This window comes from Streptomyces sp. NBC_00096, assembly GCF_045041305.1.
Lineage (GTDB): Bacteria > Actinomycetota > Actinomycetes > Streptomycetales > Streptomycetaceae > Streptomyces.
The window spans coordinates 3,543,828-3,600,243 of the sequence record NZ_CP108221.1 but is presented as its reverse complement, the minus strand read 5'-3'; the positions used below and the strand labels follow the sequence as shown (position 1 = coordinate 3,600,243).

Sequence of the window (56,416 nt, the reverse complement as noted above, 5' to 3'; positions counted from 1 at the left end):
GGCTCCGCGCAGGCCCGCCAACCGGCACCCTCCTCGTAGGACCAGGCGGGCACGAACTCCGGCCCGGGGTGCGGGGGGAGGCACAGGCTCAGGTGCCGTTGGAGGTGGGAGGCCGCCGCTGCGGCGCCCCGGGGTCCGGCGGTGGCGAGCAGGGGGACCGTGCCGGGCACTCCGTCCACCCGGGCCAGCAGGCGGGGACCGCCGAACGCCGATCCCCAGGGCAGCAGCCCCAGTTCCGCGTCCATCGCCGCCAGGCAGGCACCGGCCGACCGCGTACGTACGTCCCTTGCCCCCGTGTCACCCACGGCCAGAGCGGTCCCGTACCAGAGGATCAGCCCGCGCGTGGAGGTGTCGGCGTCCGCCCAGTCGGTCAGCCGGCCGGTACACGCGGAGGCCAGGGCCCGGTCAGCTTCGGCGCCCGTGTACCGGGCCCGCAACCAGAGCAGCCCAGCCCAGAACCCACCGGCCCACGAACCCCGCCCGGTGGTCGTCCAACGCCCCGTCTCCGCCTCGGCGTACAGCGGGAACCGCTCCCCAACCTCCCCGCCAGCCTCCCCAACCCCATCGAGAACCTCGGCAAGCGCCCGCCCCGCCCATTCCACCCCCCGGGTCCTAGACCCCGTGCCCGTGCCCGTGCTCGTGCTCGTGCTCGTGCTCGTACGCATGCGCATCCTCTCTTCGTCTTCGTCTTCGTCTTCGTCCCAAGACCACCGGCTCTCACGTGCGTGCCACCCGTGCCACCCGTGGCACCCACATCACCCACGGACGGTCGGTAGTCGCTTGGCCGAGTGGGAGTGTGTAGCGATCTGACGCGCCCACCGACCCGGATGGGGCCGATGGTCATCCCCTGGTGTGGGCTGGCTGTCCGAAGTCTCGGGAAGGGTGTCCGACCGCCCGGTCCTGGATGCTCTGACCGTCCCGGGCCTCCATACCGTCCGGCTGGGCGGTGCTGATAGGTGACCGGTCCGGATCGCACCGGCCGGAGGGGGCACGGGCATCCCTGATCCGGCCGCTCCTCCACACTCTTCCCCCCGGCGCCCCTCAACGCCCCCGCCCAACCCGCAGCCCAGGCCCCCGTACCTCCGCCGGCCCAGCCCTCCGCTCCCGCACCGCCCAGGTCGTCGCGACGGCGCAGGCCGCCGCGAACTCGGCCGCCACCAGCAGCCAGCCCGGGCCGTACCGGCCGGTTTCCGCGAGGGGGCCGAAGAGGGACGGGCCGACGGCGAAGCCGGCGAAGAAGCCGGCCGCCACGAGGGCGGAGTCCTGGCCGGCCCGGCCGGGGGCGGAGCGCTGCATCACCAGGACCATCGAGACGGCGTTGGCCGACACCGCGAACACCCCGACGGCCACCACCCCCGCCCAGACCAGCGCGGGCACCGCGAGCGCCGCCGCCAGGAGGGCCGCCGCCCCCACCGCACCGGCCGCCAGCCCTCCCGGCAGCCACTCGGCGCGCCCCGGCCGGGCCGCCTTCGCCCAGCCCACGCGTCCGCCGATGCCCGCGACGCCGAGCACCGCGACCAGCGCACCGGCCGCGGTGGGGCCCATGCCGAGCCGCTGCGCGCCGAAGAGGGCCACGTACGTGTTGACGGAGGCGATGCCGCAGCCCAGGAACAGGGAGAACACCGCCAGCCAGGCGATGGACCCGCGGGGAACCAGCGAACCCCGGGGCGCGGCCGCCTTCGAGGCGAGCTCCGCAGCGTCCGCAGGGTCCGCGGGCAGGGCGCGCAGCGCCCACAGCGCGGCCAGCGCGGCCGTGGCCGCGGCCGTCCACACCGCCCCGCGCCAGCCGATCCCCCCGGCCAGTGCCGTGAGCGGCAGACCGGCCGCGAAGGCCCCGACCTGGACGCCCGACTGCTTCATGCCGGTCACCGGCCCCCGCCTGGCGGGGGCCACGGCGGCGAGGATCGCCTTGTTGGTCGCCGGATTGGCCAGGGCCTGCGGTACCCCGCCCAGCGCGACGGCGGCGAGCAGGAACCCGGGACCGGGCGCGGCGCCGATCAGCGCGAGGGTCACGGCGGACACCGAGAGCAGGAGTACGAGGGAGCGGCGCGGCCCCATCCGGTCCACCACGCGGCCGCCGACCGGCGACAGTACGGCCGCCGTCCCGAATCCGACCGTGGTGGTCCAGCCGAGCGCGGCCGGCGAGACCCCCAACTCCCTCACCAGACGGGGGCCGAGGGCACCGAAGAGGAAGAGCTGGAGCATCGAGAAGGCCATGGCACTGGTGAGCAGCGCCGTCAGCCTGCGATCGGCTCCCGGGCCGCCGTCCCGCGCCGGAGCGCTCCGTTCCGCCACCGTTCGTCCACTCCGATCCGCTGCTGCCCGGCACTTCGGTCCGGGACAGGAGTCGGGCGGACGAACACCCGGGTTCCCGGGCTCCGTTGTGGCGTGGGACACACGGCGGCGCAGCCGCTCCGGGGCCCGATGAGAAATCCTGATGCCCTCTGTCGCCGCCGCCGGGCCGGTGCAACGATGACCGGGCCATGACTACGGGTCGATGTTGCCGCGGGGTACGGGCTGCGATGTTCGCGGCCACCTGTGTGCTGCTCTCGTCCCTCGGGCACGTCCTCATGTCGGGAACCTCCGTCCCCTGGTGGACGATGGCGGCGGCGTTCGCCGTCACCTCCGCGACCGGATGGGTCCTCGCCGGACGGGAACGCGGCCTGCTGGCCATCACCTCCGCGACCGTGGCCGCGCAGATCGCCCTGCACAGCGGTTTCTCGCTGGCCCAGGCCGCGGCGGCACGCCCCTCGGCACCCGGCACTTCTTCGTTAGCCTCCCTGACCTCCCTGACCTCCCCCGGCGCGCTGACCTCCCTGGGCCGCCGCTGGGCCCAGTACCTGCTCTGCGCCCCACCCGCGCTCCTCCCGCAGTCTTCGTCGCCCCCGGACACGGGCGGCCACACCCAGCACGTCATGCACGCCGCGCACTCGGTCGCCGACGGCACGGCGCCCTTGCACTCCACCGGCCCGACGGGCCCCATGGGGTCCATGGCCTCGATGGGGTCCATGTCCCCCCTGGGCATGCTCGCCGGTCACCTCCTCGCCGCCCTGGTCTGCGGCCTCTGGCTCGCGTACGGCGAACGCGGCGCCTTCCGCGTCCTGCGCGCCGTGGCCGCGCTGCTCCTCGTACCGCTGCGGCTGCTCTTCCGGCTCCCCGCGCCCGCGTACCGGCCCCGCATCCGCTTCCCCCGGGAGCACCGGGTCCGGACACCGCGCAGGCTGCTGCTCGCCGACGCCCTCACCTCACGGGGTCCGCCCCACGGGACCGCTGTCATCTGACAGCCGGCTTCCCGACGCGCGACGGGCCCACCGCCCCGCACCGCGCCTCGGGCATCGGTCATGCCGTCCGGCAGGCCGTAACCCGTTCACCGGCCCAGCCGTGCCCACAGCGCCCCGCACCCCGCGTCCGCGCCCGCCCGGTCCCGGCTGCCCTGGCACTCAGCAGGCGCAGCGTCCCCGGGGCCCTCGGGCGTCCCGGGACCCTCAGGCCTCCCACGAGACCCGGGGTTCCCGGGACTCCCGGCAGACGCGGGGTCCCCGCCGTGCGGCACCGGCCCCCGGATTCCCCGAAGGACCTCAGGCGATGACCCCTGCCCTGCTCACCCGCGCGACCGCCAGCACGCCCGCCGCCCGGCCCGCCGCCGCTTCCGCCCCTGCCCCCGCCCCCGCCCGCCACTGCGCCGGCCCCGACGAGGCCGTCACCCTCCTCGCGCTGGCCGCCCGGGACGGCGACCCCGACGCGGTGGACCAGTTCGTACGCGCCCTGCACCGTGACGTCCGCCGCTACGTCGCCTACCTCAGCGCCGATCCGCAGTCCGCCGATGACCTCACCCAGGAGACGTTCCTGCGCGCCCTCGGCAGCCTCCACCGCTTCGAGGGCCGCTCCTCCGCCCGCACCTGGCTGCTCTCCATCGCCCGGCGAACCGTGGTGGACAGCCTGCGCCACAAAGCGGCCCGCCCACGGATCGCGGACAGAGACGACTGGCAGAGCGCCGCCGAGCAGAACCAGCCGCGCGACGTGCCCGGATTCGAGGACGGCGTCGCGCTCGCGGAGCTCCTGGCGGCCATCCCCGCCGAGCGCCGCGAGGTCTTCGTCCTCACCCAGCTCATGGGCCTGCCGTACGCGGAGGCGGCGCTCATGCTCGGCTGCCCGATAGGCACCGTCCGCTCCCGCGTGGCCCGGGCCCGTTCCTCCCTGATCGACCTGCTCACGGACGCCGACGCGGGTGCCGGCCCGATCACCGGGCTCCGGACCCCGGCCGCCGGCCCGCCGTCGCCGCTCATGGCCGCGGTCGCGGCCTGACGCACCACACCCACGCCCCCACCGCATCCGCACCCGCAGCCCCACCCGCAGCCACTCCGCCCCCCACCGCACGCGCGGTGGGGGGCGGAGCAGGCCCAGGGCAAGGGCCAGGCCCAGGGCAAGGACAGGGGGCGGGGAGTGAATGCGGCCCCTCAGGTCAGGAGCTTCTCCTTGGCCTTGTCGAACTCCTCCTGGGTCAGGTCGCCCTTCTCCTTGAGGGAGGACAGCTTCGCGAGTTCCTCCGCCGGGCTGTGGCGCGGGCCTGCGCCCGCCGCCTTCTGGACGTAGTCCTGGAAGGCCTTCTCGTTGTCCTGCGCCTGCTTCACGTCCCGCTTGCTCATACCGCGGCCGCGGACGATCAGGTAGACGAGTACGCCGATGTACGGCAGCAGGAGGACCAGGATCAGCCATCCCGCCTTGCCCCAGCCGTGCAGTTCGTGGTCCCGGAAGATGTCCGTGATCACTTTGAACAGCAGGAAGAACCACATGACCCACAGGAAGAGCCAGAGCATCGTCCAGAACAGATTGAGGAGCGGATAGTCGTCCACGCGTCACTCCGATCACATAAGGGACATATTCATTCATAGCCCTGGATCGGGTGATCCGCATTCGGAGTGGCCGACCCCTTGCCACCCCGGCTCCCTTCCCTCGAAACTGACACATCGTCAGATCAATGCGAGGGAAGGAACCGAGGATGCAGACCATCTGGCTCGGCGGGCCCGAATGGGTCGCCGTTCTGCGGATCGGGCTCGGGCTGTGGTGGCTGGAGAGCTGGCGGCACAAGGACAAGAAGGACTGGTTCGGCGGAGGCGGCATCCGCTGGGCCGCGGGCGTTGCCGAGAAGCACCGCTGGGGGTTCGTCACGCGCGGCTTCGACGTCGTCGTGAAGCCCCGTCCCCGCTTCATGGCCTACCTCGTCGCCTACGCCGAACTGGCCCTGGGCCTCGGCCTCATCGCCGGATTCCTGACCCCCATAGCCCTGATCGCCGGGCTGGTGCTCAACCTGGTCTACCTGGTGCTGATGATCCACGACTGGGGCGAACAGGGGCAGAACCTGATGATGGCCCTGATCTCCGGGGTCGCCTTCTTCACCATGGCCTGGCAGGCCTGGTCCCTGGACAACGCGCTGGGCCTCTTCTGATCCCGCTCCCGCAGACCTACCGGTGATCCCGCTCCCTCAGACCTGCCGGTCGAGCGGATTGGCCGCGATGCGGTCCTTCGCACCGCTCGCCACATAGGCCGCCGCCGCACACTGCGGCTTGCGCTCGGCCTGCTCCGAGACCAGCGCGAAGAAGGCGTCGCCGAAGCCGAGGCGCGGGTACTCCGCGAGCAGCGCGGCCGTGAACACGGGGTCGGCGTCACCGACGCCGACCCCGGAGACGTCCGCGGTCGTGCCGATCTGGAGCAGGTGGCTCTCCACGTCCTCGGCCGCCGTGACGTCCTCGCGCATGTGCTGCACGATGATCTTCTCGGCGCGCGCCCGCCGCTGCGCCGGCCAGCCCAGGCCCGCCGTCAGCACGCGCGCCACGTGGCCGCCCGCCTCCTCGAAGGGAAGGGTGTGGCTGTCGAAGGGTGCGGTCAGGCCGAGATCGTGCACCAGCGCGCTGACGTAGAAGAGCTCGCGGTCGTACGAGAGCCCGTGCCGGTCCGCGTACTCGGCCCCGAAGGCGTACGAGCGGACGGAGTGGTTCAGCAGCGCCGCGTCCGCGTACTCGGAGGCGATCTCCAGCGCGGCCCGGCCGGACGGAGTGTCAAGAGTCCATGTCACAAGGGTCATGGCAGGTCAGCGTAGGCGCAGCCGGAAGTCCACCTCCGAGGGCCCCTCCTCTCCCGGCCAAGCCAGCAACCGGGCCGGAGCGGCCGGGGTTTCGGCGAGAACGGTCCCGTGCGAGACCACGTAGCGCGGGCGGACCTGGCGGCGGATCGCCTCGGTCGGCGATTCGGCCGGCAGCAGCACGAAGGAGGCCGGGGCGCCCTGCCGGACGCCGTACTCCGAGGGCGAGAGGCCGAGGACGCGGGCCGCGCGCTCCGTCACCATCTCGAAGGCCACCGGGATCTCGTCCGCGCCCGTGAGCTGGGCGGCGTAGATCCCGACGAGGGCGGTCTGCAGCGGATTGCCGGTGCCGAGCGCGTTCCAGGGGTCCATGACGTCGTCGTGGCCGAAGGCCACGTTCACCCCCGCCGCCAGCATCTCCTTGACCTGGGTGAGGCCGCGGCGCTTGGGATAGGCGTCGAAACGGCCCTGGAGGTTGAGGTTGGCGAAGGGGTTCGAGACGAGGTTGATCCCGGAACGCGACAGCAGCCGCTGGAGTTTGAAGCTGTACGCGCCGCCGTAGGAACCCATCGCCGTCGTGTGCGAGGCCGTCACGTGCCCGCGCAGCCCCGAGCGCAGGGCCCGGGTGGCCAGCACCTCCACGAACCGGGACTGCTCGTCGTCGATCTCGTCGCAGTGCGCGTCCACGCGCAGTCCCTGCTCCTCGGCCAGCGCGAAGGCGACGGCCAGCGAGGCCACCCCGTCCTCGCGGGTGTCCTCGAAGTGCGGGATCGCGCCGACGACGTCGGCCCCGCGCCGGACGGCCTCGCGCAGCAGCTTCTCACCGCCGGGGAAGGAGACGATGCCCTCCTGCGGGAAGGCCACGATCTGCAGGGTCATCACGTCCCGGACCCGGTCGCGCACCTCCAGCAGCGCGTCGAGCGCGGTCAGCGCCGGATCGGTCACGTCGCAGTGCGTGCGCACGTGCAGGACGCCCTGGGCCGCCTGCCAGCGCAGCACCTCGGTGGCCCGCGCGATCACGTCCTCGCGGGTCAGGGTCTTCTTGCGCTCGCTCCAGCAGGCGATGCCCTCCCAGAGGGTCCCGGAGGCGTTCGGGCGCGGATCGCCGGCCGTCAGGGCGGTGTCGAGGTGGATGTGGGGCTCGACGAAGGGGGCGCTGAGCAGACCCCCGCGGGCCTCGATCAGCATCCCCGTCGCCGGCGGTTCCTTCTGGTCGTCGTACGGGAGCACGCGCGCGATCCGCCCGTCCTCCGCGACCTCGACGTCGTGCAGGCCTTCGCTGTGCAGCAGCCGGGCACCCCGGACGATCATCCGCATGGCGCCAGCCTACGCACGCCGTCCCGGATCGGCCCGGGCCCGCGCCCGGGACCTGCCCGGGCCCCGGCTCCGGCCCCTGCCCGGGTCAGCCCCGCTTGGCCTGGGCCTTCTGCTGCATGCCCCGCGTCTTCGCGGCAGAACTTCGTACGCAGACCGCCTTGCCCCCGTCCGGCCCCGTCGGCATCCCGGACCCCGGGTGGTGCGATCGGGTTACATGGGGGCATGACTGACGCCACCGCTGACACCGACGCCGCCGTACCCGACTGGGAGAAGCGCTTCCGGGCGCCGCGCGTGGGACTGCCCGAATGGGCCGAGGACGCGCCCGACCGCTCGCTCTTCGTCTCCAACGCGACCGGGACCTACGAGCTCTACGCCTGGGACCGCGCCACCGGCACGCAGCGGCAGGCCACCGACCGCCCCAACGGCACCACCGACGGCACCCTCTCCCCCGACGGCGAGTGGATCTGGTGGTTCTCCGACACCGACGGCGACGAGTTCGGCACCTGGGTGCGCCAGCCCTTCGCCGGCGGCCCCGACGAGCCGGCCACGCCCGGGCTGGAGGCCTCGTACCCCGCCGGACTGGCCATCGGCCGCGACGGGACGACCGTCGTGGGGCGCTCCACCGACGAGGACGGGACCACCATCCACGTCGTACGGCCCGACGGGACGGCGCCCGCCGTCGTCTACCGGCACCGCGAGTCGGCCGGCGTCGGCGACCTGTCCCGCGACGGGACCCTGCTCGCCGTCGAGCACACCGAGCACGGCGACGCCATGCATTCGGCGCTGCGCGTCATCACGCTGGACGGTACGGCCGTCGCCGAACTGGACGACTCCAAGGGCGGCACCGAGGACCTGGGCCTCATGGTGCTCGGCTTCGCGCCCGTCCCGGGAGACACCCGGCTGCTGGTCGGCCACCAGCGGCGCGGCCGGTGGGAGCCGATGGTCTGGGACGTGGCCGCGGGCACCGAGGAGGAGCTGGCCGTCGACCTGCCGGGCGACGTCGGCGCCGAGTGGTACCCCGACGGCTCCGCGCTGCTGATCGAGCACAGCTTCGAGGCGCGCAGCGAGCTGCTGCGCTACGACCTGGCCGCGCGGACCCTCGTACGGCTGGACACGCCGCCGGGGACGGTGTCGGGCGCGACGGCCCGGCCCGACGGGTCGGTGGAGTACCAGTGGTCCTCCGCGGCCGAGCCCTCGGTGGTGCGCTCGACCGCGGGCGGGGTCGTGCTCGACCCTCCCGGCTTCCGGCCGCCCGGCTCCGTACCGGTCGAGGACGTGTGGGTGGAGGGTCCCGGCGGGCGGATCCACGCCCTCGCGCAGCGGCCCGCGGGCCACGGAGACGGCCCCTTCCCGACCGTCTTCGAGATCCACGGCGGGCCCACCTGGCACGACAGCGACGCCTTCGCCGCGACCCCGGCGGCCTGGCTCGACCACGGCTTCGCCGTCGTGCGGGTCAACTACCGCGGCTCCACCGGCTACGGCCGCGAGTGGACCGACGCCCTCAAGCACCGGGTCGGCCTGATCGAGCTGGAGGACATCGACGCCGTACGCCACTGGGCGGTGGACTCCGGCCTCGCCGACCCGGCGCGCCTCGTGCTGTCCGGCGGATCCTGGGGCGGCTACCTGACCCTGCTCGGCCTCGGCACGCAGCCGGACGCCTGGGCGGTGGGGCTGGCGGCCGTACCGGTCGCCGACTACGTGACGGCGTACCACGACGAGATGGAGGCGCTGAAGTCCCTGGACCGCACCCTCTTCGGCGGCACCCCGGAGGAGGTCCCGGAGCGCTTCGAGGTCTCCTCGCCGCTGACCTACGTGGACGCGGTGAAGGCGCCCGTCCACATCGCGGCGGGCCTCAACGACCCGCGCTGCCCGATCCGGCAGATCGAGAACTACGTGGACCGGCTGTCGGCGCGCGGCGCGGAGCACGAGGTGTACCGGTACGACGCCGGGCACGGCTCGCTCGTCGTGGAGGAGCGGATCAAGCAGGTCCGGATGGAACTCGACTTCGCGCTGAAGCACCTGCCGCGATAGCCCGGTAGCCCGGGGCTCGCGCCGAAGCACCAGCCGCGGTGGCCCCGGCACCGGCGGACCGGTGCGCCCCCCGTACGGTGGTGGGGTGCACCGGTTTCTCCTGACCCCGCGCTGGTGGGGGATCAACGTCTTCGTCGCGCTCGGCGTTCCCTTCTGCCTGTTCATGGGGACCTGGCAGCTCGGCCGGTTCGAGGACCGCGTCGACAGCCACAAGGAGGCCACCAGCGCACGCCCCGCCGAACAGGCGGCCGCGCCGCTGGACTCGCTGCTCCCGGTGGACAAGAACACCTCCGGACGGCTCGCCTCCGTCTCCGGGGAGTACGCCGACCAGCTGCTCGTCCCCGAGCGGCGGCTCGACGGGAAGGACGGGTTCTACGTCCTGACCCTGCTGCGCACCGACACCGGCAAGGCCGTCCCGGTGGTCCGGGGCTGGCTGCCGGGCACCGCCGACGCGGGCCGGGCTCCGGCCGCCCCGGCCGGACGGGTCGAGGTCACGGGTGCGCTGCAGGCCTCGGAGAACTCCAGCAGCAAGGGCGTGTACTCCTCGGGCGGACTCCCGGCCGGGCAGCTCGGCGTCATCGGGGCCGCCTCGCTCGTCAACATCGTGCCGTACGGCCTGTACGACGCCTGGCTGACCGTGCAGACCCCCGCCGACGGGCTGACGCCGGTCCCGGCACAGGCTCCGGTCAACACCGGGCTCGACCTCAAGGCCTTCCAGAACCTCGGCTACACCGGCGAGTGGTTCGTCTTCGCCGCGTTCGTGCTCTTCATGTGGTTCCGGCTCTACCGGCGCGAGGTGGAGACCCTGCGCGACGCGGAGGCGGGCCTGCTCACCGGAGACCCCGGGGCGGGACCGGCCGCGCCAGTCGCGCCAGTCGCGCCAGTCGCGCCCGAGGGTCCTGCGACGGCCGATACGGCCGAGACTCCCGACAGCGCGGCCGCCGCGCCGGCCGGAGCCGGTCCGGCCTAGGCAGGACCGGGCCTCCCCCGGGTCCTACGGCCGACCGGGGTCCGACACCGGGATGACCCCGGTCCGGTACACCGTTCCGCCGCACGCGTCGGGGATCGTCGTCTGCGTCGTCGGGCCGCCCGGCAGCGTCGTATCGGCCGTGTGGGACACCGACACGCCCTCCGGTACCGGCGCCGGGGGGTTCGTCTCGGACTCCGGGCCCTTCGCCGCACCGTCCGCGCCCGTCCCGGTGCCCGGATCGGTGTTCGGCGCGCCGGCGACGCCGCCGTCCGGCGGGTTCACCGCGCCGGACCCGCCCGCGCCCGGACAGCCCTCCGCCGGCGGCACCCACGCGAAGCGGACCTCGTACGCCGCGCTCGGCGCGAGCACCATCAGCGGGGCCTCCATCGACGGATCGGGCAGCAGCCCGGTCGCCGGATCCCCCGTGGTGTGGCCTACGACGGGCACCGCCACGCCGCCCTTGCCTGGCTCGGGACCCGCCGCCGGGGCCGCGGTCACGGTGTCCGGACCGAGGACGGTGCAGCCCCGCACCGAAACGTTGGTGACCCTGAAACTGCCGTAGACCTTGCCGTCGGCCGCCGGGGGCTGCGCACTGCCCGACACCCCGAGCTGGGTGGCACTGCAGGCGGGCACGCCCGGAGCCGCCGGCGGGGGCAGCAGACCGCCGCCGGGGAGCCTGGTGACGCCGGGCCGGGGGGAGACGGCCGCCCCGGGCGGAACGACGTCGGGCCCGGTGATGCCGGGAAAACCGGTGCCGGGCGCAGTCGGCGCGGCGCCGGTGGCGCCGGGCGTGCTCTGGCCCTTGCCCGGGGACTTGCTGGGCTTCGGCTTGGTGGAGCCGTTCTGGTGCGGGTTGGAGAGCCCGCCCTTGCGGTCCGCGCCCTGCTGGCCGTGGCCCGCCATGGTGGAGCGGTCCTTGGAATCGCCCTCGGCCGCAGTCAAGTACACGGCCGCCGGGACGGAGGTGCCCACCACCAGCGCCGCCGCCACCGCGGCGAGGACGATCCGCTGCTTGCGGACCCGGCGTGCGGGGACCGCGTACCGCAGTCGCTCGAGCGCGTCGCCGGAGGGTTCGAGGCCCCCGACCACGCCGTGCAGCAGGTCGCGGAGCACTTGCTCCTCCCCGGCCGGTCCCTTGGTGCCCGCGGCGGGGCCGGCGGCGGGGCCGGTGCCTGCGGCTGCGCCGTTCGTGCTGTTCGTGCTGTCAGTGCTGTCGGCCGATCCGTCCGCCGTACTGCCGGCCGCGCTGCCGGCCGCCGCGTCGCCCGTACCGCCGTCCGCGGTGCCGGGTGTGGCACCGGGTGCGGTGCGCAGGAGCTGGCGCAGGGCCTCCTGGCCCTCGCCGGCGGATGCGCGCGTCAGGCCGTGCAGTCCCCGGTCCGCTCCCGGGGCTCCGCCCCTCAGGCTCCGGAGCACCTGCTCCTCGTCCTGTCTCTTCTTGCGGTCCTCGTTCATGACTGCGCAGCCTCCATCGCCACACGCAGCGCAGCTATGCCCCGCGATCCGTACGCCTTGACCGAACCGAGCGATATGCCGAGCGTCTCGGCGACCTGGACTTCCGTCATGTCCGCGAAGTAGCGCAGCACCAGGACCTCGCGCTGGCGACGCTGGAGTCCGCGCATCGACTTGATGAGATCGTCCCGCTCCAGCAGGTCGTACGCGCCTTCCTCGGCGCTCGCCATGTCCGGCATCGGCTTCGACAGGAGCTTCAGGCCGAGGATGCGGCGGCGCAGGGCGGAGCGCGAGAGGTTGACGACGGTCTGGCGCAGGTAGGCCAGGGTCTTGTCCCGGTCGCGGACCCGGTTGCGGGCCGAGTGGACGCGGATGAAGGCCTCCTGGACCACGTCCTCGCAGGAGGCGGTGTCGTCGAGGAGGAGCGCGGCGAGCCCGAGGAGCGAGCGGTAGTGCGCCTGGTAGGTCTCGGTGAGGTGGTCGACGGTGGTCCCCGCGACCACCTCGGCCACCAAGGCCGTCTCAGCCACCACGGCCGTCTCGGTTCCGCCGGTGGCCTCCGCGCTGTCGCGCGGCCCCGGCACGCGGCCGTCGCGGTCGGGTGCGGGCGCCCGGACACCGGGGACGGCGGGGAGCGCGGGAGCCTCCGGCGTCGTGGCGGTCGGCGGGACGGGAACCATCACCGGGAAGCCGCCGGGCGTGCGGGAGCGCAGGCGCGACGGGATCGTCCCGGTGCGCACAGAAATGACGGGGAAGTCCAGCAATGCTTCTGCCACGCCAGTTGGACGCGCGTCACCCCGTCAGGGTTGTACGCGCGGGGCAGACTCATCGGCGTGGTCCCCATTGCCCTCATGCATAGCCGTTCGCCCCGGTGGCCGCGTCTACGACAGCGGGCATCGGGCATCACCTTGATCAGGTCGATCAGGGGATCACTGATGATCCTACAAAGTGAAAAGGCTAAATTCAGCCGCGATGAGTTCCGCAGTTCGCGTGGCGTTCAGCGCGGCGCCCTGGCGGACGTTGTCCGCGCAGACGAAGAACTCCAGGGAACACCGGTCGTCCAGCGAGGCCCGCACCCGCCCCACCCAGGCCGGATCGGTTCCCGCGGCGTCCGCGGGGGTCGGAAACTCGCCTGCGGCGGGGTCGTCCACGAGGACCACTCCGGGCGCGGAATCCAGGATCTCCCGGGCGTGCACGGCCTCGACCTCGCCCTCGAAACGGGCCCGTACGGTCAGGGAATGCCCGGTCAGCACGGGTACCTGTACGCAGGTCACCGAGACCGGCAGCTCCGCGAGGTCCAGGATGCGGCGGGTCTGCGCCCGTACGGCCAGCTCGTGCGAGGACCAGCCGTCCTCGCGCAGCTCACCGGACCACGGCACGACGTTGAGCGCGAGCGGCGCCGCGAAGGGTCCGGTGTCCTCGCCCACGGCACGGCGCACGTCCCCGGGGAGCTCCCCCAGGGCGGTGCCGGCGACCAGCGACAGCTGGCGGCGCAGCGATTCCGACCCGGCCCGCCCGGCCCCGCTGGCGGCCTGGTAGGAGGAGACGGCCAGCTCGGCCAGCGCGTACTCGGCGTGCAGCGCGCCCAGCGCCGCGATCATCGCGGCGGTCACGCAGTCCGGGCCCGCGACGATCCCGCGCGGCCGGATCCGGGCGGTGTGCGCGTTCACCTCGGGCACCACGAGCGGCACCCCGGGGTCCTCCCGGAACGCCGCGGACTGGTCCACCACGACGGCGCCGCGCGCGGTGACGACGGGAGCCCACCGGAGCGAGACCTCGGCCGGGGTCAGGAAGAGCGCGACGTCCCCCTCGCCGAGGCCGTCGAAGGCGTCTTCGGTGAGGGCGAGCACCTCGGTCTCCTCACCGCGCACGGTCAGCCGGCGGCCGGCCGAGCGCGACGAGGCGATCAGGCGTACGGGGCCCCAGACGTCCGCCCGCTCGGACAGGATCCGGAGCACGACGGAGCCGACCGCTCCGGTCGCCCCGACCACCGCGAGTGCCGGTGGCGGGGTCGACCGGGGGGCCGTCATCGTCCGGTGCCTCCGTAGACGACGGCTTCGTCGTTGTCGGAGTCGAGGCCGAAGGCCGTGTGCACGGCGCGGACGGCCTCGTTGACGTCGTCCTGCCGGGTCACGACCGAGATGCGGATCTCCGAGGTGGAGATCAGCTCGATGTTGACGCCCGCGTCGGACAGCGCCTGGAAGAACGAGGCGGTGACGCCCGGGTTCGTCTTCATGCCCGCGCCGACCAGGGAGATCTTGCCGATCTGGTCGTCGTAGCGCAGGGACTCGAAGCCGATGGTGCCCTTCGCCTTCTCCAGGGCGTCGATGGCCTTGTGGCCCTCGGCCTTGGGGAGGGTGAAGGAGATGTCCGTCAGGCCCGTGGACGCGGCGGACACGTTCTGCACGATCATGTCGATGTTGATCTCGGCGTCCGCGATGGCGCGGAAGATCGCCGCGGCCTCGCCCGGCTTGTCCGGGACGCCGACGACCGTGATCTTGGCTTCGGAGACGTCGTGGGCGACTCCGGAGATGATGGCGTGCTCCACCGGCTCGTCTCCTTGCGGATTCTCGTTGCTGACCCAGGTGCCCGGCAGTCCCGAGAAGGACGAGCGGACGTGGATCGGAATGTTGTAGCGGCGCGCGTACTCGACGCAGCGGTGCAGCAGCACCTTGGAACCGGAGGCCGCGAGCTCCAGCATGTCCTCGGAGGAGATCCAGTCGATCTTCTGCGCCTTCTTCACGACGCGGGGGTCCGCGGTGAAGACGCCGTCGACGTCGGTGTAGATCTCGCAGACCTCGGCGTCCAGCGCCGCGGCGAGCGCGACGGCGGTCGTGTCCGAGCCGCCGCGGCCCAGGGTGGTGATGTCCTTGCTGTCCGCGGACACGCCCTGGAAACCGGCGACGATGGCGATGTTGCCCTCGTCCAGCGCGGTGCGGATACGGCCCGGCGTGACATCGATGATGCGCGCTTTGTTGTGGACCGAGTCGGTGATGACGCCTGCCTGGCTACCGGTGAACGACTGGGCCTCGTGGCCCAGGTTTTTGATCGCCATGGCCAGCAGGGCCATGGAGATCCGCTCTCCGGCGGTCAGCAGCATGTCGAATTCGCGCCCGGCAGGCATCGGGGACACCTGCTCAGCGAGATCGATCAGCTCGTCCGTCGTGTCGCCCATCGCGGAAACCACGACGACCACTTGGTGGCCGTTCTTCTTGGCGTCCACGATTCGCTTGGCGACACGCTTGATGCCCTCGGCATCGGCTACGGAGGAGCCTCCGTACTTCTGCACGACAAGGCCCACGTGCGCTCCTCGCTCAATCCGTCTCATTGCTGGTGCAGTCTAACGAGCGACCGGGATACGACCGTCTCGTACCACATCATGAGACGAAAGGATCAAAGAACCGGTTGCCCCGCCGGAGGCATCACTTCCGGCCGAGACCGCCCAGCTCCTCCGCCATGACCTGCCCGGCCTGCTCCGCGAGATCGTCCTCCGCCAGGTCCTCGTCCGTGTCCAGCCCGTCCAGGGCCGCCAGCGGCTGGTCCAGGCGTACGTGGGCGACCAGCGACTGGAGCGCGCGCAGCGTGGCCGAAGCCGTCGGACCCCAGTTGGTGAAGTACGAGAACTGCCACCACCACAGGGCTTCGGTGACCCGGTCCGACTGGTAGTGGATGAGGCCGTGGCGCAGGTCGGCGACCACGTCGGCCAGGTCGTCGGAGATCCGGTGCGGGACCGGTGCCTTGCGCGGCTCGTAGGGGTCGAAGACCTCCGAGTAGACGTCGACCGGCTCCAGCATCAGCGCGAACCGCTCGCGCAGGTCCTCCACGTCCGGCTCCGGGCCCAGGTCGGGCTCGTAGCGCTCGTCGGGCAGGACGTCCTGGTACGCGCCCAGCCGGCCGCCCGCCAGCAGCAGCTGGGACACCTCCAGGAGGAGGAAGGGCACGGCGCTGTCCGGGTCCTCGCCCTTGGCCACCTCGGTGACCGCGACGATGAAGGACTCGATCTGGTCGGAGATCTGGACGGCGAAGTCGTCCGGATCCTGTCCCAGGGCGTGCAGCGTTGCGTCAGACATCGAGAAGTCGCCTTCCTTCAAAGGCCCGCCCGAGCGTGACCTCGTCCGCGTACTCCAGATCTCCCCCGACGGGGAGCCCGCTGGCCAGGCGGGTGACCTTCAGGCCCATGGGCTTGATCATGCGGGCGAGGTAGGTGGCGGTCGCCTCGCCCTCCAGGTTCGGGTCGGTCGCGAGGATCAGCTCGGTGACCGCGCCGTCGGCGAGCCGCGCCAGCAGCTCCCGGATGCGCAGGTCGTCCGGGCCGACGCCCTCGATCGGGCTGATCGCGCCGCCGAGGACGTGGTACCGGCCCCGGAACTCGCGGGTCCGCTCGATCGCGACGACGTCCTTCGACTCCTCGACCACACAGATGACCGTGAGATCGCGGCGCGGGTCGCGGCAGATGTTGCACCGCTCCTCCTGCGCCACGTTCCCGCACACCGCACAGAACCGGACCTTGTCCTTGACCTCGAGCAGCGTGTGCGCGAGACGGCGGACATCGGTGGGCTCGGCCTGCAGGATGTGGAAGGCGATCCGCTGCGCGCTCTTGGGCCCGACGCCGGGCAGCCTGCCCAGTTCGTCGATCAGGTCCTGGACCACGCCTTCGTACAACGGACTGCCTTCTTTCGGTTTTCGGTGGGAGTGCGGTTCCCGGTGGGAGTACGGGGAGTGCGGGGTGCGGAGGGGTGAGGGGCGGAGGGGCTAGAACGGAAGGCCGGGGATGCCGCCGCCGCCCAGGCCCTGCGCCAGCGGGCCCAGCTTCTGCTGCTGGAGCGCCTGCGCATTCTCGTTGGCCGCCTGGACCGCCGCGACCACCAGGTCCGCGAGCGTCTCCGTGTCCTCGGGGTCCACGGCCTTCGGGTCGATCACCAGCGCGCGCAAATCACCGGAACCGGTGACGGTCGCCTTGACCAGGCCGCCGCCGGCCTGGCCCTCGACCTCGGTCCGCGCCAGCTCCTCCTGTGCCACGGCAAGGTCCTGCTGCATCTTCTGGGCCTGCTGGAGCAGCTGCTGCATGTTGGGCTGACCACCACCGGGAATCACAGGTCACTCACTCCGTAGCGTCGGGCCAAGCATCTGGCGGCTTGGTCAATCCGAGCCTACGTGCTCCCCGGGCGCCGCGCCCTACGCCGTGAGGACCAACTCTTTCGAGTGAGAGACGAGGCGTGCGCGTACCTGATGGAGCCCTCCTTGTGAGCGGAAATCCGGGGAATCGTTGCCCATCGCGCCCCATTCGAAGGTAGGAAGAGCATGCGCATCATTGCGCACACGCGCACCACCACACGTCAGCGCAGGCAGAGGGAGTGCCGGGTGAGTCAGCCGGAGATGCAGCCCGAGGGGCCACCCCGGGATCCCGCTGAGGACGGCGACCTCACCGGCCGGCCGTTCCCCCTCGGGGACTGGGGCGAGCCCGCCGAGCGGCTCGACGAGCTCTACCGGCGGGTCGAGGCCGACGCGCTGCGCACCGCCGAGTGGTACCTGTCCGACCGGGCGTGGAAGCGCCGGGGCGCCCGGATCCTGCGGGCCGGAGCCGCCGCGGGCGCGGTCACGGGCGCGGCGATGCCACTGCTGGAACTGACCGGCTCGGTGCCCGGGGCGGCCTCGTACGGCTACCTCGCGCTGCTCCTGGGAGCGGCCTGCCTGGCCGGCGACCGGTTCTTCGGCCTGACCTCGGGCTGGATGCGGGACGTGGCGACGGCGCAGGCCGTGCAGCGGCGCCTGCAGACCCTGCAGTTCGACTGGGCCACCGAGAACGTACGGGAGATCCTCGGCCCGACGGAGGGCACCGCGAGCGAAGCCGCGGAGCGATGTCTGACCGTGCTGCGGCGGTTCTCGGAGGACGTGACGGAGCTCGTGCGCTCCGAGACCGCGGAGTGGATGGTCGAGTTCAGCTCGGGCCCCGCCCCGCTGGTCATGCAGTCCCTGGGCGCGGGCGGGGGGCGCCCGGACGCGTACGTCCCGCCGGCCCGCTTCCCGCTCCCGCCGGGCACCCGCCCGAACATGCCGCGCCAGAGACCCCCGGAACAGCCGCGCTGAATCCGGCCCCGCCGGCGATCGGGAAACGGTGGAGGGCCGGGCGGGGAGAGCTCCTCGCACCCGCCCCGGACCGGCGCACCGCGGTGCGGTGCAGTGCGCGCACCGCACCGCACACCGCACCGCGCACTGCACATCAACTGAAAATGATCATCGAGCCCTGGCCGAGGCTCCGGGTCGCCGCCGCGTGCAGTCCCAGCCACACGTGCCGCTCCCGTGCGAACGGGCTGTCGTCGTGCGGAATCGGCCCGGCCGGCTCCTCCAGCGAGGTCGGCCGCCCCGGCGGCGCGGGCGCCATCGGGGGATTCCCGGGATCTATCCCGATCGCGGGAGCCACCACCGCCAGCTCGCGCAGCAGCCCCTGCGCCGAGCCCAGCGGCCCGCCCCCGGCCAGCAGCTCCTCGTTCGCCAGCGGCGCCGCGAAGTCCACGGGGACGTACGCCCCCGCGTGGTCGTAGTGCCACACCAGGTGCGACTGCTGCGCCGTCGGCTCGAACATCTCCAGCAGCTGCTCGTAGTCCCCGCCCAGCTCGTCCACCGGCGTCACCGGCAGCCCGCAGATCTGGAGCAGGTACGCCCGCCGCAGGAAGTGCAGGGCGTCATAGTCGAAACCGGCTACCGGGGCGACGTCCCCGGACAGCCCCGGCATGTACGCGAACACCGGCACGGACGGCAGTCCGGCCTCGCCCAGCGCCTTGTCGTACGAGGCGATCTCTTCCGCGAAGGGATTGTCGGGGCTGTGGCACAGCACGTCGACAAGGGGGACCAGCCACAGGTCACAGGCCACTCGGCCTCCGATCAGTCGTTGCCGCCGATCGGGCCAGCGTAGTGCGCCGGACACGCTCCGCGAAGGGGTGAGCAAAACCTCGCGCCCGGGCCCGCGGCGCGACGGCGGTACCGGAGAGGCCTACGGCTGCCCCGGTCCCACCCTCCAGACCCACGCGTCCAGCACCTTCTCCGGCGGCCGGCCGAGCAGTCCGGTGATCAGTTGCCGCAGCTCGGTGTCCCGGTCCTGGACCGGCAGCACGACCGCGCCCGCCTTCCAGTACTCCAGGTCCTGGCGGGCCTGCACCTGCCAGGCCGGGGTGATCTCGGGCGGCTGCGCACCGTAGCGGACGTCGCGCAGGAGGTTCGACAGGTTGCGCGGGGTGGCTCCGTAGATGCCCATGCGGTCCGGTCCCCACGGGCCGTTGAAGTAGCCGCCGGCCAGCCGGAAACCGAAGTCCGCCTCGACCTGCCAGTGCAGTGCGTCCGCCTGGCCCGGGTCCGGCAGCGGTACCGGAACGAGTGCCTCCCCGTCCTTGACGTAGTCCTTCCAGGACCCCGAGGTGATGAAGGCGGGCACCGGCGCGCGGTCCCGTACGGTCAGCGGCAGCGGCAGGACCGGGATCAGCGCGGCCGCCGCCCCCAGCAGGCCCAGCGTGCGCAGCTCGCGCGTGCGCAGCCGGACGATCCGGTCGAGCGCGAGGGCCAGCAGGATCCCCAGGACGGGGGCGCACACCATCGCCACGCGCCCCTCGATCACCGACTCGAAGAGGGGCAGCTTGATGATCAGGCGCCAGGGACCGGGCAGCACGACCTCGGTGTGCGGGACGGGCACCCACGGTCCGAGGGACAGCAGGAGCGCCACGAAGCCGGTGACCGCGAGGGCCCGTACCAGCCTGTCGCGCCACAGCCACACGCACACGGCGACGGCGAAGGCCAGCAGGGGCCAGCCGTAGAAGGCGTTCTGCTCGGTGGTGTTCAGGGAGAGGCGCCCGGCCGTCTCCGGGTCGCCGAAGAGCGAGCGGGAGGCGTACTCGATCAGGGCGCGCGGGCTGTTCCCGGCGTCGTCCCCGTGCAGGACCGAGTGGTAGCTCTGCGGGCCGGAGAACTGCCAGTGCAGCGGGACGATCAGCAGCGGCAGGCACACGGCGAGGGCCACGGCCAGGCCCGCGCCCAGCGGTCGCGCGGCCGCCAGGGCCCGTCGGTGGTCGACGAGCAGGCAGGCGAGGCAGAAGACCAGCATGCCGAGCGCGGCGATGAGAAGCGGCTCCTCGCCGATGAAGATCTGGTACGTCGCGAAGAGCCCGAGCAGGACCCCGTCACGGGTCACGCTGTGGTCCCTGCGGTGCGGGCCGCACAGGCGCAGGGCCCGGTCGATGATCAGCGGGATCATGAAGAGGACGACGAAGTTCGGGTGGCCGTTGGCGTGCGAGACCATCGGCGGCGCGAAGGCGGCGAGCGCCCCGCCCGCCGCGGCGGCCCAGCGGGAGCGCACGAAGTGCCGGCGGATCAGCCAGTACCAGGTCCAGGCGCTGGCGGCCATGCCGAGCGTGAGGACCAGCGCGAAGGTGACCGTCTCGCCGAAGAGGAGCGTGACCGGGATGAGCGGGACGTTCAGGCCGAGCATCGTGGCGTTGGCCATCAGGTTCACGCCGTCGGGCATGCCCTGGGAGAAGGTGAAGAACGGATTGCGGAGGTGGGTGATGTTGTCGGTGGTGACGCCGACGAACCACTCCCACTGGTTCTGGTCCTGGAGCGCGTCGGCGAGGTAGCTCCCGCCGAGGTCCGCCCACAGGCCGTGGAAGATGTAGAACGAGAGCGCGAGGAAGGCGGCGGCGACGGCGAGGCCGCCGGCGTTCAGGCGCAGCAGCTCGGCGAGGGCCTGGCGGCGGTCGGTGCGCGGCTCGGGGGCCTTTGGTGCGGGGGCCTTTGGTGCGGGGACCCTCTGCGCGGGGACCCTCTGTGCGGGGACCTTGTACGCGGGGAGCTTCGCGGGGACCTTCTGTGCGGCGCGGCTCACCGGGATCTCCGCCACCTCCCAGCCCTGGCGGCGTATCCAGCGCAGGACCTCGGCGTCGATGGCCGGGCCGTCGAGGGTGGAGGCGGCGAAGGCGGCGCGGGCGCGGTCGCCGTCGAAGAGGGCGAAGCCGCAGGTGTCGGCGCGGAAGCCCGGTATCCCCGGTATGCCGAGGGCGCGGACCAGGCGGTTTCCGGAGCGTCCTTGGACCACGGCGGGGGGCTGCGCCTCGGGCGTTCCGTTGCTCTGCCCGGCGGCCTGCGCGGGGGCCCGCCCGGGAGCCCGCCCGGGGGCCCGCCGCTCGTCCCGCCGCGCGTCCTCGTCCGGGGCGTCCGCGTCCAGGGCGTCCTCGAGGCGGGCCAGCTCGTCGAGCGGCGTCGTGAGGGCGGCGTCGGCGAGCAGCACCCGGCGGCCCGCCGAGGCGAGTACTCCGGCGCGCAGTGCGGCCCCCTTGCCCCGGTGGCCTGAGGCGGGGCGGACCAGCCGGATCCGGGGCTCGTCGGCGGCGGCCGCTGTCTCGTCGGCGGCGGCCGCCAGGGGCTCGCGGGCCGGACCGTCCTCGTCCGCGGCAGTGACCACTATGAGTTCCCAGTCACCGGGGCCGGTGCCGCTGTGCGCGTCGAGGTGGTGGCGCACGGCGGTGAGGGTGGCTTCCGGGACGGGACCGGGGATGACGACGGAGAGGCCGACGGCGCCGAGCCATCGCGTACCGGTGGTCGGGGCCGACCGGTGCTCGCTCGCGCCGCGCCGGTCGTCCACGCTCTTCCCGCTCACGCGCCGGCCCCCTTCAGGCCCGCGGCCCAGTCCAGACCGTGCTGGTTGTACGCGTGCACGAGGCGTCGTACCTCCTCGGCGTCCCCGCGGGTCACCGCGTCGATCAGTTCGTTGTGGCCCGCCCACAGGCTGCCGCGCAGGGGCGGCTCCGCCTTCAGGTAGGGCACGGAGAATACCCAGCACTGCACGCGGATCCGGTGCAGGAATTCGGAGATGTAGCTGTTGCCGACCAGCCCGCTCAGCTCCCTCCAGAAGCGCAGGTCGTAGCCGATCAGCACTTCGAGCGAGCCGTCCAGCGCCGACCTCCGCGCCTCCTCCGCCCGGCGGCGGACGGACACCAGCCGCTCGCCGGTGCCGGGAGCGGTGCCGCGTTCGACGAGCCGGCGGAAGATTCCCTCCACGATCAGCGTGCGAGCCTCGATCATGCCCCGGAAATCGTCCACGGAGAAGACGCGGACACGGAAGCCGCGGTGCTGGACGGAGTCGAGCAGGCCCTGGGCGGAGAGGTCGACGAGTGCCTCGCGGACGGGGGTCGCGGAGACCTCGTACTGCTCGGCGATCTGTTTGACGGTGAACTCGGCCCCTGCGGGCAGACGCCCCGCGAGCACCTCGTCACGCAGCGCGTCCGCGATCTGCTGGCGAAGTGTGTTGCGGGTGACAGCGCCGCTGCCTGACATAGGGGTCCGTCTCCATCTGTGGGCTTCGGACACCTTAGGCCAGACAGGACGGCCGAAACCGATCGGTTTGTGGCCGCTATATGGATTTAGCGACCGTTATCCGGACGGTCGGGGGCTCTTTTCTTGATCATCTGGCCCTGCGCGGGGCCTCCCGGGACCTGCACGCAGGGGCGTTCTCCCTGTTCAGGAGCGGTGTGGACGGCTCACCCGGGGGAGGACCCGGGACGAACCGGGGCGAACCCGGGCCGGGCCGGGGCGGATCTGCGGCGGTCCCGAGGGGGACCGAGCGGATCCGAGGCGGCCCGGACACGGGGGCTCAGGCCGAAACGTGCTTGTCCGCGACGGTCAGCGCGTCGTCCAGCAGGGCCAGGCCCTCCTTCGCGTCGGCCTCCGTGATGTTGCACGGCGGGACGACGTGGGTGCGGTTCATGTTGACGAACGGCCACAGCCCGGAGGCCTTGCAGGCGGCGGCGAACTCGGCCATCGGGGCGTTGTCCGCGCCGGCGGCGTTGTACGGGACGAGCGGCTCGCGCGTCTCCTTGTCCCGTACGAGTTCCAGCGCCCAGAAGGTGCCCAGACCGCGCACCTCCCCGACCGAGGGGTGGCGCTCCGCGAGCTCGGCGAGGGCCGGGCCGATCACGTTCTCGCCGAGGTGGGCGGCGTGCTCGACGATGCCCTCCTCGTCCATCGCGGTGATCGTCGCGACGGCGGCCGCGCAGGCCAGGGGGTGGCCGGAGTAGGTCAGCCCGCCCGGGTAGGGGCGCGTGGCGAATGTCTCGGCGATCGCCCCCGAGATGGCGACCCCGCCGAGCGGGACGTAGCCGCTGTTGACGCCCTTGGCGAAGGTGATCAGGTCGGGGGTGACGTCCCAGTGCTCGGCGGCGAACCACTTCCCGGTCCGGCCGAACCCCGACATGACCTCGTCCAGGATGAAGACGATGCCGTGGCGGTCGCAGAGCTCGCGCACGCCGGCCAGGTAGCCGGGGGGCGGGGTCATGATCCCGGCCGTGCCGGGGACGGACTCCAGGATGATCGCGGCGATCGTCGCGGGACCCTCGAAGGCGATGGTGTCGGCGAGGTGGGTGAGGGCGCGCTCGCACTCCTCGGCCTCGGTGACCGCGTGGAACGGCGACCGGTAGAGGAACGGGCCCCAGAAGTGCACGACGCCCGCGGCGGCCGTGTCGGAGGGCCAGCGGCGCGGGTCGCCGGTCAGGTTGATCGCGGCCGCGGTGGCGCCGTGGTACGAGCGGTACGTGGACATCACCTTCTGCCGGTCGGTGTGCAGCCGGGCCATGCGGACGGCGTTCTCCACGGCCTCGGCTCCGCCGTTGGTGAAGAAGATCTTGTCGAGGTCGCCGGGGGTCCGCTGCGCGATGAGGCGTGCGGCCTCGGAGCGGACGTCGACGGCGAAACCGGGGGCCAGGGTGCAGAGCGTGGCCGCCTGCTCCTGGATGGCGGCGACGACCTTGGGGTGCTGGTGGCCGATGTTGGTGTTGACCAGCTGGGAGGCGAAGTCGAGGTAGCGCTTGCCGTCGTAGTCCCAGAAGTACGACCCCTCGGCTTTGGCCACGGCGAGCGGGTCGATCAGGGCCTGTGCGGACCAGGAGTGGAAGACGTGAGCGCGGTCGGCAGCCTTGACGGAGGCGCCCGAGGTGACGTGAGGGGTCATGCCGCCACCGTAGAAGTGCGCAGGTGGGGCGGGATATCGGCGGTCTGTATGCGGGTGGGGGGCGGGTCTCGGCAGTCTGTATGGGGTGGGTGCGTGGGGTGGGATGGGGTGGGGGGTGGGGCCGCTTACTTGACAGCAAGCTGTCTTTCCGTCAGTCTGCTGTCATATGGCACGTCCCCCGATGGCAGGACGCTGGAGGCGAGCACGATGAGCGAAGCCCGGACGGCAGGCACTTCCCCTCTCCCGACGGTCCACGTGGCGGTCTACGACACCTACGCCGACTGGGAGACGGGCCACACCACCGCGCACCTGACCCAGCGCGGGTACGAGGTCCGCACGGTCGGCCTCGCCGCCGGCGAGCCCGTCACCACGATGGGCGGCCTCCGCATCCAGCCCGACCTGGCCCTGGCCGACCTGACCCCCGGCGACTCGTCCCTCCTGATCCTGACCGGCGCCGGGCTGTGGGACACCGGTGACGAGCTGGCCCCCTTCGCGGCGAAGGCCGCGGAGTTCCTGGCGGCCGGGGTCCCGGTCGCGGCGATCTGCGGAGCCACGGCGGGCCTGGCCCGCGCGGGAGTCCTGGACGGGCGTACGCACACCAGCGCGGCCCCCTTCTACCTCGGCGGCCAGCCGGGCTACGCGGGCGCCGCACACTACGTCGAGGCCGACGCGGTCACCGACGGCGACCTGATCACGGCGGGCCCGACGGAGCCGGTGGCGTTCGCCCGCGAGGTCTTCGCCCGCCTCGGGGTGTACCAGCCGCACGTCCTCGACGCCTGGTACCGCCTCTTCCACGACTCCGACCCGACCGCGTACCCGGTCCTCATGGCGGCGGCGGAGTCGGGCGATGCCTGAGGGGGCGGAGCCGGTGGGGGCGGAGCCGGTGGCGGAGGGGGCGGAGCCCGTGCCGGAGGGGGCGGAGGGGGCGGAGCCCGTGCCGGAGGGGGCAGTGGCGGAGGGGGCGGATTCGGGGCCGGACTCCCTGCGGGCCCGACAGGATCTGCTGAGCCGCACCGCCCTCGGCGTGTTCCACCTCAACGGCCGGTTCCTCTCCGTCTCCGAGGAGCTGGCCCGCCCGGCGGGGCTGACCGCCGCCTGGTGGCAGGTGCTCGGCGCCGTACTGCACGAGCCGCTCCCCGTCGCCGGCATCGCCCGGGCCATGGGCATCACCCGGCAGAGCGTGCAGCGCATCGCCGACCTCCTGGCCTCCAGGGGCCTGGCCGAGTACGTCCCGAACCCGGCCCACCGGCGCGCGAAGCTGCTGCGCCCCACGGAAACCGGCCGCGCGGCCATCGCCCGGATCGGCCCGGGCCACGCGTCCCTGGCCACCCGCCTCGCGGAGGCCCTGGGCGAGGAGGCCTTCGCCGAAACGGTCCGCGTCCTGGAACGCCTGTCGGCCGCTCTGGATGCGCTGGAGGCTCTGGACGGCCCGCACTCTGCGGACAGCCCGGGCAGCCCGGGTGCCCTGCCGACTGTACCTGGTTCCCCGACCTCTTAGGGCGGGCCCGACGGGTCTTCCGGATCCCGGGGCCCTGGACTCCCGCCCGGACCCACTGGACTGACCGGGCTTGGCCGGGCCGGCTGTACTCCCCGGGGCCGCACCGGGCCGGGCCCCGCACCGGGCCGCACCGGGCCGCGCCGGGCCGCACCGGGCCGCGCCGCACCGCGCCGGGCCGCACCGGGCCGCGCCGGGCCGCACCGGGCCGCGCCGCACCGCGCCGGGCCGCACCGGACCGGAGCGCACCGCACCGCGCCGCACCGGGCCGCACCGGGCCGCGCCGGGCCGCACCGGGCCGCGCCGCACCGCGCCGGGCCGCGCCGCACCGCGCCGCACCAGTTGTACTCCCCGGGCAGTCCGACCCGTGCGCGCCGCCGCAGGCCACCCCGCCACCCACCGCACGACACCGCGTCCGCCCGCACTATTGTCGACCCCCGGCGAGTCCCAGGGGGAGGACCAACCAGTCATGGAACAGCTGCATCCACGGGACCCACAGCACATCGGCCCCTACCACCTGCTGGCCCGCCTCGGCGCAGGCGGCATGGGCCAGGTCTACCTCGCCCGGCGCGACCCCGGGGGCGCGAGCCCGACCGCGAGTCCCGCCGCGCACCCCGCCGCCGGTGCCACCACCGGGGCCGCGGCCGTGAAGCTGATCCACCCCCACCTCGCCGCCGACCCCGGCTTCCGCACCCGGTTCCGCCGCGAGGTCGCCGCCGCACGCCTCGTCGGCGGAGCCCGGACCGCACCCGTCCTCGACGCCGATCCCGACGCGGACATCCCCTGGCTGGCCACCGCCTACATCGCCGGGCCGAGCCTGCGCCAAGCCGTGGCGCGCGACTTCGGCCCGCTGCCGGCCGGCTCGGTACGGGCCCTGGCCGAGGGGCTCGCGTACGCCCTCCAGGACATCCACCGCGCCGGACTCGTCCACCGGGACCTGAAACCCGGCAACATCCTGCTCACCCTCGACGGCCCCCGCGTCATCGACTTCGGCATCGCCCGGGCCCTGGAGACCACCGACGGCCCCGCCCTCACCCAGACCGGCGAACTGCTCGGCTCCCCCGGCTTCCTCGCCCCCGAGCAGATCCACGGCGCGGCCCTGACCCCGGCCTGCGACGTGTTCGGCCTCGGCGCGGTACTCGCCTACGCCGCCACCGGCCGGCTGCCGTTCGGGGACCCGGAACAGCCCGGAGGCATCGCGGCGCTCCTGCTGCGCATAACCGAAGCGGAACCGGACCTGGCCGGCGTACCGCCCGAACTGCGCGACCTCGTACGGGACTGCCTGCGCAAGGAACCCGCCGCCCGGCCGTCGCCCGCCGAGGTGCTCGCGCGGGTCGCCGCGGAGCGAGCTCCGGTACCGGATCCGTGGCTGCCGGCACCGTTGCTCGCGCGGCTCGGGCTGCACGCCGTAGCCCTCCTGGACCGCGAGGACGCCGGACCGGACCGGGCGGCGCCGACCCCACCCCGTGCGGGGGAACCGGAACCATCGGCGGCGACAGCGACACGCTGGCCCTCGGCTGGCACCCCGTCCCCGTCCTCTTCCCGCTCGTCCTCTCCCTCCGGTTCCGCTGTTCCCTCCGCCTCCTCCGCCTCCGCCTCCGCCTCCGCCTCCGCCTCCAGCGTCTTCCTCGTCTCCATCGCCCTGGTCGTCGCCGTTGCGGCGGGCGGCACCGTGTACGCCTTCATGACCGGCGACGACCAGCCCCTCTCCGCCCCGGGCGCCCCACCCGCCACAGGAGCCACGGCCTCGAGCCCCGCTTCCATCCCCCCGCCCGCCGTCCTGCCCGCGGCCTACGCCGGCACCTGGCGCGCCACCTCCGGAGGCCAGAGCTGGCGGCTGACCCTCACCCCCGGCGGGGCCGGCACCCCTGTGATGTCCCTGACCGTCCAGGCCCCCGGCATCGCCTGCGCCTGGAGCGCACCGCTGGACTCCGCCGCCGGCGCCCCCGCCGGAGCGGGCACCGTCGGGCTCGCCCCCTCCACCGTCACCTCCGGAGCCGCACCCACCTGCACACCGGGCGGCCGCAGCACGCTGCGCCTGCTTCCCGACGGGAGTCTGGTGCGGGAGCTCGCCGACAGCCCCAGCGCACCGCTCACGTACCACCGTCAATAATCATTTCGATGTCAATAAGCCTGCGGGCAAAGGTTGTTGCATCCACGAAACCCATCGCACACTGCGGCACATGGAGCCGTTGAAGGTAGTGGCACGACTGTGGGAGCGGATCGAAGCACGCGACTGGGACGGAGTGGCCCTGCTGATCGCCGAGGACGCGGTGATCGAATGGCCCGTGAGCAGCGAACGCATCGTCGGTCGCGCCAACTTCATCGCCGTCATCAGCGATGACGACTACGCGGACGAGAGACCGGTGCACGTGCTGCGGATCCTCGCGGACGGCGATCTCGTCGTCACCGAGGTGGAGATACCTCAGGACCATGTCGTCTACCGTGCGGTCTCCCTGTGGACCGTGCGGGACGGGGAGATCGTGGGCGCGCGGGAGTACTGGACCAGCCCCGGTCAGGACCCGGCGCCCCGCTGGCGCGCGGGCTTCGTGGAACCGCTCGTCGAACCGCTCGTCGAACCGCTGGCGGCGGACTGAGCGGGGACGGGGCCGGGCCTGATCTGAGCCCTGGGGTCGGGCCCAACTGCCCTTGTACCGGCCCTGAGTAATCCCTGTCATACCTGAGAGCTACTTGCGAAGACGGCTCTCCAGCGGGACGCCGACCAGGGCTCTCGATTCCTAACTTCGTGACCAGAGAAGAACGCAGCACCGCCCCTCTGGCACGAACGAAGGAACGGACCCATGACCCGCCGCCCCACCGCACGTCCCGCCGGCCGCAGCAGCGGCCGTCTGCGCCGCACGCTGCTGGCCGGGCTCGTCGCCGCGGCCGTGGTGTTCCCCGTTTCCGCCGCCGCGTCGCCGGCGGTCCCGGCCCCGGCTCCCGCGGTCCTGTCCGAGACCGCGGCCCTTCCCGCCCGGTACGCCGCCAACCTCGCCAATCTCGGCGAGGCCGCCCGCACGGCCCAGGAGGCCGGCCGTGGTGGTCGCGCCGCGAAGCTCCGGGCGATGGAGGCGGGCGGTGAGGCCCGGTTCCTCGTCTTCGACGGGCGGGGCAAGGGTCGCGCGATAGAGGTGTTCGGCGATCTGGAGAGCGCCGACCGGGTCGCGGTCCTGGTTCCCGGGTCGGACACGACGCTGGACACCTACCAGAGGTTCCGTGCCGGGGCCGTCGCCCTTCAGCAGCGCCTCCAGGCCGGGCACCTCCGCTCCGCCGTGGTCGCCTGGCTCGGGTACGACACCCCCGGCACGGTCAGCCCGACCGTGCTGACGACCGGCCGCGCCGACCGGGCCGCCGCCGAACTCGGTCCCTTCCTCGGCCGTTTGGAGCGGATGGCGGCTCCGGGCGCCCGGCTCTCGCTGCTCTGCCACTCCTACGGATCCGTGGTCTGCGCCCGCACCGCCACCGGCCCCGGGGTCACCGACATCGCGCTGTTCGGCAGCCCGGGCACGGGGGCCGACTCCGCCGCCGGTCTGCCGACCCGGGCCCGGGTCTGGGCCGGCCGGGGCGCCGACGACTGGATCGCGAACGTCCCGCACGTCAGCTTCGCGGGGCTCGGCTTCGGCGCTGATCCCGTGGACCCGGCCTTCGGGGCCCTGCCCTTCGCGGCCGGCTCCGGCGGGCACAGCGACTACCTCAAGCCGGGCACCGAGTCCCTGGACAGCCTGGCCGGGATCGTCCTCAGCGCCTCCCCGACGGCACGGCCCGTCGCGGCCGCCTCAACCGCGCTGCTCTCCTCTCCCCTCTCCTCTCCCCTCGCCCCGCCTCTCGCCCCGACCTCCGCACCGTCCCTCGCGCCGACCTCCACACCGTCCCTCGCGCCGACTTCGGCTTCGTTCCCCGCCCCGTCCGCCGTCACCGCTCCGGAGGCCTCCCGTGCGCTTGCGTGAACTGCACTCCCGCTGGTCCGTTCTCGCGGACCGCATCGACTCCGGGACCCCCGCCCACCGGGACCGGGCCGTGGACGCCCTGCGGGCCCTCGCCATCCTCGGCGTGGTGCTGGGGCACTGGCTGGTCACCGCGCTCACCCTCGTCGACGGCGGCCTGCGGACCACCAGCCCGCTGGCCCACATGAGCGGACTGGCCCCGGTCTCCTGGGTGTTCCAGACCCTCGCCGTCTTCTTCCTCGTCGGCGGCCACGTCGCAGCGCAGGGGTACGAGTCGGCGCGCGGCCGGGGAGTCCCGTACGGGCAGTGGGTCGGGCAGCGGCTGGGCAGGCTGTTCCGGCCGGTCGCCGCCGTCCTCGTCCTCTGGAGCGTCGCGGCCGGCGGGATGCTGCTCGGCGGAGTGGGGACGGACACCATCCACACCCTGCTCAAACTGGTCCTCTCCCCGCTCTGGTTCCTGCTGGTCTTCGCGGCGCTCACCGCCGCGACCCCGCTCGTGGCCCGGCTGAGCCCCCTGTGGCCGCTGGCCGTGGTGGCCGTCGTCGACGTCTGGCGCTTCGGACCGGGCGGGCCCGAGTGGATCGGCTGGGTCAATGTGGCCGCCGGCTGGCTGGTCCCGTACACCCTGGGCGCCGCTTGCTCCCGGGGCGCCTTCGCCCGCCGCACCCCGGCCGCGCTGCTGCTCGGCGGCGGGATCGTGGCCACGGCCGCGCTGATCCTCTGGGGCGGGTATCCCGCGTCCATGGTCGGCGTCCCCGGGGCGGCGGTATCGAACCTGAACCCGCCGACGCTGGCCGCCGTCACGTTCGGCCTGGCCCAGTGCGGGCTGGCCCTGCTCGTGCGGGATCCGCTGGCCCGGGTGATGCGCCGGCCGCGGGCCTGGGCGAAGGTGGCCCTGGTGAACCTGTCCGCCATGACGATCTTCCTGTGGCACCAGACGGCGATGATGGCCGTCACCGCCCTGGGCCTGCTGGTCTCCACCGATCTCCCCGGGCTGCACACCATGCCCTCCTCCCCGCAGTGGATAGCCGTCCGGCTGCTCTGGCTCCCGGTGTTCGCGGCCGCCCTGACGGTCTGCTGGACGGCCTTCCGCACCTACGAGCACGGTGGTGCGCGATCCAAGAGCCGTGCCCTGCGCGGGACTTCCAGGACGCCGGTCACCCCGTCCAGGATCGTCGCCTCGTCCGTCCCGGCCGTGGGCAGGACCGTCCCCGCCGCCGCCACCGGCCCGGTGGCGCGCACCGGGGAGACCGTCCGTGCCTAGGCTGGGCGACGTGAACGAGCAGAGCGATCCCACGACACCGGTGCCGGGACCGGCACCGGTCCCGACGGCGGCTGAATCCGTGGCCGGAGAGGCCGCCCGCGGCCCCCGCGGCAGGACCTCGGCGTCGGTGCGGGGCGTGGTCCGGGACCTGCTCGACCTGAGGTCCGATCCGCTCCCGAAGATGTCGCGGCCGCGCTGGCTGGCCTGGCTCCCGCACGTGGTGCTCGTCTATCTGGCGGTGTCACTCCGCTTCCTCACCGTGGACCAGCTCCACAACCACTACGGCCTCAACGGCACCCCGGTGCAGTGGCTGTCGCTCCTGGTCGGCGTGTCCATCGTGGTTGCCGTGCGGTGGCCGATGGCCGGGTTCTGGCTCGGCCTGACCGCGGCGGGCCTGATCGCCTGGGCGATCCACGACCACGTCGGACAGGGACAGACCTGGCCCTGGCTGCCCGCCGGGATATTCGGCTTCGCGCCGGTGCTGCTGCTGGTGGCCCTGCGGGTGCGGCCCCCGGTGACCATCGGGGCGGTCTTCGTGGCGATCGCCTTCACCGGGCTGGCCGAGGGGTTCTTCAAGCCCGAGCACAGCGGGACCAGCGCCCCCGGGGCCATCCTCCTCTTCGGCTTCACCGGTCTCCTCGGGTACGCCCTGCGGGCGACGCGACTGGCCCGTACCAAGCTCGTCGAGCAGGAGACCCTCACCGAGGAGGAGCGCGCCCGGCGCACGCTGCTGGAGGAGCGCAGCCGGATCGCCCGTGAGCTTCACGACGTCGTTGCGCACCACATGTCGGTGATCTCCATCCAGGCGCAGGTGGCCCCCTATCTCGTGGAGAACCCGTCGGAGGAGCTCAAGGAGAATCTGGCGGGCATCCGGGCGAATGCCGTGGAGGCCCTGACGGAGCTGCGCCGCGTGCTGGGGGTGCTGCGTTCCGAGCACGGGGACGAGTCCGCCGATCTGCATCATCCGCAGCCCACCCTGGCCGAGTTGGGTGGCCTCGTGGACAACGTGCGGGCGGCCGGGCTCGAGGTCACCACCGAGATCGCGGGCATCCGCCGGCCGCTGTCCCCCGGTGTGGAGCTCACCGCGTACCGGATCGTTCAGGAGGCGCTGAGCAACTGCCTCCGGCACGCGCCCGGCGCCCGCGTGGAGGTCGGGATCGCCTACGGCCCCCGCGAACTGCACCTGTGCGTCGCCAACAGCGCGCCCACCCGGGCGGTCCCGCCGAGCATCGGGGCGGGGCACGGGCTGCTCGGGATGCGGGAGCGGGCGGGCATGCTGGGGGGCGAGCTGGCCGCCGGTCCGCGCCCCGGCGGGGGGTACGAGGTGAGCGCCGTCCTGCCGATGGATCCGGTGGCCCCGAGCGGCGTCGTCCCGGCCGAGACGAAGGAGAAGGACGTATGACCGCCCCGATCAAGGTGATGATCGCCGATGACCAGATGATGGTCCGGCAGGGCTTCACGGTGCTCCTCAACGCCCAGCCCGACATCGAGGTCGTCGGCCAGGCCGTCGACGGTGCCGAGGCCGTGGCGAAGGTCGCCGAACTGGCGCCGGACGTGGTCCTGATGGACATCCGCATGCCCGGGATGGGCGGCATCGAGGCCACCTCCCTCATTACGGGCGCCCCGGGTTCCGCGGTGAAGGTGCTGGTGCTGACCGACGCGAAGGTGCTGGTCCTGACGACCTTCGACCTCGACGAGTACGTGTACCAGGCGCTGCGGGCCGGGGCGTCCGGGTTCCTCCTCAAGGATGCGTCCGCCCGTCAACTGGCCGACGGGGTGCGGGTGGTGGCTGCCGGGGAAGCACTGCTGGCCCCTTCGGTGACCAAGCGGCTCATCACGGAGTTCTCCAAGCTGTCGGAGACCCGCACGCAGGTGGGGTCCGCGGGGATCTCGGAGCTGACGGAGCGTGAGACCGAAGTGCTGGTGCTGATCGCGCAGGGGCTGTCCAACGCGGAGATAGCGGACCGTCTGATCATCGCCGAGTCCACCATCAAGACCCATGTGAGCCGGATCCTGGTGAAGCTGGGCCTGAGGGACCGCACGCAGGCGGCGGTGTTCGCGTACGAGGCCCGGTTGGTGACCCCGGGGCAGTGAGGTCCGAAAAGTTGTCCACAGCTGTGGACAACTTTTCGGACGGGCGGCGCACAGGGTGTTTCGGAGCTCAGGCCGGGAGGTCGCGGCGACGCAGGGCGGTCAGGGCGGCGGTTAGGAGCGCCACCGCCAGTGCGGTCAGTGTGAGCAGAGGTGCCCAGGTCAGGGGCTCGGGACCCGGAAGTCTGGGCAGATGGGCGAAGGGCGAGAGGTCGAGCACCGCCCGGGGGAGGTCCAGCGCCGGGCCGATCCAGCCGAGTGCCAGCGCGACCCCGGCCACCGCCCAGCCGGCCACGGCGTACCCGGGGGCCGCGCCGTAGAGGAGTGCGGTGACGGCTCCGATCACCCAGACCGCGGGGAGCTGCGCGAGGCAGCCCCCGACGGTGCCGGCGACTCCCCCGCCGTGGCCGAGGGCCAGGCCCAGGCCGCCCAGCAGCAGGATCAGCGCCGACCCGCCGAAGGCGACGGCCAGATGGCCCGCGGCCCAGCGCAGGCGGCCGACGGCGTGCGCCAGGACCGGCTCCGCGCGCTGTCCCGACTCCTCGGCGCCCAGGCGCAGTACCGCCGAGACGATGTACAGGGCCGCGACCAGCCCGAGCATCCCGGCCATCGTCGCCAGGAAGGCGTCGGTGAGTCCGGCCCCTCCGCCCGTGCCGCCCATCCGTTCGATGATCTCCCGGGTCTTGGCGTTGTCGCCGACCAGTTCGGTGGCGCCGTCCGCCATCCCGCCGAACACCGCGCCGGCCAGCAGGAATCCGAGGCTCCAGCCGAGCAGCCCGCCCCGCTGGAGCCGCCACGCCAGCGCCCCGGCGGAGGCGAGCCGCCCCTGGGCCGGGCCCGGCCGGACCGCCAGGAAGCTCATGCCGAGGTCGCGCCGGCCGGCGAGCGCGTAGGCCCCGGCCGTCTGGGCGGCGAAGGCCGCCGCGAACAGGGCGAGCACCCACCAGCGTTCGGCCGCGAAGGCCCGTAGGTGTTCCAGCCAGCCCAGCGGCGAGACCCAGGTCAGCGCCGACGAACCGGCCTCGGAGCCCGCGTCACCCGCCGCGCGCAGGACGAAGGCCGCGCCGATCAGCGCCCCCGCGAGCCCCTTCGCCAGCCGGGCGCTCCCGGTGAGCTGCGCCGTGACCGCCGCCGCCGACGCGAAGAGCATTCCGGTGGCGCCGATGCCGAGGCCGAATGCGAGCGCGCCGCCCGCCCCCCGCCCGGCGAGCCCGGCCGTGACGAGGAGGGCGAGGAGGGCGTTGGCGACGAGGGCCGCCAGCAGGGCCGCCGTCAGCGGGGCGCGGCGCCCCACCATCGCCGCCGACAGCAGCTCCTGACGGCCGTTCTCCTCTTCCTCGCGGGTGTGCCGGACCACGAGGATCAGGCTCATGACCCCCGCGAGCAGCCCCGCGAAGACCCCGCCCCTCCAGGCGGTCAGCGCGCCGACCGAGTCACCGAAGGCGGGTCCGTAGAGGGCTCGGAGCGAGCCGTTGGAGCTCATGGTGGCGAGCAGCCGGGCCCGTTCGGCCCCGGTCGCGTACACCGATTCGAGCGAGGCGGGCAGGGCGAGCACGATCGAGGCCACGCCCAGGACCCAGACCGGCATCATGACCCGGTCGCGGCGCAGGGCGAGCCGCAGCAGGGCCGCGGTTCCGGCCAGTTGACGGCTCCCGCTCCGGCGGCTCGTCATCGCAGCGCACCCGCCTTCGTGTCCTCGGCGTAGTGGCGCAGGAAGAGCTCTTCCAGGGTCGGCGGGGCCGCCGTCAGGGACCGCACGCCCGAAGCGGCCAGCGACCGCAGTACGGCGTCCAGTTTGTCCGTGTCGGCCTGGAGGCGGATCCGGTCCCCCCGCACCTCCAGGCCGTGGACGCCCGGCAGGTCCGCGAGTGCGCCGGGCGGTCCGGCGAGCTCGGCGCTGATCGACGTACGCGTGAGGTGGCGCAGTTCGGCGAGGCTGCCGGTCTCGACCGTGCGGCCGGCCCGGATGATGCTGACCCGGTCGCAGAGGGTCTCGACCTCGCTGAGGATGTGCGAGCTGAGCAGGATGGTGCACCCGGCGGCGCGGGCCTCGGCGACGCAGCCCCGGAAGACCTCCTCCATCAGCGGGTCCAGGCCGGAGGTGGGCTCGTCGAGGATGAGCAGTTCGGCTTCGGCGGCGAAGGCGGCGACGAGGGCGACCTTCTGCCGGTTGCCCTTGGAGTAGGTGCGCCCCTTCTTGGTCGGGTCGAGTTCGAAGCGCTCGATCAGCTGCGCGCGGCGCGCCCGGTCCGGACCGCCGGTGCGGCCGCCCCGGCCGCCGCGCAGTCGCCCGTAGAGGTCGATGACCTCGCCGCCGGAGAGGTTGCGCCAGAGGGTGACGTCCCCGGGGACGTAGGCGATGCGGCGGTGGAGTTCCACGGCATCGGCCCACGGGTCGCCGCCGAGCAGCGCGGCGGTGCCGGAGTCGGCGCGCAGCAGTCCGAGCAGGACCCGGATCGCGGTGGACTTGCCGGCGCCGTTGGGGCCGAGGAAGCCGTGGACCTCTCCGGTGGTGACGGAGAGGTCGAGTCCGTCCAGTGCGCGGGTGCGGCCGAACGCCTTGTGGAGTCCGGCGACGCTGATTGCCTTCGTCATGCTTCCGAACGTACGCTTCTTTCATAATTTTGTGAAGGTCGGAAATCACGTAAAGTCGGGAGGGTGGCGGACGACGTGAACAACGACGAGAACGACGAGAACGACGTGGAAGTACGACGGGACGAGCAGGCGGTCTCCCGCTTCGTCGAGCGGTTCGCCGCGCAGCTGACCGAGGCCGGGATGCAGCGGATGGCGGCGCGCGTCTTCGCGCAGCTGCTCGCGAGCGACGGCGGCGCGATGACCTCGGCGGAACTGGCCGAAGCCCTGCAGATCAGCCCGGCTGCGGTGTCGGGGGCCGTGTCGTACCTGGCCCAGGTCAACATGGTCAGCCGGGAGCGCGAGCCGGGCTCCCGGCGCGACCGCTACGTCCTGCACAACGAGCTCTGGTACGAGACCTTCACCCGCCGGGACCAGATCCTGACCCTCTGGGAGAAGACCCTGCGCGAGGGCGCGGCCGGCCTGGGCCCCGAGACCCCGGCGGGAAGCCGGATCGCCGAGACGGCCGCGTTCTTCGAGTTCATGCAGGCGGAACTGCTGGATCTGATGGACCGCTGGCGCACCCACCGCGCGACCCTGAACCTGCCGTAACCCCTGGCCCGTCACCCGGTCGGGCCAGGGGCACCCCGATGACCGAGTCGATCGCCACCGCCGCGTCCGGGGCCACCCGGATCGGCCGGAATCCGGTCTCCAGCCAGGGCGCGCCCGGGAGGATCCAAACGGTGGGGATCCCGAGGGCGTGCGCGCCCGCCGCACGGAGGAGCCCCGGCGCGGGCTTGTTGTGGCCGGCCGATTCGGAGATCACCCATCCGTGGAGCAGTGCGTCGAGGCCGGTGTGCCGGAGCTTCGCCGCCTGCTGCCCCGTCCGCCCGTTCGGGACGATCACGCTGCGCCAGCCGGCCGCCTCCCGCTCCAGGGCCGCACCGGTGGCGGGCGGAAGCACGACGCGGTCCGCCCCGCCGACGGCCAGGAGGGTCGCCACGGCCTCCTCGGGGAATCGTGCCCCGTACCGCTCGGCCACGGCCCGCGCGATTGCAAGACCAGCGAGCTCGACGCGAGCCACGCCTCCCCCGCGTCCCTCCCGGGCCCGGCTGCGACCTCATCGAGGCGGCCGCCTCCGCCTGAGCGCGCCCCGCCGCCACAGCCTGCGCGCCCGGCCCAGCTCCCGGGCGCGCGGCGCCCACACCACGGCCCCCGGTCCCGGATCCCCGGCCAGCCACACGATCCGCTCCGCCGGAGGGTCCGGGGCGTCCGACTCCGCCGGCGAGGGCGGCAGCGCCGACTGCGGCAGGGCCGGGTCGCTACGGGGCCACGCGCGGGGCGGCACCACCCGCCGCCCCAGCGGCCCCAGGGTCAGCACCCGGGGCGGCCCGGCATCGCCGATGCTGCCACCGCTCCCGGCGCTCCCGCCGCCGCCCAGGACGAGCAGGGGCGGCAGCCCGCGCCCGCGCACCACCTCCACGTCGTACGCGGTCCAGCGCAGCCCCGGATCCCGCAGGAGGCCGCGCACGCGCTGGGCGACGTACAGCTCCCGCAGCGCGACGAGCACCGGCAGGCACAGCAGCCCCATCAGCACGATCTGCAACGGCGCCGGGCGCGTGACCAGCGCCCCGATCAGTGCGGGCCAGCACAGCACCGGCAGCAGGCAGATCAGCAGCGCGTCCTGCCGCCAGTCGCTGAGCGCGTCCCGCACGGCCACCGCGCCGGGCGGCCCGGAGCCCGGCCCGCCCTCCTGCGACCCGCCGCCCTGCGGCCCACCAGCCTTCGGCGCACCGCCCTCCGGCGACCCGCCACCCTGCGGCGCACCACCCTCCGGCCACGAAGCCACGTCGGCGCCTCCCCCGCGTCAGCGTTGCAGCGGCAGTGTCAGCCCCCACGCCGCCGGGCGCAAGGTCCACGTACGACGCCGGACCGGGCCGGTGACGCCGACGTCGGACCGGTAGCGGAAATCCGCCCCGGAGACCGTCACGGTCGCCGCCCGCGCCCGCACGACCGTCCCCGCACCCGTGGCGGTACCCGCACCGGCCGCAGCGCCCGTAGCCGTGGCCGTACCCGTACCCGTACCCGTATCGGCCTCCGCACCCGCACCCAGCCGGACCAGCACGTCAGCCAGCCCGTCGCCCTCCCGGGCCGACACGCGGAGGTCCTCCACAATCCGGTCCACGTCCGCCAGCACCACCCCGTCGGCCTCCACGCGCAGCCGGTACCCGCCGCCCGGGCCCGCCGGGGCCGTCCCGGGCGGGCGGACGAACGTGCGGACCAGCGAGCGGTACGCGCTCCACACCGACGGACCGGCCGGCTGCGGCACGGCCCGTACGGGCGGGGGCGGGATCCCGATCCCGCCCAGGACCACCCCGTCGCTGTCGTCGACCAGCAGGTCCCGCATGCCGACGGCCCCGTCCAGCACCGCCCGCGCGGCCGACACGGCCGACAGCGGTACACCCAGTTGCCGCGCCAGGACCAGCGAGCCCGCCGGCCCCACGGGAATCAGCGAAACGGCACCTCCGGACAGTGCCCGCTCACGGTGCAGCAGCCCGACGGCCCGTACGAGCGCGCGGTCGTCGCCCACGATCACCGGCCGGCGATGACCCCGGCGGGCAAGGGCCCGCGCAAACTCCTCCGGCGAGTCCGGGAGGCAGATTTTCGCTGCCGCTCCCGCTGACAGAACATCTTTCGCGATTCGCACGGACTCGCCGTCAAGACGGCGGGCGACCGGGTCGACGAGCACGAGCAGGCCGCCTACCGGCGCGCCCGCATGGCTCATGGTGGGCTCTGGAGCCGACACCTCGGTCCTTCCTCGGGTAGCATCTTTGTGCAAGAGGCCCTTGCGCTATTGCGCCAGGGCCTTCGTCTATTCCGGGGTACCGGTCCGACGGCTCAGCCTGCGGTGTACATCGTCGTACGCCCCCTGACCTTGGACATGCCCCATCCGGAAGAGGTGTACGCCTGTGCCCGCTCTTGTGCTGCTCGGAGCTCAGTGGGGTGACGAGGGCAAGGGAAAGGCCACCGACCTGCTCGGTGGATCCGTTGACTATGTAGTGCGTTACCAGGGCGGCAACAACGCCGGCCACACGGTCGTCGTGGGCGACCAGAAGTACGCGCTGCACCTTCTCCCTTCCGGCATCCTCTCCCCCGGATGCACCCCGGTCATCGGCAACGGTGTCGTCATCGACCCGGCCGTCCTGCTCTCCGAGCTGCGCGGTCTGAACGAGCGCGGCATCGACACCTCCAAGCTGCTGGTCAGCGGCAACGCGCACGTGATCACGCCGTACAACGTCACCCTCGACAAGGTCGGCGAGCGTTTCCTCGGCAAGCGCAAGATCGGTACGACCGGCCGCGGCATCGGTCCGACCTACGCGGACAAGATCAACCGCGTCGGCATCCGGATCCAGGACCTCTACGACGAGTCGATCCTCACCCAGAAGGTCGAAGCGGCGCTGGAGGGCAAGAACCAGCTCCTCACGAAGCTGTACAACCGCCGCGCGATCGACCCGGCGCAGATCGTCGAGGAGATGCTCCAGTACGCGGAGCAGATCAAGCCGTACGTCGCCGACACCACCCTCATCATCAACAACGCGCTCGACGAGGACAAGGTCGTGCTCTTCGAGGGCGGCCAGGGCACCCTGCTCGACGTCGACCACGGCACGTACCCCTTCGTCACCTCCTCGAACCCGACGGCCGGTGGCGCCTGCACCGGTGCGGGCGTCGGTCCGACGAAGATCAGCCGCGTCATCGGCATCCTGAAGGCCTACACGACCCGCGTCGGCTCCGGCCCGTTCCCGACCGAGCTGTTCGACGCGGACGGCGAGGCCCTGCGCCGCATCGGCGGCGAGCGCGGCGTGACCACCGGCCGTGACCGCCGCTGCGGCTGGTTCGACGCCCCGATCGCGCGCTACGCGACCCGCGTCAACGGCCTGACGGACTTCTTCCTCACCAAGCTGGACGTGCTGACCGGCTGGGAGGAGATCCCGGTCTGCGTCGCGTACGAGATCGACGGCAAGCGCGTCGAGGAGCTCCCGTACTCGCAGACGGACTTCCACCACGCGAAGCCGATCTACGAAAACCTCCCCGGCTGGTCCGAGGACATCACCAAGGCCAAGACCTTCGCGGACCTCCCGAAGAACGCCCAGGCGTACGTCAAGGCCCTGGAGGAGATGTCGGGCGCCCCGATCTCCGCGATCGGCGTCGGCCCCGGCCGCACCGAGACGATCGAGATCAACTCGTTCCTCTAGGCAGTACCGCAGTACCGCAGTACCGCAGTACCGCAGTACCGCAGTACCGCAGTACCGCAGTTCCTCGGCACCTCAGTGCCTCAACACCTCAGTGCCTCAGTCAGGCCGTCCGAAGGGGCTGTGCGCGGGCCGCGCACAGCCCCTTCGGCGTACCCGGAAGGAGACGCCGCCGAGGCGCACCGGCAGCGGGACTGAGGTCCGGGGCTCAGCCCTGCCGGGCGAAGCGGGTGAGGGCCGCGACGTACTGCGCGGGGTGAGTGACGTGCGGGATGTGGCCCGCGCCTTCGAGCCGCTGCCGCCGGGCCCGGGGCAGGGCCGCGGCCAGGTGATCGAGGACGGTCGTCAGCCACGCCGGGCTCTGCGTACCGCCGCTCAGCAGCACCGGGACCGGACACCGGGAGAGCCCCTCCAGGTCCAGCGACGCCCAGTCCGGGTCGGACTGTTCGTCCAGGAAGGTCGGGGCGTTGTGCGCGAACGCCTCGCGGACCCGCCGGGGCAGCCCGTCCCACGTGCCGGGGCCGATGGCGACCTCCTCCACGAACAGTCGCGCGCCCCGCTCGTGTTCGCCCTTGCGCAGGAGGTCGAGCACGGCGTCGATGGAGGCCCGCGCCGCCCCCATTTCCGCCACGGCGGCCGGGTCGCCGGACACGATCGCCATGAGCGGCGGTTCGTGGACCGTCAGGGTGCGCAGGAGCTCCGGGCGGCGGGCGGCCAGCCCCAGCGCGGTGGCCGCGCCGAAGGAGTTGCCCGCCACGTGCGCGGGGGCCGGACCGAGCCGCTCGATCAGGGCCGCCAGATCGTCCTCGTCCTGTCTGCGGGTTCCCGGGGCCGGCCCCGCTCCGCTCCGGCCGTGACCACGGCGGTCGTAGGTCAGCACCCGGAACGAGGCACGCAGGTCCGCCTCGATCACGGGCCGCCAGGAGGTGTGGTCGTTCCAGGAACCGTGCACGAGGACGAGCGGTTCGCCCTCCCCGACGACCTCGTAGTAGAGCTCCGGGCCACCTGCGCGAAGAAAGGGCATGCCCCATCCCTACCAGGCCAGCTGCGCGATCTCCTCCGACACCACGGCGCACGCGTCGGCCGCCGGGTCGATGAGCGGGAAGTGGCCGACCCCGTCCAGCAGGGTCAGGCCCACCGTCTCCCCCGCGTGCGCGGCCGCCGCCACGTACGCCTCGGACACCTCCTCCGGGACCACGATGTCGCTCCGGCCCTGGACCACCGCCGTCGCGATGCCCGTCGGGAGCAGCGCGGCCGGGTCGGCGTACGGGCGCCGTTCCGCGAAGCCGGCCGCCCCGCCCAGCAGTTGTGCCGAAGCGCCCCCGCACACCCCGAGCTCCTCCGCCACGGTGAAGTCCGCGATGGGGGCCAGCGCCACCACCCCGCGCAGCAGCGGCGCGGAGCTCAGCCTCCAGCGGGCCGGGGAGTCGTACGGGAGCACGTGCCGGGCCGCTGCCCACAGTGCGAGGTGGCCGCCCGCGGAGTGGCCGGTCAGCACCGTGCGGCGCGGGTCGGCCTCGGGCAGGCGGTCGGCGGCCAGGTCCGGCAGGGCGTCGAGGGCGGCGGCCACGTCGTCGAAGGTCTCGGGCCAGCGGCCGGCCACGGGGCCCTGCGCGTCCTGGTGCGGCAGGGAACTTCCGCGTCGGTACTCGACATTGGCGACGGCGAAACCCTGGCGGGCCAGGAAGTCCACGAAGGGGGTGATGTGCTGCCGGTCGTACGGGGCGCGCCACGCTCCGCCGTGCAGGACGACCACCAGCGGGGCGGAGCGCGGCAGGCCGGACGCGCGCTCTCCGCGCGGGGCGTAGAAGTCGACGATCTGGTCGGGGTGTTCACCGTAGGCCGCCGTCGTGTCGGGGACGACGGGCGGATGGGAGAAGGCCGAGGCGGCCTCGGCGGCGTCCCGTTCGACTTCGGGGTCCGTCATCGGCTCAACCTCCGGTAACGCATGGGACAGGGGGGACTGGTGTTCCGGTGTTACGGCAGAGCGGGACCGTATCAGTCTGGAACGGGGCCCTCCGTGGCGGGCCGAGGAGATACGGCTGCGGGCGGGGCCGTAGCCCCGCCCGCGCGGTGATGTGACGTTTCGCTACCGGTTCACCCGAAAATGTGACCCAGTGTGCGGGCCGCACGCTCCGCGTCGGCGAAACCGACGTACAGCGGGGTGAACCCGAAGCGCAGGACGTCGGGGGCGCGGTAGTCCCCGATCACCCCGCGCGCGATGAGCTCGCCCATGACCCCGGCGGCGTCCTGCGTGCGCAGCGAGACCTGGCTGGCCCGCTGCCCGTGCGCGATGGGGGTGACCGGCTCGACCTTGCCGGCCGGGACGTACGCCGCCACGCAGTCGAGGAAGAAATCCGTCAGCGCGAGCGACTTCGCGCGGACCGCTTCGACGGACACCCCGTCCCAGGCGTCCAGCGCGGCCTCCAGGGCGAGCAGGGACAGGATGTCGGGGGTACCGACGCGCCCCCTGCGCACGCCCTGCGCGGCCTCGTAGGACGGGGTCATCGCGAACGGGTCCGCGTGCCCGTTCCAGCCCGGCAGCGGGGAGTCGAAGGCGGACTGGTGGCGGGCGGCGATGTACAGGTACGCGGGGGCGCCGGGGCCGCCGTTGAGGTACTTGTACGTACAGCCGACCGCGAGGTCCACGCCGTGCGCGTCGAGGCCCACGGGCAGGGCGCCGGCCGTGTGGCACAGGTCCCAGACGACCACGGCGCCCGCGGCGCGGGCCGCCGCGGTGAGCGCGGGCAGGTCGTGGAGGCGGCCGGTGCGGTAGTCGGCGTGGTTGAGGAGGACCACGGCCGTGTCCGCGGTCATCGCCGCGGCGGCCTCGGTCGGGTCGACCGGGACCACGCGCAGGCCCGTCATGCGGGCCGCCGATTCGGCGATGTAGCCGTCGGTGGGGAAGGTGGCGGCGTCCACGAGCATCTCGGTCCGGCCGGACCCGGCCAGGCGGGCGGCGCCCACCAGTGCCTTGAAGAGGTTGACGCTGGTGGAGTCGCCGACGACGACCTGGCCGGCGGCGGCGCCGACCAGCGGGGCTATCCGGTCGCCCACCCGCTCGGGGGCGTTCCACCAGTTGGCCTCGCCCTCGGTCCAGGACCGGATGAGCCGGGTGCCCCACTGCTCGGTGACGACCTCCGCGAGACGGGCGGCGACCCCCGCAGGGAGCGCGCCGAGGCTGTTGCCGTCGAGGTAGACGACGCCCTCGGGCAGCACGAAGCGTTCGCGGAGCTTGCCGAGCTCGTCGGCGGCGTCGAGCTCGGCGGCCCGCTGCGCCAGGTCCGGCGCGGTCGGCTCAGACATGGCTGCGCGCCGTCCAGAGCTCCGGGAAGACGTTCTTCGTGGCGCGCTTCTCCAGCCAGGCCACGCCCGCCGAACCGCCCGTGCCCGTCTTCGCGCCCATCGCGCGGCGCGTGGCCACCAGGTGGTCGTTGCGCCAGCGCCAGACCAGCTCCGCCACGTCCGTCAGGACCTCGCCGAGCCGGTGCAGGTCCGGATGGGCGTCCGGGCTGGCGTACAGGCCGGTCCAGACGGCCTCGACCTCGGGCGAGGGCTCGTAGCGGCCGGTCAGGTCGCGGTCCAGGACGGAGGAGGGGACGGGCAGGCCGCGCCGGGCGAGGAGGCGCAGGACCTCGTCGTAGAGGCTGGGCTCGTGCAGGGCCTTCTCCAGCTCCGCGTGGACGCGCGGCGCGCCGCGGTGCGGGACCAGCATGGAGGCGGACTTGTCGCCGAGCAGGAACTCCATGCGGCGGTACATCGCCGACTGGAAACCGGAGCCCTCGCCGAGGGCGGCGCGATACGCGTTGAACTGGCCCGGGGTCAGCTGGGCGAGGGGGCGCCAGGAGGCGTTGAGGGCCTCCAGCTCGCGGAGGGAACGTTTCAGCGCATCCATCGCGACGGGGATCCGGTCCTCGCGCAGCGCCTGCGCGGCGGTCTCCCATTCGTGGACGATGACCGTGAACCACAGCTCCATGACCTGGGTGGTGACCAGGAAGACCATCTCGCCCGGGTCTTCCGAGCGCAGGTGCTGGAGGTGGGTGAGGACGTCCGCCTGAACGTAGTCCTCGTAGGGGGTCGTGCCGGCGAAGTCGAGGTTCGGGGTGTCCGAACCGCCGTCTCCGGAGGCATCAAGGGCGTGCGACATCGCTGTCTCCTCGATACGTGCTTCCGGGTAGCGGTCCGCTCCTTCCGTGAGGTGAGTGGAGCTCCGGTCCCCTGTCCGCATCATAAGACCGGCGTGCCGCAGGGCTTCAATAGTCCGTGGCGCACGTCACATTCCGCGACCGGGCGGGGCCCGATGGGGCCCCGCCCGGTCCCGGACCTCACACGTCAGGCGCCGAGGACGTCCGCGGCCGTCTCCGAGGAGTCGCGCAGGAAGGTCGAGCAGCGCTCGAACTCCTCCTTCTCCTCGATCGCACCGGCCGCGCGGGCCAGGGCGTTCAGGGCGCGCAGGAAGCCGCGGTTCGGCTCGTGCTCCCACGGCACCGGGCCGTGGCCCTTCCAGCCCGCACGTCGCAGCGCGTCGAGACCGCGGTGGTAGCCCGTGCGGGCGTACGCGTACGACTCGACCGTGCGGCCGGCCGCGAAGGCCTCGTCGGCGAGGACCGCCCAGGCGAGGGAGGAGGTCGGGTGTGCGGCCGCCACCTCGACGGCGGGGGTGCCGGCGGCGATGGCCGCGATGCCCGGCTCGTCGGGCAGGTGGGTGGGGGCGGGGCCCCCGAGGAGGTTCTGGTGAAGAGACATGCGCACCAGTCTGGGGGATGGAGGACGCGCGAACGACGGAAGGGCCCGGCCCCGCCGTCCGTGGACGGTGGAACCGGGCCCTTCCCGCAAGCTTCGGGGACTACTTGAGCTTGGTGCCCGTGGAACGCAGGTTCGCGCAGGCCTCGGTGACGCGCGCGGCCATGCCGGCCTCGGCGGCCTTGCCCCACGTGCGGGGGTCGTACTTCGACTTGGTGCCGACCTCGCCGTCGACCTTCAGGACCGCGTCGTAGTTGCGGAACATGTGGTCCACGACCGGGCGGGTGAAGGCGTACTGGGTGTCGGTGTCGAGGTTCATCTTCACGACGCCGTTCTCCAGCGCGGTGGCGATCTCCTCGGCCGTGGAGCCCGAGCCGCCGTGGAAGACGAAGTCGAACGGCGAGGACTTGCCGTACTTCTCGCCGACACCGGCCTGGAGGTCCTTGAGGAGCTCGGGGCGCAGGACGACGTTGCCCGGCTTGTAGACGCCGTGCACGTTGCCGAAGGAGGCGGCCAGCAGGTAGCGGCCCTTCTCACCCAGGCCCAGGGCCTCGGCGGTGCGCAGCGCGTCGTCGACGGTGGTGTACAGCTCGTCGTTGATCTCGTGGCTGACGCCGTCCTCCTCGCCACCGGTCGGGGTGATCTCGACCTCGAGGATGATCTTCGCGGCGGCGGCCTTGGCGAGCAGCTCCTGGCCGATGGCCAGGTTGTCGGCCAGGGTCTCGGCGGAGCCGTCCCACATGTGCGACTGGAACAGCGGGTTCAGACCGCGGGCCACGCGCTCGGCGGAGATCTCGAGCAGCGGGCGGACGTAGCCGTCCAGCTTGTCCTTGGGGCAGTGGTCCGTGTGCAGCGCGACGGTGATGTCGTACTTGGCGGCCACGATGTGCGCGAACTCGGCCAGGGCGGCGGCGCCGGTGACCATGTCCTTGTTGTACTGGCCACCCAGGAACTCCGCACCACCGGTGGAGATCTGGATGATGCCGTCGCTCTCGGCCTCCGCGAAGCCGCGCAGTGCAGCGTGCAGAGTCTGGGTCGAGGTCACGTTGATCGCCGGGTAGGCAAACTTGCCTGCCTTCGCCCGGTCGAGCATCTCGTTGTAGACCTCGGGGGTTGCGATGGGCATCTGTCCGCTCCTTGGATGTGCGGGGAGTGTGCTTATTGCGGGCCCTGACCTGGGGGCGACGTTGCCGTCATGCCCATCTTTCCAGACTCCCGGGCACACTCCACCTCAGCGGCGGCGCCGCGCGCACCGAACCGGGTGGAGTGTTTCACGTGAAACACTCCACCCGTCCGGAAAAGCCCAGGTCAGGACCGCCTCAGGGATCTCCGGGGACCTAAGTCACCAGTTGTCCGGGACAGGCCCAGCACAGGCCAGCACAGGCCCAGCACGGGCCCAGGACAGGCCTAGGACAGGCCGAGATCGTTCAGCTGGTAGCCCGTGCGGTAGAGCAGGCCGGCCGCGGCGATGGCGTCGGTCGCGCCGCGGTCGACGATCGTCGCGACGGCGACGACCTCGCCGCCGGCCTCGCGGACCGCCTCGACGGCGGTCAGCGGGGAACCGCCGGTGGTCGAGGTGTCCTCGACCACCAGGCAGCGCTTGCCCTTCACGTCGGTGCCCTCGATGCGGCGCTGCATGCCGTGCGCCTTCTGCGCCTTGCGGACGACGAAGGCGTCCAGGCGCGCGCCGCGCGCGGCGGAAGCGTGCAGCATCGAGGTGGCGACCGGGTCGGCGCCCAGGGTCAGGCCGCCGACGCAGTCGAACTCCAGGTCGGCGGTGAGGTCGAGCATGACCTGGCCGACCAGGGGGGCCGCCTCGCCGTCCAGGGTGATCCGGCGGAGGTCGATGTAGTAGTCGGCCTCACGGCCGGAGGAGAGGACCACCTTGCCGTGCACGACGGCCTTGTCCTTGATCTGCTGCAGAAGCTCATCGCGTACGTCACTCATGGGCATGAGCTTAATTGGGCGCTATCCCAGCCGCCGCCAGCTCCACGTCGTGGAGATCTCCAGCGGGTCCACCGGGGTCACCAGGTGCGGCAGGCTGTTCAGCCCGTTCGGCGGGCCCGACTGCGGCTCCACGCAGACCGCCTCGGGCTCCTCGTCGTAGACGACCACCCATTCGGATCGGCTGGCGACCTTCAGCTCCAGCGCGTCGGGCCACGTCAGGGTGACGTCGACGCCGTACGGCATGCCGAAGCAGTCGTCCCACGGACCGGGCTTGGGCTCGATGCGGTTGCCGGTGGGGAGGTGGTCGGCGCCGCGCTCCTCCTGCCACGCCGCGTCGAAGGCGATGCGCACGTCCTCGCCGCCGTTGCCGAGGTTGCGGTGGAACCAGGGGTGCCAGCCGGCCTGCGCCGGGAAGGAGTCCCCGTACGTCTCGATGCCCATGGTCAGGGTCAGCGCGTTCTCGCCGAGCTCGAAGATCTGGGTGACCAGGCCCTCGTAGGGCCACGGGTCGGCGAGCGGGTACGTGAACGCGGCCTCGGTGTCCGTGGCCCGGGCCGGGCGCCAGGCGGCGTCGCGGCCGAAGCCGTGGATGGCGTGCGGCGGGTGGTTGAGCGGCAGCTGGTGCAGGGTCGCACCGTCCTGGAACTGCCCGTTCCTGGTCCGCCCGCACCAGGGCACCATCGGGAAGGCCCCGTAGTGCTCCCCCTGCCGCAGCAGCTCCGTCCCGTCGATGCGCAGACTGCTGATCCGGCAGCCGTTCTCCTGGTCGATGGTCACCTCGGCGCCGCCGGCGCGCAGTTGCGTACTCATGCGATGACCTTAGCCAGATCGGTGGGGTGGTCAGGGCCGCGCGTGCGGTCGAGGTGTCGCGGGCGGTCCGGATGCTCCGTGGGCCCTCAGCTCCGGCGGCGCAGGGCGCGGCCCAGGAGGACCGCCGAGGCCACGGCCACGGCGGCGGCCGGGGCGATCCAGCGCAGGTTCGGGTTCGAGCCTGCGGAGGTGGGGGCGGGGACGGGGGCGTAGCGGCCGCGCGGGGGCGCGTGGTCGACCTCCTCCGCGCTGCGGCCGATCATCGTGCGGCGGGCGTGGGCGGCTTCGGCGGGCGGGCGCGGGGGGCCCGCGAGGTCCCCGAGCTCGGCCATGCCTTCGAAGCCGCCCTCCAGGAAGGGGTCCAGCGACGGGGGCGGGACTTCGGCGTCGAACACGGACGCGGTGACCTCGGTGAAGTCCGGGCCGGCGGCGGGGTCGGCGTCCGGGTCCACGTCCACATCCGCGTCCAGGCCCGGGTCCAGGTCCACGTCTCCGTCCAGGCCCGGGTCCACGTCCACGTCTCCGTCCGGGCCCGAGCCCGCATCCACGTCTCCGTACACGCCCGGGTCCGCATCCACGTCTCCGTCCGGGCCCGGGTCGTCGAGCGGGGCCGGGGGTGCGCCGGGGGGCGTGGGGGCGTCGTCGACCGCGAGGGCCGCGAGGTGCCCGGCGGCGCGGTCCAGGAGGCGGTGGGCGGCCATGGCGGCCGCTTCCGGATCGAAGGCGGCGGCGCGCCCGTCGGCGGCGGACTCGGCGGTGAACTCCAGCCGGGTGCCGCCGTCCGCCTCGGCCAGCCGCAGGTCGAGGGAGAACTTCACGGTCCCGCTCCCCCGCACCTCCATGCCCTCGCCCGCGAGGACGAACCGGTCGGGGTCCCGCTCGGTGACGGACAGGGCGCCGCGGTAGGTCACGGTGTGCCCCCCGGCCCGCACCTTCAGCCGGCCCGACAGCGGCCCGGCCTCGGTGTCGGCGTCCTGCTGGAGCCCCGGCACGCAGCGCGCCACCCGGGCGGGATCGCGCAGCACGGCGCGGACGTCGGCGGCGGGGACCGGAACGAACACCTGATGCTCCATGCGGTCGAGACTACCGACGCGGCCGTTCCCCGTCAGGGAACCGGACGGGTTCGCCGGGGTCGCGTACCGCCGGGGCCTACGAGTACCTCGGGTGCGGCAGCGTCGACGGCGGGAGGCCGGTCAGCCGCGTTCGCTCCGTGTCCCGGGCGGCGTCGGCCAGGGACTGCGTGGACAGCGAGCGCAGCGCGGGCGTGTCCCGGTCCACGCGCAGCCGGGGGACGCCCTCGCGGGCCGCGAGGACGAAGCCCCAGTCCTGCGGCGGCGCGGTGGCGGCGGAGGCTCCGAGCGCCCGGTCGGGCCCGGCGGCGAAGCCCGAGAGGCGGCCGCCGGCGCTGTAGGGGGCGGTGCGCAGCCCGGCCGCGCGCAGGGTGGCCTCGACGGTCCAGTAGGCGCGGGGCCTGGTGGCGGGCGGTCCCGCGTGGACGGCGAGCCTCCCGCCGGGGCGCAGGGCCCGCGCCGCCAGCCCGTAGAACTCCTGCGAGTACAGCTTCGTGCTGGGGGTGATCCCGGGGTCGGGCAGATCGGAGACGATGACGTCGAAGCGGCCCTGCGCGGCGGGTCCGCGCAGCCAGCAGAAGGCGTCCTCGGTGACGACGCTCAGTCGCGGGTCCTCGTACGCCCCGGCGTTGAGCGCGGAGAGCATCGGGTCGGTGCGGGCCAGCCGCACGACTCCGGGGTCGAGCTCGACGACGGTCACGGAGGCGACGTCGTGGTAGCGCAGCACCTCGCGGGCGGCGAGGCCGTCACCCCCGCCGAGGACCAGCACGCGGGTGTGCGGGCCGGTCATCGCGGGGTGCACGAGGGCTTCGTGATAGCGGTACTCGTCGTAGCCGCTGACCCGCAGGCGGCCGTCGAGGAAGAGGTCGAGGGAGCGCGGGGAGCCGGTCGGGGGGCCGGTGAGGACCAGCTCCTGGACGCCGGTCTGGACGGCGACGCGGACCTCTCCGCCGTAGACGGCGCGCCGGGCCACGCGTTCGAAGTCGTCGGCCAGCACGGTGGCGCAGGCCAGGACGGCGAGGACGGTGACGTTGACGGCGACGAGCAGCCAGCGGGCGCGGGGGCTCAGGTCCCGGCGGAACAGCCACAGGACGAGGCCGCCGCCCGCGGTGACGTTGACGGTGCCGGTGAGCATGGCGCCGGTGAGCTGGCCGAGTACGGGCAGGAGCAGGAAGGGGAAGGCGAGGCCGCCGACGAGCGCGCCGACGTAGTCGGCGGCGAACAGGTCGGCGACGGCGCCGCCCGCGTCCTGTCTGCGGATCCGCTGGATCAGGACCATCAGGAGCGGGATCTCGGCGCCGATGAGGACGCCGATGGCGAAGGCGAACGCGACGAGCGCGGGCTGGGACTCCCCCAGCCAGGCGAAGCTGGCGTAGAGCGCCATGGCCGAGAGGCCGCCGAGGAGGGCCAGGGCGGCCTCCACGGCGGCGAAGCCGAAGGCGGGACGGGCCCGCAGGGCCTTGGCGAGCAGGGATCCGACGCCCATGGCGAAGACCATGACGGACAGCACGACCGACGCCTGGGTGACGGAGTCGCCGATGAGGTACGAGCCGAGGGCGAGCAGCTCCAGTTCGTATACGAGCCCGCAGGCGGCGCAGACGAACACGGTGGCCAGGACGAGGAGTCGGCCGGTCCGAGGCCGTACGGGCAGGGCGGCCGGGACGCGGGCCACACCGCGCGGCTCCGGAGCCGGGAGCACCCCGCGCGGGGCGGAACGGTCGATCATGAAGCGAACCGTACGTCACCGCCTGCTCGCACCCGGTCACCCACATGGGTGTAAGTGGCGCACTGGTTCGGGCAGTTGGCGTAACGGACGGGCAACTCCGCGACCCCGTGACCCCGCGCCCCCGGACGAGCACCGGCGACTGCGCGGCCCCGCGCCCCCGCGCCCGCGCCCCCTAGATGAGCACCGGCGATTGCGCGCCCGCGGCGGCCGCGGCGCCCGGCACCGCAGCGCCCGGCACCGCCGCCGCGGCGGATGCCGCACCCGCCGGCCCGCCCGTCGCGGACGTCCGTACGCCGACCCGGGTGCGGGTGGCCACGAGCTGCCCTTCCTGCGGGTACGCGTGCCAGGTCCGCCACCGGATCTGGCCCTCGTAGCGCTGCGCGAGCATGGCGGTGAAGGCGTACGGGCTGCCCGGGAAGGTGCCGGCGAGCCCGTTCGGGTGGTCCGCGACCAGCGCGAGCAGCTCCTGGGCCCGGCCCGCGAAGGAACCGCGCGAGAGGTTCTCGACCCGCGCGGCGAACTCGTACTCCCAGTCGCCGACGCGCTTGGCCACGCCGAGCGGAAGCGGGGTGCTGCTGGCGGGCATACAGGCGACGGTCTCCGAACAGAGCACGTCCCCTTCCTCCAAGAGTACCTGATGAGAGGCCCCGAGCAGGCGCAACTCAACTTTTGCGCCAGCCAGTTCGAGGTTCAGTACGGCCAGGGCGGGCAGCCGCTCCCGACCCAGGGCCCAGGCGAGATCGGCGGCACGCGTGTCGGTGTAGGTGGTCTGGAGGGTCGTGAGCATGAGTCGGCTCCGCAAACGCGCGAGGGAGATGGGCCGGGGCCCGCCAGCGGTAGTCAACGGGTGGGGGGACACCGGCACGGGTCCACAGGAAGTCCAGGGAGGTCCGAGGACTGGTCTACTCAACCGAGGGAATCATGAAAGGCACGGCACTCACAGCGTTTTTACCCAACTTGACGGGGTTTACATCCCCTCGGGGGCTACACAGTTCACGTGTTCAACAACATGCCGCCCGTACGCCGTAATGCGCGGCACCGGCGTCCGAACAAGAAGACGCCCGACGGAAGTTGTACCCGGCGGGCGTCTCACGCATTTCGGCGGAGGAAGCTTTCGGCTGTGGAAGCCACGGAAGCCGCCGAACCCACGGTTCCATGCTGCCCCGTGTCAGCTGGAACCGCATCCTCCACCGCCACAGGACGACGAGGAACCGCACGAGGACGAGGAGCCACAGGAGGAAGAGGACCCGCAGGAGGATCCGCCGCCGCCGTCACCACCCGTCCACCAGCTGGTGTTCCCGCTGCCGGACCCGCCCGAACCGCCGGACGCGTACCCGCTGCGGAACGCGCGGACCACCCCCACCGCCGCCATCACCAGTCCCACGCACACGACGAGCCCGATCAGGATCCAGAAAACGACCGTCATCTCGCCACCCCCTGTCCTCGACCGTCCGGATGCGGGAACCCCCGTGGCCCCGCGTACCGGGGGGATGCCCTCGGGCATCGCGGCCCAAAGCCCACTTGAGCAAGTCCAGAGCTTCCCCGCAGGATGGCGCCCATGACCGCTCCCGAACGCACCGACCGCCCCGCCCGCCCCTTCCTCAACCGCCGGCTGGCGGCCTTCGGCACCACGATCTTCGCGGAGATGTCCGCGCTGGCCACCGCCACCGGATCCATCAACCTCGGCCAGGGCTTCCCCGACACCGACGGTCCCGCCGAGATCGCCGAGGCCGCGGCGCGCGCGATCCGCGACGGCCGGGGCAACCAGTACCCGCCGGGCCCCGGCATCCCCGAACTGCGGACGGCGATCGCCGCCCACCAGCAGCGCTTCTACGGCCTGAGCCACGACCCGGACACCGAGGTCCTCGTCACCGCCGGGGCCACGGAGGCCATCGCGGCCTCGCTCCTCGCCCTGCTGGAGCCCGGTGACGAGGTCATCGCCCTGGAGCCGTTCTACGACTCCTACGCCGCCTGCATCGCGATGGCCGGCGCCGTCCGCGTGCCGCTGACCCTGCGCGCCCCCGATTTCCGCCTGGACGTGGACGCACTGCGGGCGGCGGTGACCCCGCGCACCCGGCTGCTGCTGCTGAACACCCCGCACAATCCGACGGGGACCGTCCTGACCCCCGCCGAACTGGCCGCGGTCGCGGAGCTGGCCGTCTCCCGCGACCTGCTGGTCATCACGGACGAGGTGTACGAGCACCTGGTCTTCGAGGGCGCCCACACCCCGCTGGCGAGCCTGCCGGGCATGCGCGAGCGCACGGTCACGATCTCCTCGGCCGGCAAGAGCTTCTCCTTCACCGGCTGGAAGGTCGGCTGGGTGACGGGGACCCCGGAGCTGGTGACGGCGGTCCGCTCGGCGAAGCAGTTCCTGACGTACGTGTCCTCGGGCCCGTTCCAGTACGCGATCGCCGAGGCCCTCGCCCTCCCCGACTCCTACTACGACGCCTTCCGCGCCGACCTGGCCGCCAAGCGCGACCTCCTCGCCGACGGCCTCGCGGCGGCCGGCTTCGAGGTCTTCCGCCCGCAGGGCACCTACTTCATCACCACCGACATCACCCCGCTCGGCGAGACGGACGGCCTCGCCTTCTGCCGGGCGCTGCCGGAGCGCTGCGGGGTGGTGGCCATCCCGAACCAGGTGTTCTACGACGACAAGGCGGCCGGCGCCACGCAGGTGCGCTGGGCCTTCTGCAAGCGCACCGACGTGCTGGAGGAGGCGGTGGAGCGGCTGCGGGGTCTCTGATCCGCGCCGCCCGCCCTCCACGCCCCGCGGGCCCGCTACGGAAGGTCGAAGTCGAACCAGATGTGGTGGGTGCCGTCCTCCGTGATGCGCAGGCCGCCGGAGCCCGTGATGCCCGCCAGGGCGGCCGTGCCGCTGCCCGGGACGATCGCGAAGTGTTCGGCGCCGCGGGCGGGGCCGCCGTCGGTGGCGGCGGAGTGGACGAAGTTGAAGGCGCCCTCGCGACCGGCCAGGGCCCCTTCGAAGGACTCCATGGCCACGTAGCTGCCGATGCCCGCCTCCTGGTCGAAGGCGGCCGTGAAGAGCGTGGCAGAGCGGCCCGTGAGGGTCTCGCCCTCGTAGTGTTTCTCCATCGTGGCGACTCCGACCGGGAGCCCGGTCTCCACCGGAGGCTCCGGGGTCAGCGCCGTGGGGTTGAAGCTGACGACCGTGAACGTGCCGGAAGCTTTCATCATCGGATGAGCGTACTCACGCGAGACCAGAAAGTCGGGACGCATGGCGACGGAGACGGTGTCGAACGGCGCAGCGCCCGGCCCACGCACCGCACGGCCCACGGACCGGCCGGACCGGCCGAGCCGCACGGGCCGGACGGGCCGGACGGGCCGGATCCCGGCGGCCCTCGTCGCCCTCGCGGTGTACGCGGCCGTGCGCGGGGCCGGGGTGCTGGTGGTCGCCGCGGTGGCCCGGTGGACCGGGCGCAGCCCCCTGGCGGTGCTCGGCGAGTCCTGGGACTCCGTCTGGTACCTGTGGATCGCCGAGCACGGCTACGGGCGGACCCAGATGTGGCCGGCGATAGACTCCGTCCAGAGCGACTCCGCCTTCTTCCCGCTCTACCCCGTCCTGATCCGCTGCGCCTCCGCCGTGCTGCCCGGCCCCCTGACCGCCGCCGCTCTGCTGGTGGCGTGGATCGCCTCGGGCGCGGCCGCCGTGGGCGTGTACCGGGTCGGGGCGCACCTGCGCGGGGCCCGCGCCGGTGTGCTGCTCGTCGCGCTGTGGGCCGCGCTGCCGCACGCCCTCATGCTGAACCTCGCCTACACCGAGCCCCTGCTGACGGCCTTCGCCGCCTGGGCCCTGTACGCCCTGCTCCGCGGCCGCTGGTGGTGGGCCGCGGGCCTGGCCGTGCTGGCGGGGCTGACCCGGCCCACAGGGATCGCGGTCGCCGCCGCCGTGACGGCGGCCGCCGCGTACGAGATCCTGCGGCGCCGGGGCCGCGCACCCGCGCGGGTGTGGGCCGCCGGGCTCGCCGCACCCGCGGGCTGGGCCTCGTACGTCCTGCTCGTCGGCGTGCACCGGGGGGATCCGCTGGGCGGCTACTTCGCCGTCCAGCGCGGCTGGGGCTCGCGCTTCGACTTCGGCGCCGGGATGCTGGGCTCCGTATGGCGCGTCTTGAGCGGCCACCTGGCGCTCGCCGCCACCGTGACGGTGGTGCTGCTGGTGGCCGCGCTCGTGCTCGCAGGCCTGCTGGCGGTGGACCGGACGGTCCCGCTGCCGCTGCTCGTGTACACCGGCGTGCTGATGCTGATGACCTACGGCGGCACGGGCTTCTTCGCATCGAAGCCGCGCTTCCTGCTGCCCGCGTTCCCGCTGCTGCTGCCGGCGGTGGCCGTCATGGCGAGAGCCCGGCCGCGCACCGCGGTCGTGGTGACCGGGGTGCTGGCCGGGCTCTCGTACGGATACGGGCCGTACCTGCTGCTCGTGTCCGGGACTGCGCCCTGAGGGGACGGGCCGGGACCTAGTTGGTCGCGGAGTCCCCGCCCTCGCCGTTCTCGCCGTCCTCGTCCTCATCGGCCGAGTCGACTTCCTTCTCCAGGCCGAACTGCTCGACGAGCCACTTGTCGAACTCGATCGACGCGCGGACCCAGCTGACCGTGGAGGACACGAAGTGCTCCAGGTTCACGCCGGTGCCGATCAGCATCTGCGCCTCGCCGATCAGGCGGACGGAGCCGTCGTCGTGCGTGTGGCTGTAGACCTTCGGCCACAGGGTGCGGCGGTTCCAGTCGTCGATCGACTCGAGGAGCTGCGGCTTCTCGTCGATCTTGTGCGGGCGGTCGTAGAAGGTCCGCACGGAGAAGACCTGCTGCTCGTCCTCGCCGCGGAACATGAAGTACGTGCGGAAGTCCTCCCACGGCGCCGCGAGGTCACCCTCGTCGTCGACGACGTACTTGAGCTCCATCTGCTCCAGGAGCTGCTTGACCAGGTCCTGGTCGGGGACGACGGGGCCCGCCGGTCCTGTGGCCTGCGGATCGGGCTGCTGCCCTCCGAAGTTCGGAATCGAGGCCGGGTCGATGCTCACCGTGTGACTTCCCTTCGTGCGGATGCGGCCATCCTCCCCCATCGCGCCCACCCCGTGTCCACCCCCGCAGCTACGATCCGCTCCGGGCGGACAGGAGTAGGCCCGCCATAAGGGGGATGGATGGCACTTCAAGGGAGTTTGCGCGTACCGGCGGTGTCGGCGGTGGCCGCCTCGCTGGTGATCGGCGGCGCCGCGATCTGGCTGGTGACGTCCCCGGACGACCGGGGCACCCCGGGGGAAGACCCCGGGAACGGTGCGGAGGTCTCCTGCGCCGAAGCCATGGAATTCGCCCGGGCGAGCCTGCCCGCGGGGGCCCGCCACGGGAAGTGCGAGCGGGCCGACCGGCCGGACACCACCATGACCGGGTCCTTCCGCATGGACCGGGACGGAGTGGGAGCGTGGCTGAGCGCCGCCTTCCCCGGGGCCCTGGAGCACGAGCTGGACGAACGTCCCGGGGTGTGTCCGAAGCCGGGGCCCGGCTACGACCCGGAGGGCGGGAACCGGTGCCTGGGCGTCGCCCACCCCGACCCCGTGCGCGGCCGCGCCCGGCAGGTGGAGATCAGCATCGAGCAGCAGGTGGACGACGTCCGCGTCCGGTTCGTCGCCTCCGGGGTGTGAGGGCCCCGGGGAAAGCTCCTCGGGACCCCGCACCACGGCCTTCGGCCCGCCTCAGAGCGCCTTGCCGACCAGCAGGTCCTCGCCCGCCAGGTCCACGCGGACGGTGTCGCCGTCCTTGACCTCGCCCGAGAGGATCTCCTTGGCCAGCCGGTCGCCGATCGCCGTCTGGATCAGGCGGCGCAGCGGCCGGGCACCGTACGCCGGGTCGTTGCCCTTGTCCGCCAGCCAGGCCAGGGCCTCGGGCGTGACGTCCAGGGTCAGGCGGCGCTCGGCCAGCCGCTTGGCGAGGCGGCCGATCTGGAGCTCGGCGATGTGGGCCAGCTCCTCCCGGGTGAGGGCGGAGAAGACCACCAGGTCGTCCAGGCGGTTGAGGAACTCCGGCTTGAAGGAGGCCCGGACCACGTCCAGGACCCTGGCCTTCTTGTCCTCGGCGGAGATGAGCGGGTCCACCAGGAACTGGCTGCCCAGGTTCGAGGTCAGGACCAGGATGGTGTTGCGGAAGTCCACGGTGCGGCCCTGGCCGTCGGTGAGGCGGCCGTCGTCGAGGACCTGGAGCAGGACGTCGAAGACCTCCGGGTGGGCCTTCTCCACCTCGTCCAGCAGCACCACGGAGTACGGGCGCCGGCGGACGGCCTCGGTGAGCTGGCCGCCCTCCTCGTAGCCCACGTACCCGGGCGGCGCGCCGACCAGGCGGGCCACGCTGTGCTTCTCGCCGTACTCCGACATGTCGATGCGGATCATGGCCCGCTCGTCGTCGAAGAGGAAGTCGGCGAGGGCCTTGGCCAGCTCCGTCTTGCCCACGCCCGTCGGGCCGAGGAAGAGGAACGAGCCGGTCGGCCGGTCCGGGTCGGCGATGCCCGCACGGGTGCGGCGTACGGCGTCGGAGACGGCGCGCACGGCCTCGCCCTGGCCGATCAGGCGCCGGCCCAGCTCGTCCTCCATGCGCAGCAGCTTCTGGGTCTCGCCCTCCAGCAGGCGGCCCGCCGGGATGCCCGTCCAGGCGCCCACCACGTCCGCGA

53 protein-coding genes (2 of these 53 only partly in view) are annotated in these 56,416 nt (G+C 73.2%); 19 read left to right on the top strand and 34 right to left on the bottom strand.

The features are described 5' to 3' along the window. Nucleotides 1-437 carry the start of a sugar ABC transporter permease gene (locus OG904_RS15845; protein ID WP_405491396.1) on the bottom strand. Its footprint begins 454 nt before the window's first position, so the window shows 437 of its 891 coding nt (coding positions 1-437); its start codon is at nt 435-437; the stop codon falls past the left edge of the window. A gap of 604 nt (nt 438-1,041) precedes the next feature. Beyond that, nucleotides 1,042-2,217 carry an MFS transporter gene (locus OG904_RS15840; RefSeq protein WP_405498045.1) on the bottom strand — a complete coding sequence of 392 codons (1,176 nt, stop codon included), beginning with the start codon at nt 2,215-2,217 and terminating at the stop codon, nt 1,042-1,044. A 305-nt stretch (nt 2,218-2,522) separates the two neighbouring features. On the opposite strand from OG904_RS15840, the gene OG904_RS15835 reads away from it, so the two are divergent. Then, nucleotides 2,523-3,281: a hypothetical protein gene (locus OG904_RS15835; RefSeq protein ID WP_405491394.1), complete on the top strand. Its 759-nt coding sequence runs from the start codon at nt 2,523-2,525 to the stop codon at nt 3,279-3,281. A 304-nt stretch (nt 3,282-3,585) separates the two neighbouring features. Then, nucleotides 3,586-4,305 (top strand): sigma-70 family RNA polymerase sigma factor, encoded by a 720-nt coding sequence (locus OG904_RS15830; protein ID WP_405491392.1) that lies wholly within the window; start codon nt 3,586-3,588, stop codon nt 4,303-4,305. A gap of 152 nt (nt 4,306-4,457) precedes the next feature. Here the strand turns inward: OG904_RS15830 and OG904_RS15825 are convergent, their stop codons facing one another. Then, nucleotides 4,458-4,853, bottom strand: coding sequence for an SHOCT domain-containing protein (locus tag OG904_RS15825; RefSeq protein WP_405491390.1), 396 nt, complete (start codon nt 4,851-4,853; stop codon nt 4,458-4,460). A 146-nt stretch (nt 4,854-4,999) separates the two neighbouring features. Between OG904_RS15825 and OG904_RS15820 the strand changes: the two genes are divergently transcribed. After that, nucleotides 5,000-5,446, top strand: coding sequence for a DoxX family membrane protein (locus tag OG904_RS15820; protein WP_405491388.1), 447 nt, complete (start codon nt 5,000-5,002; stop codon nt 5,444-5,446). Nucleotides 5,447-5,482: 36 nt separating this feature from the next. On the opposite strand, the gene OG904_RS15815 is transcribed toward OG904_RS15820, so the two are convergent. Together OG904_RS15815 and codA are read right to left on the bottom strand one after the other, a co-directional pair. Continuing rightward, a complete protein-coding gene (locus OG904_RS15815; RefSeq protein WP_405491386.1) occupies nt 5,483-6,082 on the bottom strand; it encodes an HD domain-containing protein in 600 nt (199 codons plus the stop codon). A 6-nt stretch (nt 6,083-6,088) separates the two neighbouring features. Continuing rightward, on the bottom strand, nt 6,089-7,396 hold the full coding sequence (gene codA / locus OG904_RS15810; RefSeq protein WP_405491384.1) for a cytosine deaminase: 1,308 nt from the start codon (nt 7,394-7,396) through the stop codon (nt 6,089-6,091). 222 nt (nt 7,397-7,618) lie between these two features. Between codA and OG904_RS15805 the strand changes: the two genes are divergently transcribed. Together OG904_RS15805 and OG904_RS15800 are read left to right on the top strand one after the other, a co-directional pair. Beyond that, nucleotides 7,619-9,427, top strand: coding sequence for a prolyl oligopeptidase family serine peptidase (locus OG904_RS15805; protein ID WP_405491382.1), 1,809 nt, complete (start codon nt 7,619-7,621; stop codon nt 9,425-9,427). An 85-nt stretch (nt 9,428-9,512) separates the two neighbouring features. Continuing rightward, complete coding sequence (locus OG904_RS15800) at nt 9,513-10,397, top strand: SURF1 family protein (RefSeq protein WP_405491380.1); 885 nt, start codon at nt 9,513-9,515, stop codon at nt 10,395-10,397. A gap of 24 nt (nt 10,398-10,421) precedes the next feature. On the opposite strand, the gene OG904_RS15795 is transcribed toward OG904_RS15800, so the two are convergent. From OG904_RS15795 to OG904_RS15765, 7 genes are all read right to left on the bottom strand, one after another. Next, nucleotides 10,422-11,852 (bottom strand): hypothetical protein, encoded by a 1,431-nt coding sequence (locus tag OG904_RS15795; RefSeq protein ID WP_405491378.1) that lies wholly within the window; start codon nt 11,850-11,852, stop codon nt 10,422-10,424. Then, nucleotides 11,849-12,529 carry a SigE family RNA polymerase sigma factor gene (locus OG904_RS15790; RefSeq protein ID WP_405498043.1) on the bottom strand — a complete coding sequence of 227 codons (681 nt, stop codon included), beginning with the start codon at nt 12,527-12,529 and terminating at the stop codon, nt 11,849-11,851. The genes OG904_RS15795 and OG904_RS15790 overlap by 4 nt, the downstream gene beginning before the upstream one ends. A gap of 261 nt (nt 12,530-12,790) precedes the next feature. Next, the gene (locus OG904_RS15785) at nt 12,791-13,879 is read right to left on the bottom strand and encodes an aspartate-semialdehyde dehydrogenase (protein ID WP_405491376.1); all 1,089 of its coding nucleotides are present in this window, start codon (nt 13,877-13,879) and stop codon (nt 12,791-12,793) included. After that, nucleotides 13,876-15,150, bottom strand: coding sequence for an aspartate kinase (locus tag OG904_RS15780; protein WP_405491374.1), 1,275 nt, complete (start codon nt 15,148-15,150; stop codon nt 13,876-13,878). Before OG904_RS15780 ends, OG904_RS15785 begins: the two co-directional genes overlap by 4 nt. Nucleotides 15,151-15,271: 121 nt before the next feature. After that, the gene (locus OG904_RS15775; protein ID WP_405491372.1) at nt 15,272-15,919 is read right to left on the bottom strand and encodes a DUF5063 domain-containing protein; all 648 of its coding nucleotides are present in this window, start codon (nt 15,917-15,919) and stop codon (nt 15,272-15,274) included. Continuing rightward, nucleotides 15,912-16,511, bottom strand: a complete 600-nt coding sequence (gene recR / locus OG904_RS15770; RefSeq protein WP_328299989.1) for a recombination mediator RecR — start codon at nt 16,509-16,511, stop codon at nt 15,912-15,914. Before recR ends, OG904_RS15775 begins: the two co-directional genes overlap by 8 nt. Before the next feature lie 90 nt (nt 16,512-16,601). Next, on the bottom strand, nt 16,602-16,943 hold the full coding sequence (locus tag OG904_RS15765) for a YbaB/EbfC family nucleoid-associated protein (protein WP_405491369.1): 342 nt from the start codon (nt 16,941-16,943) through the stop codon (nt 16,602-16,604). A 267-nt stretch (nt 16,944-17,210) separates the two neighbouring features. On the opposite strand from OG904_RS15765, the gene OG904_RS15760 reads away from it, so the two are divergent. Beyond that, on the top strand, nt 17,211-17,936 hold the full coding sequence (locus OG904_RS15760) for an SLATT domain-containing protein (protein ID WP_405491367.1): 726 nt from the start codon (nt 17,211-17,213) through the stop codon (nt 17,934-17,936). A gap of 133 nt (nt 17,937-18,069) precedes the next feature. On the opposite strand, the gene OG904_RS15755 is transcribed toward OG904_RS15760, so the two are convergent. The 4 genes from OG904_RS15755 to OG904_RS15740 all read right to left on the bottom strand — a co-directional run bounded on the left by OG904_RS15755 (nt 18,070) and on the right by OG904_RS15740 (nt 23,835). Then, nucleotides 18,070-18,720 carry a hypothetical protein gene (locus tag OG904_RS15755; RefSeq protein ID WP_405491365.1) on the bottom strand — a complete coding sequence of 217 codons (651 nt, stop codon included), beginning with the start codon at nt 18,718-18,720 and terminating at the stop codon, nt 18,070-18,072. Between the two features lie 120 nt (nt 18,721-18,840). After that, a complete protein-coding gene (locus OG904_RS15750) occupies nt 18,841-21,489 on the bottom strand; it encodes a glycosyltransferase 87 family protein (RefSeq protein ID WP_405491363.1) in 2,649 nt (882 codons plus the stop codon). Further along, nucleotides 21,486-22,166 carry a GntR family transcriptional regulator gene (locus tag OG904_RS15745; RefSeq protein WP_405491361.1) on the bottom strand — a complete coding sequence of 227 codons (681 nt, stop codon included), beginning with the start codon at nt 22,164-22,166 and terminating at the stop codon, nt 21,486-21,488. Before OG904_RS15745 ends, OG904_RS15750 begins: the two co-directional genes overlap by 4 nt. Nucleotides 22,167-22,482: 316 nt before the next feature. Then, the gene (locus tag OG904_RS15740; protein ID WP_405491359.1) at nt 22,483-23,835 is read right to left on the bottom strand and encodes an aspartate aminotransferase family protein; all 1,353 of its coding nucleotides are present in this window, start codon (nt 23,833-23,835) and stop codon (nt 22,483-22,485) included. Between the two features lie 207 nt (nt 23,836-24,042). Between OG904_RS15740 and OG904_RS15735 the strand changes: the two genes are divergently transcribed. The 8 genes from OG904_RS15735 to OG904_RS15700 all read left to right on the top strand — a co-directional run bounded on the left by OG904_RS15735 (nt 24,043) and on the right by OG904_RS15700 (nt 32,632). Continuing rightward, nucleotides 24,043-24,690: a DJ-1/PfpI family protein gene (locus tag OG904_RS15735; RefSeq protein WP_405491357.1), complete on the top strand. Its 648-nt coding sequence runs from the start codon at nt 24,043-24,045 to the stop codon at nt 24,688-24,690. Between the two features lie 13 nt (nt 24,691-24,703). Continuing rightward, on the top strand, nt 24,704-25,333 hold the full coding sequence (locus OG904_RS15730) for a MarR family winged helix-turn-helix transcriptional regulator (protein WP_405498041.1): 630 nt from the start codon (nt 24,704-24,706) through the stop codon (nt 25,331-25,333). 466 nt (nt 25,334-25,799) lie between these two features. Next, a complete protein-coding gene (locus tag OG904_RS15725) occupies nt 25,800-27,443 on the top strand; it encodes a protein kinase domain-containing protein (protein WP_405491355.1) in 1,644 nt (547 codons plus the stop codon). Between the two features lie 70 nt (nt 27,444-27,513). Continuing rightward, entirely contained in the window at nt 27,514-27,927 is a 414-nt protein-coding gene (locus OG904_RS15720) for a nuclear transport factor 2 family protein (protein ID WP_405491353.1), read from the top strand. A 204-nt stretch (nt 27,928-28,131) separates the two neighbouring features. Beyond that, on the top strand, nt 28,132-29,277 hold the full coding sequence (locus OG904_RS15715; protein ID WP_405491351.1) for an alpha/beta hydrolase: 1,146 nt from the start codon (nt 28,132-28,134) through the stop codon (nt 29,275-29,277). Next, entirely contained in the window at nt 29,270-30,538 is a 1,269-nt protein-coding gene (locus OG904_RS15710; RefSeq protein WP_405498039.1) for an acyltransferase, read from the top strand. The genes OG904_RS15715 and OG904_RS15710 overlap by 8 nt, the downstream gene beginning before the upstream one ends. Before the next feature lie 10 nt (nt 30,539-30,548). Then, nucleotides 30,549-31,940: a sensor histidine kinase gene (locus OG904_RS15705; RefSeq protein ID WP_405491349.1), complete on the top strand. Its 1,392-nt coding sequence runs from the start codon at nt 30,549-30,551 to the stop codon at nt 31,938-31,940. Next, nucleotides 31,937-32,632, top strand: coding sequence for a response regulator (locus tag OG904_RS15700; RefSeq protein WP_405491347.1), 696 nt, complete (start codon nt 31,937-31,939; stop codon nt 32,630-32,632). Before OG904_RS15705 ends, OG904_RS15700 begins: the two co-directional genes overlap by 4 nt. 67 nt (nt 32,633-32,699) lie before the next feature. Here OG904_RS15700 and OG904_RS15695 read toward each other — a convergent pair whose 3' ends face one another. After that, nucleotides 32,700-34,301 (bottom strand): ABC transporter permease, encoded by a 1,602-nt coding sequence (locus OG904_RS15695; protein WP_405491345.1) that lies wholly within the window; start codon nt 34,299-34,301, stop codon nt 32,700-32,702. After that, entirely contained in the window at nt 34,298-35,224 is a 927-nt protein-coding gene (locus tag OG904_RS15690; RefSeq protein WP_405491343.1) for an ATP-binding cassette domain-containing protein, read from the bottom strand. The genes OG904_RS15695 and OG904_RS15690 overlap by 4 nt, the downstream gene beginning before the upstream one ends. Nucleotides 35,225-35,287: 63 nt before the next feature. Between OG904_RS15690 and OG904_RS15685 the strand changes: the two genes are divergently transcribed. Then, nucleotides 35,288-35,812, top strand: a complete 525-nt coding sequence (locus OG904_RS15685) for a GbsR/MarR family transcriptional regulator (RefSeq protein WP_405491341.1) — start codon at nt 35,288-35,290, stop codon at nt 35,810-35,812. A gap of 508 nt (nt 35,813-36,320) precedes the next feature. Here OG904_RS15685 and OG904_RS15680 read toward each other — a convergent pair. Together OG904_RS15680 and OG904_RS15675 are read right to left on the bottom strand one after the other, a co-directional pair. Continuing rightward, on the bottom strand, nt 36,321-37,049 hold the full coding sequence (locus OG904_RS15680; RefSeq protein ID WP_405491339.1) for a hypothetical protein: 729 nt from the start codon (nt 37,047-37,049) through the stop codon (nt 36,321-36,323). 18 nt (nt 37,050-37,067) lie between these two features. Continuing rightward, nucleotides 37,068-37,985, bottom strand: a complete 918-nt coding sequence (locus tag OG904_RS15675) for a diacylglycerol kinase (protein ID WP_405498037.1) — start codon at nt 37,983-37,985, stop codon at nt 37,068-37,070. A gap of 184 nt (nt 37,986-38,169) precedes the next feature. On the opposite strand from OG904_RS15675, the gene OG904_RS15670 reads away from it, so the two are divergent. Then, nucleotides 38,170-39,453: an adenylosuccinate synthase gene (locus OG904_RS15670; RefSeq protein WP_405491337.1), complete on the top strand. Its 1,284-nt coding sequence runs from the start codon at nt 38,170-38,172 to the stop codon at nt 39,451-39,453. A gap of 205 nt (nt 39,454-39,658) precedes the next feature. Here OG904_RS15670 and OG904_RS15665 read toward each other — a convergent pair whose 3' ends face one another. From OG904_RS15665 to OG904_RS15615, 11 genes are all read right to left on the bottom strand, one after another. Continuing rightward, entirely contained in the window at nt 39,659-40,474 is an 816-nt protein-coding gene (locus tag OG904_RS15665; protein WP_405491335.1) for an alpha/beta fold hydrolase, read from the bottom strand. A 9-nt stretch (nt 40,475-40,483) separates the two neighbouring features. Continuing rightward, nucleotides 40,484-41,377, bottom strand: coding sequence for an alpha/beta hydrolase (locus OG904_RS15660; RefSeq protein ID WP_405491333.1), 894 nt, complete (start codon nt 41,375-41,377; stop codon nt 40,484-40,486). A 170-nt stretch (nt 41,378-41,547) separates the two neighbouring features. Further along, nucleotides 41,548-42,756: a kynureninase gene (gene kynU, locus OG904_RS15655; RefSeq protein WP_405491331.1), complete on the bottom strand. Its 1,209-nt coding sequence runs from the start codon at nt 42,754-42,756 to the stop codon at nt 41,548-41,550. Continuing rightward, on the bottom strand, nt 42,749-43,597 hold the full coding sequence (locus OG904_RS15650; protein WP_405491329.1) for a tryptophan 2,3-dioxygenase family protein: 849 nt from the start codon (nt 43,595-43,597) through the stop codon (nt 42,749-42,751). Before OG904_RS15650 ends, kynU begins: the two co-directional genes overlap by 8 nt. Nucleotides 43,598-43,782: 185 nt before the next feature. Next, nucleotides 43,783-44,196, bottom strand: coding sequence for a DUF3151 domain-containing protein (locus OG904_RS15645; RefSeq protein WP_405491327.1), 414 nt, complete (start codon nt 44,194-44,196; stop codon nt 43,783-43,785). Between the two features lie 100 nt (nt 44,197-44,296). Next, entirely contained in the window at nt 44,297-45,319 is a 1,023-nt protein-coding gene (fbaA, locus tag OG904_RS15640) for a class II fructose-bisphosphate aldolase (protein ID WP_243330679.1), read from the bottom strand. Nucleotides 45,320-45,600: 281 nt separating this feature from the next. Then, a complete protein-coding gene (pyrE, locus tag OG904_RS15635) occupies nt 45,601-46,140 on the bottom strand; it encodes an orotate phosphoribosyltransferase (protein ID WP_405491325.1) in 540 nt (179 codons plus the stop codon). Nucleotides 46,141-46,161: 21 nt separating this feature from the next. After that, on the bottom strand, nt 46,162-46,950 hold the full coding sequence (locus OG904_RS15630; RefSeq protein ID WP_405491323.1) for an aldose 1-epimerase: 789 nt from the start codon (nt 46,948-46,950) through the stop codon (nt 46,162-46,164). A gap of 86 nt (nt 46,951-47,036) precedes the next feature. Further along, on the bottom strand, nt 47,037-48,023 hold the full coding sequence (locus OG904_RS15625) for an SRPBCC family protein (protein WP_405491321.1): 987 nt from the start codon (nt 48,021-48,023) through the stop codon (nt 47,037-47,039). Between the two features lie 76 nt (nt 48,024-48,099). Then, a complete protein-coding gene (locus OG904_RS15620) occupies nt 48,100-49,746 on the bottom strand; it encodes a polyamine aminopropyltransferase (protein ID WP_405491319.1) in 1,647 nt (548 codons plus the stop codon). 172 nt (nt 49,747-49,918) lie between these two features. Further along, entirely contained in the window at nt 49,919-50,533 is a 615-nt protein-coding gene (locus tag OG904_RS15615) for a DUF2617 family protein (RefSeq protein ID WP_405491317.1), read from the bottom strand. A 762-nt stretch (nt 50,534-51,295) separates the two neighbouring features. On the opposite strand from OG904_RS15615, the gene OG904_RS15610 reads away from it, so the two are divergent. Continuing rightward, nucleotides 51,296-52,489, top strand: a complete 1,194-nt coding sequence (locus OG904_RS15610; protein ID WP_405491315.1) for a pyridoxal phosphate-dependent aminotransferase — start codon at nt 51,296-51,298, stop codon at nt 52,487-52,489. Between the two features lie 35 nt (nt 52,490-52,524). Here the strand turns inward: OG904_RS15610 and OG904_RS15605 are convergent, their stop codons facing one another. Beyond that, complete coding sequence (locus OG904_RS15605; protein WP_405498035.1) at nt 52,525-52,938, bottom strand: DUF3224 domain-containing protein; 414 nt, start codon at nt 52,936-52,938, stop codon at nt 52,525-52,527. Nucleotides 52,939-52,981: 43 nt separating this feature from the next. On the opposite strand from OG904_RS15605, the gene OG904_RS15600 reads away from it, so the two are divergent. Continuing rightward, complete coding sequence (locus tag OG904_RS15600) at nt 52,982-54,202, top strand: mannosyltransferase family protein (RefSeq protein ID WP_405491313.1); 1,221 nt, start codon at nt 52,982-52,984, stop codon at nt 54,200-54,202. 16 nt (nt 54,203-54,218) lie between these two features. Here OG904_RS15600 and OG904_RS15595 read toward each other — a convergent pair whose 3' ends face one another. After that, nucleotides 54,219-54,779 (bottom strand): YbjN domain-containing protein, encoded by a 561-nt coding sequence (locus tag OG904_RS15595; RefSeq protein ID WP_405491311.1) that lies wholly within the window; start codon nt 54,777-54,779, stop codon nt 54,219-54,221. A gap of 120 nt (nt 54,780-54,899) precedes the next feature. Here OG904_RS15595 and OG904_RS15590 point away from each other — a divergent pair, with 120 nt between their 5' ends. Beyond that, on the top strand, nt 54,900-55,397 hold the full coding sequence (locus OG904_RS15590; protein WP_405491309.1) for a hypothetical protein: 498 nt from the start codon (nt 54,900-54,902) through the stop codon (nt 55,395-55,397). Nucleotides 55,398-55,448: 51 nt separating this feature from the next. Here OG904_RS15590 and clpB read toward each other — a convergent pair whose 3' ends face one another. Continuing rightward, nucleotides 55,449-56,416 carry the end of an ATP-dependent chaperone ClpB gene (gene clpB, locus OG904_RS15585; protein ID WP_405491307.1) on the bottom strand. Its footprint extends 1,618 nt past the window's final position, so only the last 968 of its 2,586 coding nucleotides appear in the window; its start codon lies beyond the right edge, outside the window; the stop codon is at nt 55,449-55,451.

Bases quoted from the DNA above. Each gene is read 5' to 3' on its own strand.
- OG904_RS15840 (WP_405498045.1), bottom strand. From the start codon at position 2,217: ATGGCCTTCTCGATGCTCCAGCTCTTCCTCTTCGGTGCCCTCGGCCCC.
- OG904_RS15835 (WP_405491394.1), top strand. From the start codon at position 2,523: ATGTTCGCGGCCACCTGTGTGCTGCTCTCGTCCCTCGGGCACGTCCTC.
- OG904_RS15830 (WP_405491392.1), top strand. From the start codon at position 3,586: ATGACCCCTGCCCTGCTCACCCGCGCGACCGCCAGCACGCCCGCCGCC.
- OG904_RS15820 (WP_405491388.1), top strand. From the start codon at position 5,000: ATGCAGACCATCTGGCTCGGCGGGCCCGAATGGGTCGCCGTTCTGCGG.
- OG904_RS15815 (WP_405491386.1), bottom strand. From the start codon at position 6,082: ATGACCCTTGTGACATGGACTCTTGACACTCCGTCCGGCCGGGCCGCG.
- codA (WP_405491384.1), bottom strand. From the start codon at position 7,396: ATGCGGATGATCGTCCGGGGTGCCCGGCTGCTGCACAGCGAAGGCCTG.
- OG904_RS15805 (WP_405491382.1), top strand. From the start codon at position 7,619: ATGACTGACGCCACCGCTGACACCGACGCCGCCGTACCCGACTGGGAG.
- OG904_RS15795 (WP_405491378.1), bottom strand. From the start codon at position 11,852: ATGAACGAGGACCGCAAGAAGAGACAGGACGAGGAGCAGGTGCTCCGG.
- OG904_RS15790 (WP_405498043.1), bottom strand. From the start codon at position 12,529: ATGGTTCCCGTCCCGCCGACCGCCACGACGCCGGAGGCTCCCGCGCTC.
- OG904_RS15785 (WP_405491376.1), bottom strand. From the start codon at position 13,879: ATGACGGCCCCCCGGTCGACCCCGCCACCGGCACTCGCGGTGGTCGGG.
- OG904_RS15775 (WP_405491372.1), bottom strand. From the start codon at position 15,919: ATGTCTGACGCAACGCTGCACGCCCTGGGACAGGATCCGGACGACTTC.
- OG904_RS15745 (WP_405491361.1), bottom strand. From the start codon at position 22,166: ATGTCAGGCAGCGGCGCTGTCACCCGCAACACACTTCGCCAGCAGATC.
- OG904_RS15740 (WP_405491359.1), bottom strand. From the start codon at position 23,835: ATGACCCCTCACGTCACCTCGGGCGCCTCCGTCAAGGCTGCCGACCGC.
- OG904_RS15735 (WP_405491357.1), top strand. From the start codon at position 24,043: ATGAGCGAAGCCCGGACGGCAGGCACTTCCCCTCTCCCGACGGTCCAC.
- OG904_RS15725 (WP_405491355.1), top strand. From the start codon at position 25,800: ATGGAACAGCTGCATCCACGGGACCCACAGCACATCGGCCCCTACCAC.
- OG904_RS15720 (WP_405491353.1), top strand. From the start codon at position 27,514: ATGGAGCCGTTGAAGGTAGTGGCACGACTGTGGGAGCGGATCGAAGCA.
- OG904_RS15715 (WP_405491351.1), top strand. From the start codon at position 28,132: ATGACCCGCCGCCCCACCGCACGTCCCGCCGGCCGCAGCAGCGGCCGT.
- OG904_RS15700 (WP_405491347.1), top strand. From the start codon at position 31,937: ATGACCGCCCCGATCAAGGTGATGATCGCCGATGACCAGATGATGGTC.
- OG904_RS15695 (WP_405491345.1), bottom strand. From the start codon at position 34,301: ATGACGAGCCGCCGGAGCGGGAGCCGTCAACTGGCCGGAACCGCGGCC.
- OG904_RS15690 (WP_405491343.1), bottom strand. From the start codon at position 35,224: ATGACGAAGGCAATCAGCGTCGCCGGACTCCACAAGGCGTTCGGCCGC.
- OG904_RS15675 (WP_405498037.1), bottom strand. From the start codon at position 37,985: ATGAGCCATGCGGGCGCGCCGGTAGGCGGCCTGCTCGTGCTCGTCGAC.
- OG904_RS15665 (WP_405491335.1), bottom strand. From the start codon at position 40,474: ATGCCCTTTCTTCGCGCAGGTGGCCCGGAGCTCTACTACGAGGTCGTC.
- OG904_RS15660 (WP_405491333.1), bottom strand. From the start codon at position 41,377: ATGACGGACCCCGAAGTCGAACGGGACGCCGCCGAGGCCGCCTCGGCC.
- kynU (WP_405491331.1), bottom strand. From the start codon at position 42,756: ATGTCTGAGCCGACCGCGCCGGACCTGGCGCAGCGGGCCGCCGAGCTC.
- OG904_RS15650 (WP_405491329.1), bottom strand. From the start codon at position 43,597: ATGTCGCACGCCCTTGATGCCTCCGGAGACGGCGGTTCGGACACCCCG.
- OG904_RS15645 (WP_405491327.1), bottom strand. From the start codon at position 44,196: ATGTCTCTTCACCAGAACCTCCTCGGGGGCCCCGCCCCCACCCACCTG.
- fbaA (WP_243330679.1), bottom strand. From the start codon at position 45,319: ATGCCCATCGCAACCCCCGAGGTCTACAACGAGATGCTCGACCGGGCG.
- pyrE (WP_405491325.1), bottom strand. From the start codon at position 46,140: ATGAGTGACGTACGCGATGAGCTTCTGCAGCAGATCAAGGACAAGGCC.
- OG904_RS15630 (WP_405491323.1), bottom strand. From the start codon at position 46,950: ATGAGTACGCAACTGCGCGCCGGCGGCGCCGAGGTGACCATCGACCAG.
- OG904_RS15625 (WP_405491321.1), bottom strand. From the start codon at position 48,023: ATGGAGCATCAGGTGTTCGTTCCGGTCCCCGCCGCCGACGTCCGCGCC.
- OG904_RS15620 (WP_405491319.1), bottom strand. From the start codon at position 49,746: ATGATCGACCGTTCCGCCCCGCGCGGGGTGCTCCCGGCTCCGGAGCCG.
- OG904_RS15615 (WP_405491317.1), bottom strand. From the start codon at position 50,533: ATGCTCACGACCCTCCAGACCACCTACACCGACACGCGTGCCGCCGAT.
- OG904_RS15610 (WP_405491315.1), top strand. From the start codon at position 51,296: ATGGCGCCCATGACCGCTCCCGAACGCACCGACCGCCCCGCCCGCCCC.
- OG904_RS15605 (WP_405498035.1), bottom strand. From the start codon at position 52,938: ATGAAAGCTTCCGGCACGTTCACGGTCGTCAGCTTCAACCCCACGGCG.
- OG904_RS15600 (WP_405491313.1), top strand. From the start codon at position 52,982: ATGGCGACGGAGACGGTGTCGAACGGCGCAGCGCCCGGCCCACGCACC.
- OG904_RS15590 (WP_405491309.1), top strand. From the start codon at position 54,900: ATGGCACTTCAAGGGAGTTTGCGCGTACCGGCGGTGTCGGCGGTGGCC.